Source organism: Microbulbifer yueqingensis (assembly GCF_900100355.1).
In the GTDB taxonomy this organism is placed as follows: Bacteria; Pseudomonadota; Gammaproteobacteria; order Pseudomonadales; family Cellvibrionaceae; genus Microbulbifer; species Microbulbifer yueqingensis.
The window spans coordinates 344,689-402,359 of the sequence record NZ_FNFH01000002.1; the positions used below are offsets into that span (position 1 = coordinate 344,689).

Consider the following 57,671-nt stretch of genomic DNA (forward strand, 5'->3'; position numbering starts at 1 on the left):
TCCACCACTTTCGCCGGTATCACCTGGCGTACTGTCTGCTTCTTGCCACCAAAGATATTGGTGCTGTCGTTACCGGTACCGCAGCCGTTGCCGAAGCTGAAGCCGCAGGAGGATTTCATGTCGTAGGCATTTTCGGCGTAGGCCTTGTGGCTGCTGGGCACCACGAAACGGTCCTCGTAATTGGCCAGCGCCAGGTAGCGGTACATGTCCTCCACCTGCTGCACCGACAGCCCGGCCTCTTCCAGTAGCTCCCGGTCCTGGACGCCATCTACATGGATGCCGCGCATATAGGCGCGCATCACGATCATGCGTTCCAGCGCGCGCGCTACCGGTGCCTCGTCGCCCGCGGTGAGCAGGTTGGCCAGGTACTTGAGCGGAATGCGCAGGGTGGACAGGTCCGGGATTTCGGCGTTGCGGCCCACGGTCACGGTTTCCACGTCGCCCGCCTGCACCGCATTCTGGATCGGCGACAGCGGCGGCACATACCAGACCATTGGCAGGGTGCGATACTCCGGGTGCAGCGGCAGTGCGATCTGCCAGTCGATTGCCATCTTGTACACCGGCGACTGCTGGGCAGCATCGATCCACGCCTGCGGGATACCCTCGGCGCGGGCGGCTTCCTGCACCGCCGGATCGCTCGGGTCCAGGAAGATGTCGCACTGGGCCTGGTACAGGGCCTTGTCGTCCTCCACCGACGCGGCTTCCTCGATGCGGTCGGCGTCGTAGAGCAGCACACCCAGGTAACGGATACGACCGACACAGGTCTCTGAGCAGATGGTCGGCTGGCCCGCCTCGATGCGCGGGTAACAGAAGATACACTTCTCCGATTTACCGGTTTTCCAGTTGTAGTAGATCTTCTTGTAGGGACAGCCGGACACACACATCCGCCAGCCGCGGCACTTGTCCTGGTCGATCAGCACGATGCCGTCTTCCTCGCGCTTGTAGATGGCACCGCTGGGGCAGGACGCCACACAGGCCGGGTTGAGGCAGTGCTCGCACAGGCGCGGCAGGTACATCATGAAGGTGTTTTCGAACTCACCGTAGATGTCCGCCTGGACCTCATCGAAGTTCTTGTCCTTGCGGCGCTTGTCGAACTCGGTGCCCAGGATCTCCTCCCAGTTCGGGCCCCACTCGATTTTTTCCATGCGCTCGCCGCTGATCAGCGAGCGCGGGCGGGCAACTGGTTGATGCTTCTGTTCCGGCGCCTTGTGCAAAGTCTGATAGTCGAAATCGAACGGCTCGTAGTAGTCATCGATTTCCGGCATATCCGGGTTGCCGAAGATATTCGCCAGCACCCGGTGCTTGCCGCCGATCTTCGGCTGCAGCTTGCCGTTTTTCTTGCGCGTCCAGCCGCCGTTCCACTTGTCCTGGTTCTCCCACTCCTTCGGGTAGCCGACACCGGGCTTGGTCTCGACGTTATTGAACCAGGCGTACTCGACCCCCTCGCGGGAGGTCCACACGTTCTTGCAGGTCACGGAACAGGTATGGCAGCCGATACACTTATCGAGGTTCAGCACCATGCCGATCTGGGCTCTTACTTTCATTGCACGGCCTCCTCTTGTGCTACCGGCTCTTTCACTTCTTCTCCGTCGAGCCAGTCCACTTTGTTCATCTTTCTTACGATTACAAACTCGTCGCGGTTACAGCCCACGGTGCCGTAGTAGTTGAACCCGTAGGACTGCTGGGCGTAGCCGCCGATCATATGGGTCGGCTTCATCACCGCACGGGTCACAGAGTTGTGGATACCGCCGCGGGTACCGGTGGTCTCCGCCCCGGGCGTATTCACGATGCGCTCCTGGGCGTGGTACATCATCGCCATGCCGTCGGGTACCCGCTGGGACACCACCGCCCGGGCCGCGATGGCACCGTTGACGTTGAAGATCTCGATCCAGTCGTTGTCCTCGACACCCGCGAGCTTTGCATCGGTTTCGCTCATCCAGACAATTGGCCCGCCGCGGGACAGGGTCAGCATCAGCAGGTTGTCGGAGTAGGTGCTGTGGATACCCCACTTCTGGTGCGGGGTAATCCAGTTCAACAGGATCTCCTTGTTGCCGTTCGGCTTCTGGTTCAGTACTGGCTGCACTGTCTTCAGGTTGATCGGCGGCTTGTACACGCACATGTTCTCGCCGAAATCACGCATCCACTCGTGATCCTGGTAGAACTGCTGGCGGCCGGTAATGGTGCGCCAGGGGATCAGCTCGTGGACGTTGGTATAGCCGGCGTTGTAGCTGACGTGCTCGTCCTCAAGGCCCGACCAGGTCGGCGACGAGATGATCTTGCGCGGTTGCGCAACGATGTCGTTGAAGCGGATCTTCTCGTCTTCCTTCGGCTTGGCCAGATGCGTATGGTCGCGCCCGGTCACCTTGCCCAGCGCCTCCCAGGCCTTCACCGCCACCTGGCCGTTGGTTTCCGGCGCCAGCGACAGGATCATTTCCGCCGCGTCCACCGCGCTGTCGATACGGGCGCGGCCGTTGCGCGCGCTGTCCTCGGTCCAGGTGCGGTTGAGCTTCTTGAGGAAGTCCACTTCCACTTCGGTATTCCAGCTGATGCCCTTGCCGCCGTTGCCGAGCTTCTCCAGCAGCGGGCCGATGGAGGTAAAGCGGTTGTAGGTATTGGGGTAGTCGCGCTCCACCGGGATCATGCTGGGCGCCGTGACCCCGGGCACCAGGTCGCACTCACCCTTCCACCAGGCCTTGACGCCGAACGGCTGCGCGATTTCGGTGGGCGTATCGTGGTGGATCGGCAGGGTCACCAGGTCGGTCTCCACCCCCAGGTGCCCGTCGGTCAGCTCGGAGAATTTCTTCGCCACACCCTTGAAAATGTCCCAGTCGCTACGTGCCTCCCACGCCGGGTCCACCGCCTTGGTGAGCGGGTGGATGAACGGGTGCATGTCGGACGTGTTCATGTCGTCCTTCTCGTACCAGGTGGCGGTCGGCAGGACGATGTCCGAGTAGAGGCAGGTGGTGGACATGCGGAAGTCCAGCGTCACCAGCAGGTCGACCTTGCCCTCGCTGGGCTGGTCATGCCAGGTAATGTCCTCCGGTTTCTTGCCGCCGGCCTCGCCCAGGTCCTTGCCCATCAGGCCATGCCTGGTGCCCAGCAGGTGACGCAGCATGTACTCGTGGCCCTTGCCGGAAGAACCCAGCAGGTTTGAGCGCCAGATAAACATGTTGCGCGGGTAGTTCTGGGGGTTGTCCGGGTCCTGGTTGGCAAACTTCAGTTCGCCGCTCTTCAGCTGCTGCACCGCGTAGTCTTTCGGGTCCATACCCGCGGCGGCGGCGTCCCTGGTGAGCTGCAGCGGGTTGATACCCAGCTGCGGCGCGGACGGCAGCCAGCCCATGCGCTCGGCGCGGCTGTTGTAGTCGATGATGGAAGCCTGCCACTTGCTCTTGTCGGCCAGCGGCGAGACCACCTCTTCCATCTCCAGCTTCTCGTAGCGCCACTGGTTGGAGTGGTTGTAGAAGAAGGAGGTACCGTTCATATGGCGCGGCGGGCGCTGCCAGTCGAGGGCGAACGCCAGCGGAGTCCAGCCGGTCTGCGGGCGCAGCTTCTCCTGGCCCACGTAGTGGGCCCAGCCACCGCCACTCTGGCCGATACAGCCACACATCATCAGCATGTTGATGAGGCCGCGGTAGTTCATGTCCATGTGGTACCAGTGGTTCAGCGCGGCACCGACAATCACCATGGAACGGCCGCGGCTCTTGTCGGCGGTGGAGGCGAACTCGCGGGCCACGCGGATGACGTCCTGCGGGCGGCAGCCGGTGATCTTCTCCTGCCAGGCCGGGGTGTAGGGCTTGTCATCCTCGTAGCTGTGGGCGCAGTTGGGATCGTCCAGGCCGTGCTCGACGCCGTAGTTGGCCAGGGTCAGGTCGTAGACGCTGGCCACGCGCAGGGTCTCACCGTCCTTGCCGGTAACCAGCCTGACCGGCACCTTGCGCTCGATCACGTCGCTGTGGTCGGTGTGCTGGAAGTAGTCGTATTCGTGGGTCTGGCCACCGAAGTACGGGAAGGCCACCTGGGCGACCTCGTCCGCGGCCTCCTTGAGGCTCAGCATCAGCTGCAGCTCCTCACCGCTCTTGCCGTCGCGCTGCTCGATATTCCACTTGCCCTGCTCGCCCCAGCGATAACCGATGGAGCCCTGCGGGGAGACCAGCTGGCCGTCGTGGTTGATGGCGATGGTCTTCCATTCCGGGTTGTTGTCCTGGCCCAGGTTTTCGGCCAGGTCCGACGCGCGCAGGAAGCGCCCCTGCACCAGCCGGCCGTCCTGCTCCTCGAGGGTGACCAGCATCGGCATGTCGGTGGTGGTGCGCACATACTCGGTGAAGTAGGCGCTGGGCTTGTCCACGTGGAATTCCTTCAGGATCACGTGACCGAAGGCCATCGCCAGTGCGGCATCGGTACCCTGGCGCGGTGCCAGCCAGGTGTCGCCGAACTTGGAGCACTCGGAGTAATCGGATGTGATGACGCAGGTCTTGGCACCCTTGTAGCGCACTTCGCTCAGGAAGTGGGCGTCCGGCGTACGGGTCTGCGGGACGTTGGAGCCCCACACGATCAGGTAATTGGAGTTGTACCAGTCCGCGGACTCCGGAACGTCGGTCTGCTCACCCCAGATCTGCGGGGAGGCCGGCGGCAGGTCACAGTACCAGTCGTAGAAACTCAGGCAGTTACCACCGATCAGGGACAGGTAGCGGGCGCCGGCGGCGTAGGAGACCATGGACATGGCCGGGATCGGCGAGAAGCCGGTGACGCGGTCGGGACCGTACTCCTTGGTGGTGTAGACGTTGGCGGCGGCGATCAGCTCGTTGACCTCGTCCCACTTGATACGCACGAACCCGCCCATGCCGCGGCGCTCCTTGTAGGACCTGGCCTTGGCCGGGTCCTCGACGATGCTGGCCCAGGCCTCAACCGGGTCGCTGTGCTTGAGCCTGGCCTCGCGCCACAGCTTCACCAGGCGCTTGCGGATCTTGGGATACTTGAGCCGGTTGGCCGAGTACATGTACCAGGAGTAACTGGCACCGCGGGGGCAGCCCCGCGGCTCGTGGTTGGGGAGGTCCGGGCGGGTGCGCGGATAGTCGGTCTGCTGGGTTTCCCAGGTGACCAGCCCGTCTTTTACGTAGATTTTCCAGCTGCAGGAGCCGGTGCAGTTGACGCCGTGCGTGGAGCGGACAATCTTGTCGAACTGCCAGCGGCGACGGTAGCCATCTTCCCAGCTGCGGTCATCATCGGTCTTTTCCCCATGCCCGTTGGCAAAGGGTTCCTTGTTTTTCTTGAAGTATTTCAGTCGGTCCAGGAAATGGCTCATGCGTTTCTCCCAGGGCATAAAAATGCGGTTAAACCATCGGGTTAGCGCGAATATAAAAGCCCGCTTCGGGGCGATCACCTGCCCCAAAAGGGGTAGAAAGGGGGGTATCTACCCACGAAGGGGTAGGGAACAGGGGGCGGCAGGCGGGTAAGGTGCGGCTGAAAGCGAACAAAGACGGGGCCCGTAGGGGAACCACGGGCAACTGCTCAAAAAATATGCAACAATGGCGCTCTTTGGTGGTACTACCAAAAACGCCTGCGCGGCAGGGGCATAATAGGCCCCGGGGCCAAATCGACCGACAGATAAACAGATATGCTCAACCGAATCCGCCAGTCCATCGTTTACCGCATCGGCACCCTGATGCTGCTCACCGTTCTGGTCGCGCTCAGCTCCATGGTCGCGTCTTACGTCATCTCCGATGCCGCCGAGAACGACGCGGCCGCGGTCAACCTGGCGGGCTCACTGCGCGCCATGAACTACCGGCTGGCTGCCACTGCGCCCGCCGGCGACCGGGAGGCCACCCGCCAGGTAGCCGACCAGGTGGCTCGCCGCCTGCAGCGGGTACTGGATATTTCCGATTTCGTGGCGGACGACAGCAGCAGTGCGGCCGCGCGCTATACAGAAGTACAGAACCACTGGCAGCAGGAGATCCGCCCGCTGGTGGAGTCGGTGGCCGCCGGGCAGACCCCCATGAACTCGTTCCAGCTGGCCAGGCGGCTCGAGCCCTTTATCGGCGAGGTGGACGCGCTGGTGTCCGAGTACCAGCAGATCGCGGAAACGAAGATCCGGCTGCTGCGCGTGGTACAGCTGGGGTCCCTGTTCGCCACCGTGCTGCTGGTGTATCTCTCCCTCTATATCCTGCATCGGTCTGTGGAACAGCCACTGCAGCAATTGACCGACCGTTCAATGAGCATCGCGCAGGGGGACGTCGACCTCTCCCCGCTCGATATCGACAGCGAGGATGAGCTCGGGGTGCTCGCGCGGACGATCAATTACATGAGCGACGAGATCCACGCGACCCATCGCGACCTTGAGCGTCGCGTGCAGCTGAAAACCGCCCAGCTGCAGAAGAGCCACGAGGCCCTGGACTTCCAGTATCGCCTGGCGCGCCGGATTGGCGAGGGGCCGCTGCAGGGCGCCGAGCTGGAGCAGTGGCTGTCCGAGTTCTCGCGACTGGCCGACCTGGAAAACCTTGACCTGTGCCTGATGACGCCCGAGGGCGAGGCGCCCTACGAACACCTGGTGCGCGGTTTCGGCAATAACCACTGCGACCCCGGCGACTGCCAGGTCTGCGTCAGCACCTGTGGCTCGACGGTGGAGGGTGACCAGCGCAACTACCGCTTCCCGCTGGAGGTGGACAAGCGCAATTACGGCGTACTGGTGTGCAGCCTGCCGCAGGAGGAGGAACTGGATGAGGAGCAGCAGCAGCGCCTGGCCACCTTTGCCGACAGCGTTACCGCCGCCATCGCCATCAACGAGCGCGAGGCCCAGGAGCGCCGCGTGGCGCTGATGGACGAACGCGCCATTATCGCGCGCGAGCTGCACGACTCGCTGGCCCAGTCCCTCTCCTACCTGAAAATCCAGGTCACTCGCCTCACCCGCGCCAACCGCGGCGAGCAGGTCGACCGGGACCAGGTGCAGGAGATCATCGCCGAGCTGAAGGAGGGACTGGACTCCTCATATCGGCAGTTGCGGGAACTGCTTACTACCTTCCGGCTGCAGATCGGCCAGGGCGGCCTGCGGGGCATCCTGGAGCAGGCCATCCTCTCCTACCGGGAACAGCACCCCCAACTGAGTATCCTGCTGGATTACCGCCTCGATGAGATCCCGCTCACCCCCCACGAGGAAATCCACCTCCTGCAGCTGGTGCGCGAGGCGTCGCAGAACGCGGTCTACCACTCCCAGGGGGACCGCGTGGAAATCAGCCTGCTCCAGGGGGTCAACCACAGCCTGGAGGTGCAGATCCGCGATAACGGGATAGGTATCAGCGACGCGCCGGAGAAACGCAATCACTTCGGCATGTCCATCATGCAGGAACGGGCCAGCAACCTGGATGGTGAGCTGGCGATCCGGCGGCGCGAAACCGGCGGTACCGAGGTTTCCTTTACATTTGTGCCCGACTACGCCCGCAACCGGGAAGTCATCTGGCAGGAGGCGTGATCACCCAATGCTCTACACCACCCTGAAAACCCTGCACATGACCCTTGCCATGCTGTCCTTCAGCGGCTTCATGCTGCGCACCGGCGGCCAGCTCGCTGGCGCAGGATGGGCGCGGGGCCGGGTCGCCCGGTTACTTCCCCACCTGGTGGATACCGCCCTGCTGGTCTCCGCGCTCTTCCTTTTGCAACGCCTGCAGTGGTACCCGCTGCAACAGCCATGGCTGCTCGCCAAGCTCGGCGGGCTGCTCGCCTATATAGGACTGGGCGTCGTCACCGTGCGCCTTGCCCGCAACAGCAGTGAACGTTTGCTGGGAGCAGCGGGCGCTAGCATGGCTTTCGCCTACATGGTATCGGTGGCGATCAGCAAGTCACCGCTGCCGTTCATCTAAGGCCACGGTCACGGGAAGGATGGGGTGATGGAAAGCTCGCGCAAGCCAGATACCGCAACCGCCATGCGTGCCCTTATCAGTGAAGCCCGTCGCGCCCTGCCCTTTCACCTGCCGGCGGCCCAGCTGTGCGCCGGCCCCTGCCAGGGCTGCCCCAAGAAGCTACTGGAATTTATCGACGGGGAGCTGTTCGACTGGACAGAGCGCCTCGATCAGGGAGAGATCCCCACCCTCGGGGATGTCAGCACGCTCGGCAAGCGCTGCCGGAAAATCCATGCCGTTATCGCGAAGAATGGCCTGATCCAGCCGGACTGAACGGATCCGGGCAGCGGGACAGCCGCCCCGCTTCCCTCAGCCCGGATGCCCGTCGGGGCGCGCGCGGAAAAGTACCGGCGTGTAGTAGACAAGGAACAGCCCGTAACCCACCACCCAGGCCGCCACCGCGGCCAGGAATCCGGCCGGTGCCGGCGCCCAGAAGACCCGGGCTAGCGCCGAGAACGACAGTGCCGCGAATGCCAGCGGCATCAATGGCGGGACGGCCAGGAGCCGGCCGGTGTGGCCCAGGCTGACGCGACTGATCATCGCCAGTATCAGTCCACCGATGCCGCCTACCGCCAGCGCATGGACGGCGCCGCTGCGCCAGGCCGGCGCGATTCCACTCCACCAGCACGCCAGCAGGAACAAGCCCAGGATCACGAACCAGTAGCTGATGTGCAGGGACCACACCAGCGGCTCACGCCAGATTGCGCCGGGGTGCCAGCGCAGGGCACGCACCAGCTGCAGCGCACCGAGAATGAAGGCCAGCAGGGCCAGGAGCATATCGGGCAGGCCGAAGGCGAAGGCCAGCAACAGCGCCACCAGCACGCCGTGAGTCCCGTACTCGACCGCCGCCAGCTTGTCGCGCTGGGCCAGGTGGAAGCGTCGCGCGGTGAAGAAGGGAATCACGCGGCCACCGATAACCAGTATCAGGCCGGTCATCAGCAACAGGGTGAGCAGCGCGGCATGGCCCTGGCGGGCGGGCACCAGCCAGTGGTACAGCGCCAGGCCGGCGAGGGCGAGCAGCGCCGGCAGCACGAAAGCGTTGCGCCACTGCCTGGCCACCATTACCCGCCTGCCCAATAGCACCGCCGCCAGCAGGAAAAACCCGGTCTCCGCCCCGAGCGGCAGCCACAGCGGTATCGCCGCGAACAGGTAGCCGATTCGCGCCAGCAGCCACAAGCCGACCAGCAGCTGCAGTTGCCGTCCATGCGGCGAGGGAATCCCGGTCCAGGTCTGCATGGCGGTACCCAGGAAGCCCACCACCACCGCCGCAGCGAACCCGAACAGCATCTCGTGCGCGTGCCAGGTGATTCCGCCACGCAGACCCGGCAGTGCCCAGCCGGACAACTGGGCCTGCCAGGCCAGCAGGACCAGCAGACTCCAGGCGGCCGCCCCCCAGAAAAAAGGCCGGAAGGGCATGCGCCAGATGGGCGCCAGGGCTTCGATTCGTGAGCGGTCGACTATCGGTATCAAGTTACTACTCCTCAAAACAGAAAGGGGGAGGCCAAGCCTCCCCAAGCGGTGCGAATTAACGCGGACCAATCCGGGTCAGGGGTTGTAGAACTCCCCGTTCTTGCGCAGGTAGAACCAGTAGTTAATCACCATACATACGGCGTAGAAGATGGCAAAGCCTGCCAGCGCGTATTCCGGCGTGGTGGCCTTGATCTGCTCGCCGAACACTTTCGGGATATAGAAGGCACCGTAGGCGGCCACCGCAGAAGTCCAGCCAAGCACCGGGCCGGCCTGTTCGCGGGGAAACACCATGGCAATAGTGCGGAAGGTTGAACCATTGCCAATACCGGTTGCGGCGAAGAGCACCAGGAACAGCAGGAAGAAGGGCACGAAGAACTCTTCCGGGGTCGCAGACGCGTAGGCTGCCTTCATGTAGTAGGCCACCCCCAGCGCACTCGCCACCATGATGGCCGCACAGACCTGGGTAACCAGTGCCCCGCCGACGCGGTCAGAAATCCAGCCGCCCACCGGGCGAATCAGTGCGCCGATAAAGGGACCCATCCAGGCGTACATCAGGGCGCTGGGGCCATTCGGGTTGATGGTGTCATGGGTCATCACACCGTCGACCATTACGTGGCTGTAGCCGAAGATCACCTTGATGGCCAGCGGGAAGGCCGCCGCAAAGCCGATAAAGCTGCCGAAGGTCATGGTGTAGATGACGCTCATCACCCAGGTGTGGCGGTGGTTGAAAATTCGGTACTGCCGATTGAGGCTGGTCCTGATCTCGCCTGGCAGCATCTTCAGCCCGAAGACGGTAGCGGCGATAACCAGCACCAGTACGATTTCCTTGGGCACACCCCAGCCGGAACCGTTGGCAGCCTCCGGCAGCAGCAGCCACAGGCCCACCACCGCGGTGAGGAAACCGATACCCAGCATCAGGGTCATCTTGACCATGGCAGACAGGGGGCTGCCCACATCCGGGGTAATCTCATCAGTGCGCAGGTTATTCATGCCGAACCAGCCGACGATGGCCAGCGGTACCAGGAACAGCAGCCATACAAAGCCGGCATTCTGGATCCAGGCCTCGGAACCGGCCGGAATCTTGCCGATGAGGGAGCCTGAGCTGCTGACCAATACCATGGGATCCCCACCGGCGGCACCGAAGGCGCCGAAGGTCATGAACAGTGGCACCAGGATCTGCATGGTGGTGACGCCAAAGTTACCCAGGCCCGCGTTCAGGCCCAGTGCCAGCCCCTGTTTCTCCTTCGGGAAGAAGAAGCTGATATTGGACATGGAAGAGGCGAAGTTACCCCCGCCGATACCGGACAGCAGCGCCAGCAGCTGGAACACCCACAGCGGGGTTTCCTTGCTCTGCAGCGCGAGGCCCGTCCCCAGGGCGGGGATCATCAGCAGCGCAGTGGTAAATACGATGGCGTTGCGCCCGCCGAACAGGCGAATGAAAAAGCTGCTGGGAATACGCAGCGTCGCCCCGGTCAGGCCGGCGATTGCCATCAGGGTAAAGAGGTCTGCCTTCGCGAAGGGGAACCCCAGGTTGAGCATCTGGACGGTAATGATTCCCCAGTACAGCCATACGGCGAAGCCGCACAGCAGGCTGGGGATGGATATCCATAGATTGCGGTTCGCAATCTTCTTTCCTTTGGACTGCCAGAACCCACTGTCTTCTGGAGTCCATTCGTATATGTCTGACACGGCGGCGTCTCCTAATATGGTTTTACTGATTCGCCATGCACTATGATCCCCTGCAGCCCCTCTCTCAATTACCATCAGTAAGTAACCACTTTTCCCGCCCTGCGCCAGGGCTACCCCTTTGGGGGTAGCCCGCGCCCCCGAGGCCTGTGGTAAAGTGGCTGTTCACATTTAGTACAACTGGCACCACTACGGCAGGTTAACCATGTCCCAACCGGCAACCATAATGATGGTTGATGACCACCCCCTTTTCCGCAAGGGCCTGAAGCAGCTGTTCGCAATGGAGCCCGGGCTCGAACTCGTGGCGGAAGCCAGCAGCGGTGAAGAAGCCCTGGATCTGGCCCGCGAACACGATCCCGACATCATCCTGCTCGACCTGAATATGCGCGGCATGGACGGCCTCGATACCCTGCGTGCCATGCGCGCCGCGGATATCACCTCCCGCATCGTGATGCTCACCGTCTCCGACAACAACGCCGACGTGGTTTCCTGCATTCGCGCCGGGGCGGACGGCTACCTGCTGAAGGATATGGAGCCCGAGGAAATCCTCGACCAGGTACTGGAGGCGACCCACGGCAAGCTGGCGATCAGCCAGCGGCTTACCGAGATTCTCGCATCTGCCCTGCGCAAGCCGGAAACCTCCGGCGCCGACACCCTGTCGACGCTGACCAGCCGCGAATACCAGATACTGCAACTGATCGCCGACGGCCTCAGCAACAAACTCATCGCCCGCGAGCTCGACATCAGCGATGCCACCGTGAAGGTACACGTCAAGCACCTGCTGAAAAAACTCGGCATGCGCTCGCGCGTCGAGGCGGCGGTGTGGATGGTGAACCAGAAGCGACCGGAGTCCAACTGAACGAGGTATCCCCATGAGCGATTGCTGCAGCCAGCCCGGCCTGATGCCGGTTGAAACGGCCCGCGAGCGACTGCTGGACACCCTGCAGCCGGTGCCCGGTACAGAAGATATGGCGCTGGAGCTGGCCGCGGGCCGCGTACTGGCGGAACCGGTGATCGCCGCCCTCGACCTTCCGCCCTGCGACAACTCGGCCATGGATGGTTATGCCCTGCGGCTGGCCGACCTCCACAGCGGCAAGCCGCTGGAACTGATTGGCAAGTCGTTCGCCGGCAAGCCCTTCACGGGCACGATCAATCCGGGCACCTGTGTCCGCATCATGACCGGCGCCGTGGTGCCGCCGGGCGCCGATACTGTAGTCATGCAGGAACAGGTCGAGGCCCGGGAGGAATCGGTCCTGGTAAGCGGGCGAGTTCGCGCCGGCGACCATATCCGCCGTCGCGGGGAGGATATCCGCGAGGGCGAGGTCCTGCTGGCCGCGGGCAGCCGGATTACCGTTGCCCATATCGCGCTGCTGGCCGCCGCCGGGGTCGGCTCGGTTACCGTGCGACGCCGCCCGGTAATCGCCCTGTTTTCCACCGGCGACGAGTTGCGCCAACCCGGCGAGCAACTCGGGACAGGCGACATCTACGATAGCAACCGCACCGCGCTCAAGGCCGCCCTGGCGGGCCTGGGGCTGGAAATACTGGACCTGGGTATCCTGCCTGACACCCGCTCGGTTATCGCGGACGCACTGGAGCGCGCGGCGCGCGATGCCGACGCGATCATAACCTCCGGCGGGGTCTCGGTGGGAGAAGCCGATTACACCCGCGAGGTACTCAAGGATATGGGGGAAATCGGTTTCTGGAAGGTGGCCATGAAACCGGGCAAACCCTTTGCATTCGGGCGTCTGCAGGGCACCCCATTTTTCGGCCTGCCGGGCAACCCTGTTTCCGCACTGGTGACCTTTTACCAGCTGGTGCGACCGGCGCTCGCCGTCATGCAGGGCGGCAGCTGGTCCGCCCCCCAGACCATGCGCGCCAGGTTGCTGCAGCCGCTGAACAAAAAGCCCGGCCGCACCGATTTCCAGCGCGGGTTCTTTCGCAATGACGAAACCGGCACGCTGGTGGTTGAGCCGGCGGGAACCCAGGGCAGTCATATCCTGTCTGGCCTCGCGTCCGCGAACTGCTTTATCGTCCTCGACCGGAAGAGCGGGCCGGCCGCTGCCGGGGACATGGTTACCATCGAGCCCCTGCAGGCACCCCTCCTCCGCTGAACCGCACCCGCCGCGCTCGCACTGGCCACTGGAAGGCCGGGCCGCGTGGCGCTAACCTGAGGACTGCCGGGCGACGGGAGAATCCAGGGAGACGGGCCGGCATTCCCCCGGTGCGTTTCCCTTCCTGCGGCCGCCCCCCCTACCTGCCAGAAAGGAAGCAGCGCCAGTGAAAGCGATCGGGTTGTACCAGTACCTGCCAGTCGAAAACGAGAAGTCACTTGTCGACGTCTACCTGGACCGCCCGCGGCCCGGGCCACGCGACATTTTGGTGGCAGTGCAGGCAATAGCCGTCAACCCGGTGGACACCAAGGTGCGGGCACCGAGAGAGGGCGCCGAAAAACCGTCGGAAACGCCGCAGGTTCTCGGCTGGGACGCCGCCGGGGAGGTGATTGATACCGGCGAGGAAGTGGAGAACTTCCGCCCGGGTGACCGGGTGTATTACGCCGGCGATATCACCCGTCCCGGCTGTTACAGCGAAATGCACCTGGTGGACGAGCGGCTCGCCGGGCACCTGCCCGAAAGCCTCGACTTCACCTCCGCGGCCGCGTTGCCCCTGACCGGCCTGACTGCCTGGGAGGCGCTGTTCGAGCGCCTGGGCATTTCCACCACCGGGGAGGACGCCGGCAAAAGCATCCTGGTCATCGGCGGCGCCGGCGGCGTGGGTTCCATGGCCGTCCAGCTGGCGCGGCACGTAGCCCGCCTGAAGGTGCTTGCGTCCGCGTCGCGCACCAAGTCCAGTGTCTGGACCAAGAAGCTCGGTGCCCACCATATCGTCAACCACCGCCACCCTCTCGACCGCGAGTTGCAGGAACACGGCTTCGATACGGTGGATTACATCCTCTGCCTCAACGATACCGACCAGCACTGGAACGCGATGGCCAATGCCATTGCCCCGCAGGGACGCATCTGCGGCATCGTCGACAACCGCGATCCCCTGCCCCTCAACCTGTTGAAGAGCAAAAGCGCCACCTTCGCCTGGGAATTCATGTTCACCCGCTCCAGGTATCGCACGCCGGATATGCAGCGACAGGGGGAAATTCTCAACGAAATCGCGCGACTGGTTGATGAGGGGGTCCTGAAAAGTACCGTTAACCAGGTGCTTGAACCGATCAACGCCGCCAACCTGCGCCAGGCGCACGCGCTGATAGAAAGCGGGCACACGATTGGCAAGATTGTTTTGGCGGGGTGGTAAAAAGCCTGCTTGCAGGCGGAACCGCTTCCCAATGTCGCCTGCAAGCAGGCTCCTACGACGAGGCTCCAGCCACTCTGCCTCCGCGACGGTTAAAACCTCGGTGAGCCTGCGAGAGCCGCCCGGAAAGGATTGGCGAGATAGCGGACACACAATCGGAAAGATTGTTTTGGCGGGGGGCAAAAAGTCAGTCCGTAGGAGCCTGCTTGCAGGCGAAAGGGCTCCGCAAAGTCGCCTGCGAGCAGGCTCCTACGACGGGGGTTACAGCCACTCTGCATCCCACAACGGATAATATCTCGCCGAACTTACCAGGCCCGCCCTGAGAGGATTGGCGACGAGATAGCGGGCAACCTCCCGAACATCCTCTTCTGAGCGCAAGGCGTGGTCGTGAAAGCCTCGCTGCCAGACCTGGCCATGCCATCGATCTCGAAGCAACATGGTCGTGAGGGCCTTAACCTTTTGAACAGTCTGGGAGAGGTTCGATTCTTCCGCGAGCTGCATTAACCAGTGAATATGGTCAGGCATCACAACGTAGCAGAGCGTACAAGCAGAGTTTTCAACTTCACGCAGTGAAGCTACAAAGGCCCGCCCACGCCAGAAATCCGCAAATACCCGCCGCCGCCGGTAGCACACCGCGGTAATCAGGTAGATTCGATTAGGCTCGCTATGCCGCCCCAGGCGCAGGCGATGTCCGTGGGGTCGCTGATTCATCCCCTTATTTTTGTTCGCACCGAACAATCATTACATCAGTAACGGCTGCTTATGGCGGGGATATGTTCTTGTTGTTCGCCTGCAAGCAGGCTCCTACATGGTTTCCCGTAGGAGCCTGCTTGCAGGCGATTTTGTCAGAGCTTGCCGATCACGTTGATGAAGACACCCTGGCTGTCGTAATCCAGCTGGGTCAGGTCATCCGAGAAGTCGGTGAAGTTGTAGCCCGCACCCACCTTCAGGTGCTTGCCCACATGCCGGTAGACACCCAGCAGGGCGCCGCTGCGGCGGTCCTGGGCATCCGGCAGGTCGAGCATACGCCCCTCGATCAGCAGGTCCCACTTGTTCACAAAGTGCCAATCGGCGCGCAATACGTACAGGCTGGCGCGACTGTCAAAGAACTCGGGATCCACGCGGTCCTGGCTCAGCTGGCCCAGCCGGTAGGCGTACTTGGCACCGAGGGTCCAGCGCCGGCTCACGTCATAGCTGGCGTCCACCGAGAAAATATGGCTTTTCTGGATGAACTCGGCCGCGGTGTTTTCCACCGTCACCTGGCCCGCCGTGGGAACGTTGTAGAAGTAGGTGTACTTCAGCAGCGTGTTGAGGCGGTCATTGTCCACCGGGCGATAGGCGTAGCCCATCACTGCCTCGGTGAACTTGCCGTCGTAGAACTGTCCCTGGGAACTCTTGCTGTCGGAATAATTGAGCTTGGCCACCAGGCGCCAGCTGGGACTCATCTGGTAGCTGGCGTTGTTCTTCATCAGCCAGGTCTGGCGCTCGCTCTCCGTCACCGTTTCGGCGTCCACCGGCGTTTCCATGGTATCGGTGCGGTACTCCACCGCAGATGAAACGCGAACCGCCTGGGTGCTGTAGCCCACGTTGGCACCCACTGCCCGGCGCTGGGTCTCGGCGCCGGTGCGGGGATCCTCCAGGGTGCCGGCTTCCATGCTGGTGCCGTAGTGCCAGCGGTCACTGGGGGCCAGGTCCATACCGAGCGCGTGGGTAAGGCCGGTGGAGACGTCGCCGTGGGTGTAGCGCTCCTCGCCATACACGCTGAGGCTGTCAGAGTAGCGGCTGCGGAAGCCGCTGCTCATGTTGCCCTTGCGCGCGCGCACACCGGTATCGGTGCGCTCATTATCGAGGGTGTAGTTCAGGTAGACATTGGTCCGGTCACTGACCAGGTAATCGGTGCCCAGCCGCGCCCCGGTTCCGGTGTCTCCCTCGGAGAGCTCTGTATCCAGCGTCAGCCTCTCGCTTACCCGGTAGGCGCCGCCGACACCAACGCGATTATTTTCGTCGCGGTTGCCGGTAACCTCCATGGTGCGCTGCACGAAACCGAAGGCACTCCAGTCGGCACCGGAATTGTATGCCGCCTCCACGGCGACATCGGTGCGATCGCCCTGGGTCTGGGTGGGCGCCACCACCGGGGAGTGATCTTCGCGGGTATCGGCGCGCCCGCCGGTGGTAACCCGCCAGCGCTCGTTGATGCGGTAGCCCACGGACAGGTCCACCGCCGAGGTCTGCAATCCCAGTTCCTGTTCGCGCTGGTCAGTCTTCACGCCGACGTCGAAGCGCTCGCCGATCGGCAGGTTGACGCTGGCACCGCTCTGGACGGTATCCTGGTTCACCAGTTGGCCCGGGGCGGCGAAGCCCGCCTCCCGCTCCTGATGATAGAAGGTACCGGTTCCACGGGCGCCCTCGAACAGGTCGCCGAGATGCAGGCTGGCCTCAATTTTATTCGCGCTGGCCTTGGGGTCAGGGTTCAGGGTATCGACGCTGTTGAAGTTATCGCCGACGGCCGGGTTGAAGCTGAAACCGCCGTCGTAGGAAGACACGCTGTTGAGGGTGTTGCCCTCGCTGGTAGCGGATTCGAGCTTCACCCAGCTACCGGCGCTCGCACGCAGCGTCAGGTCGACGCCCTGCAGGGAGGACTCATTGTCCTCCTCATCCTGCTGTGATCCGCTCAGCCCGAGTTTGACATAATCGCCCAGCCAGTAATGGGCGCGGCCGCCCACCGCCAGGGTGTCCATTTCCTCGAACCCGGGCGTGTACTCATAGCGGGTTACCAGGTACTGAGGGTTGCCGTTGTAGGCACCATCCTGGACGAGCTGGTTGTCGCTGGCGATCGCCGACAGGGGCCGGTTCAGCAGGATGCGTCCCTGGATATAGTCCACGTCATAGTCGATCACCGGCGTCAGGTTCTTGACCCCGAGCACCAGGCCGGAATCCTTGTCCCGCACCTCGATACGCACCCGCTCGGAGCCGGCGAGGATATCCTGGTGGCGCAGGAAGTACAGGGAACCACCGGTACCACGGAATTCGTCGCGCCCGGCAATGGTTCCCGGCTCGGCACTGAAACCGTCAACCTGGAAGCGTTTTTCCCCAAAACTGGTGACGTCGTCCGTCTCGAAGTGTGCGTTCGCACCATAGAGCGCCCGGTCGATATGCGCCAGCTCGTTATCGGTGTAGGACGCCTTGAAATTACCCCACATGCCGTAATCGTCGTACTTCGACAGCTTGACGTAGAACTTGCCGGAAGTCGGCGCGTCTTCCACCACGGTGGAGTCGTCACCGAAGGTCGGGTAATACAGGTCGGAATCCAGGCGCCGGAACAGCGCATCAGGGGATTTCTCCATGAAATTGGAGAACAGCTGGTCCACCGGACCCTCTTCCGTGTCCGCACTGGCCGACAGGTTCCAGCCCTCGCCGAAGTCGCCGCTGGTGTAGAACGCCAGCCGCCCGTCGTAACTTACCGAGTTGTCATAGTGGGTCTCGTCACCGGTCACGAGGGCTGCGGGGCCGTTGGTGTCATCGAGGCCGATGGTGAGGTCGGCGATACCCACAGTAAACCAGTCGTTGTTGCGGAAGCGCAGGTCGCGCAGGAACAGCTCGCCATTGCCCTGCTCGTCCAGCACTGCCACCTCGACGGTGTGCAGCCCGCGGGAGAAAATCTCTTCAGCCACGAACTCGCCGCTTTCACTCACCGGCACCGGCCGGCCCGCCACCCACACGGTGTGGTCAGCGGGAATCTGTGCCCCGTTCACCAGCACTGAATTGCCGTCGAGCGGGATACCCTGGCGGGCGAGGCGATTCTCACCGTAACCCACCAGCAACTCTTCTTCCGGGTCGGTCTCCTGCAAGGGCGGATCCAGTTGGTCCACCAGCCACAGGGTCTGGGGTTTGGTCTCGTCGTAGCGACCATCCTCGTCGTAGACGCGCAGCAGGTACTGGAGTTTCTTCAGCGGCGCCTCGAACGCTTCCATATCCGCGCTCCAGCCACCCCGGCCATTACTATCAAGCGGGACCACGGCCACCGGCTCATCGCGAATCGACTGCTCCTCCTCGAACACACGCACTTCCGCGCGCTCGATAAAGGCGGGGTAGTTGGTATAGCTCCGGAACTCGACGCGGCTGTCGTCCACCTCGGTTTCGGGATCGTCCGCATAGCGCACCGTAGTCGGCCAGGCACTGACATTCAGCCGCGGTGTCATTTTCTGGTTGTCGAAGCGGAACTGGATATTGGCCTGCTCCAGCGCCAGGTCCGTACAGCGCTGCAGGTCGGCGGAATTCCGGTAGGGGTCGTACTCGGGGCTGCCATCCACCGTGATACGCATCAGGTTCAACGCATAAGGATTATTGGCCACTGCTTCGCGGTCAATGCGCTCGATCGCCAGGCGGTCCTGCTCCGCCAGTATGGCCAGCTCATCGTAGAGTACCTGCACTTCGACCCGGGCGCCGCCCATGTCGATAAATCCGGAGGAGACGACGTCGTCTGACTGCACGTAGCCGCGCCCCTCGAATTCCACCTGCTCATCAGACAGGCTGAGCTGCTCCTGTACCTGCTCCATCACCCGGCGTGCCCGCGCACGGGAGAGACCCACATCGTCGCCGTAGACCATGGCTTCACGACGCTCCATGCGCTCGTTGTCGGTGTAACCGACGAAACTTACGCGCACATTTGCCTTGTCGGACACCTCGTCCATCACACTGCGGATGGCCGCCAGCTGGCCCGCGGAAATCACCGGGTCACCCTGCTCGAAGCGGACGGTGGGCAGCGTGGTATTCGGGGATTCATGGGCGATGGTAATGGTCTCGGCACCGGCGTTCTCAGGGCAGGCCTGGATACCGTCGCCGGCAGTTTCCATCAGGTCGTCGTACCAGAATTCCACTTCGACCCGGCGGTTCAGCGCCCGGCCCTTGGCGGTGTCGTTGGCGGCGATCGGCTGGGTGGCCCCCTTGCCACTGAAGGTTACCGCGTAGGCGGGCAGTCCCAGCGCATCACGAACCGCCAGTGCAACGCGGCGCGCCTCGGCGCGGGAGAGTGCCTGTTGGTCCTCGTAGAGTTCCGCGGGGCCTTCCGGAAGTGCCTGGCCGTCGGTATGACCGACAAAATGCACCACCAGGTTCTGGCGGTCAGCCATCTGCGCGCGTACCTCGCGGATACGGCGAATGAACGCCTCCGGCAGGTCCGCCTGGCCCGATTGCCAGCGTAGTGGAGAGACCAGGTTCTTGACCCGCGCACGCTGCTCGCTGCCATCCACGTAGCGCAGCCGGCACACGGTTTCCTGGCGGCACACCTTGACCCGGTTGAGCTCCATTGCCTGGGAGCGCTGCATTTCCGCGCGGGATTCCTCATCCAGCTCATCGTAAGACAGCCGAACTTCCACCCTGCGGTTCTGCGCCCGCCCGACCGAGGTGATGTTTTCCATCGCCGGCTCGGCATCGCCGCGGCCCTCGAAAGACACCGAGTCATCGGGCAGGTCGAGGGAAAGCTGCATGAACTCGGCCACCAGTTTCGCCCGCGCCCGCGAGAATTCCTCCTTGTCGAGATACTCTGCCAGCTGTTGGGACGTCAGGGGGTCGGCATCGGTGTGGCCGATAAAGTGCAGGCGGATATTGTGCACATCGCCGAGCTCGGCCAGTCTTTCGCGCAATGCGGCAACCGCTTCCTCGCTGACCTCATCATCGACACTGTCATACACCAGTGGCCCGATTGCATTCTCCTCAACCACCGGCTCCATCGCCTCGACAAACATCGAGGCATCCTGCACCCACTGCCTGCGCGGCTGTCCCAGGGTCATGGTCTCCGTGTTGTTGCCCACCGGCTGCTCGGTATATTCCGCCGTGGTTTCCACGTCCGTGGTCAGTCCCGGCACCTGCTTCCAGACCTCCCACCAGGCCGGTTCAGGTTCAGTGGCCACCGCAGGCGCTGCGGATTCCTGGGCCTGCAGCGGCAAGGCCAGGATGGCAGCCACCGCCAGGGCCAGCGGGCGCATGGCCATCGCGGGGGACTGGGGCTTCATAATGGTGTTATCTGTGTAAGCCTGCGCGCAGGCGCCATGCTTTTTATTTTGCATAGAGGACATTACTCCCATCCTCCCAGAAGGTCGCCACGGCTCGGGGGCGCGCCGCGCCGCCAGAACACCTCGGTTTCAATAGTCAGTTCGTAGTCGCCATACTCGGTCGCCCAGGCTTCGGCCACCTCGGCCTTGATTGCTTGCAGGCGGCGCTCCACCAGGGCCGGGTCCTCATTCTCGGCCAAGTATGAGAGGCGCAGCACCGAAGGTGCCTCTGCCAGTTTTTCCAGCAGCAGTTCCGTGCGCGAGTGCCACTGCGGGCGGAGCTCGGTGGTGCGCGGCTCGAATACCGCCTCGGCCAGGTCCAGGCGCACCACACGGTGCAGGCCGGCGCCGAAGTTGAACTTGATCATCTTGCCGCGCGTGGCGCGCTGGACCCGCGGGTTTTCCGTGGTCAGGCGGTAGCCACTCGGCAGGCTGCGATCGTCGAGTTTCAGCACAAAGTTGGAACCGCGATCCTGGTTCGGCACCACCGCGCAGGTGATATGGAACCGGCCGTGGGCGTCGGTGGTGGCATTGAGGCCGGTGGCCGTCACCACCCGCGCACCCGGCACCCCGCCCTCACCAGTGTCCTGGTAACCGTTCATGTTCTTGTCATCGAACACCTTGCCGATCACATCGGTACAGTCGAAGGTCGGGTCTGGTATTACACGCACGGTCGCAGAGGCCTCACCCGAAAGCTGCTGGCCGGACAGGCCCTGGAAGAGTCGAGCGCGGTTGACGTACTCGCCCTCGCCCACCCCGGAACCGGCCACCAGCAGCAGTTTCACCTTGCGGGTCTGCTCCGGATAAATCCGCAAACCGGACCAGCTGAGTTCGAGCCCGTTCACCTCCGGCTCCACGGCCTCACCGTCGAGGCGCGCTGACCCGGCGACATACTTGAAGCCGGCCGGGAAGAAGTCCACCAGCTGCAGGTCCGCCAGCGGCACCCCGGTGGTGTTGCTGAAGGTGATGGTGTAGGGCACCAGCTGGCTGCGGGTGACATTCAGCATCGATGCTGTCTTGGTGATCGACAGGGCACCGTCCAGCTGCGGATCCACGGCGATGTGGTTATTGAACAGCTGGCTTTCACCCGGTACCCGGTTGTCATCCAGTCGCAGGCGCAGGTAGTAATGCGTCTCCGGGCTACGGGCATCCACGTCAATCGACGGTGCTGTGGCGAAGGCCTGGGCTTCACAATGCTCCGCCGTGGCGGGTACCGCGTCGGCACCGCTACCGAGGCATGCGGCCACATCAAAGCCTGCACTGTCCGTGTTGGTCTGCGGCGGAATGATGGCGGATTCGCCGGCCACATAGCCCTCACCCGGCATTTCGACCCGGATCAGGTAATCGCTCCCGGCCGGGCAAGCAGCGCTGCTGAAGTTGAGATCGAACTTGTAATAGCCGCCGGCCTGGGTGACCTGGCCCTGCTGCTGCGGGTCATCGAAACAGCTGTCCGGAAGCTCTGCTCCTGAAGAGGCGCGCAGCATGGTGACCACCGCACCAGCTACCGGCGCACGCAGGACGGAATCATAGATCACCCCGTTGGGTGCCAGCGGCAGGTTCAGGTCCTGCAGGCTGGAGCCGGATGCCACGAAAATTTCACTGATGCGCTGCGGGCCGTTGGTGAAGTCGGAGTCCGCATTGCCCAGCGATGCGGTATTCGAACCAGCACCGGGTGCGCTGTAACGAAGTTCATAGCCAGAGCCGTCCATATCGTTGGGCACCAGGCCAGTGAACTGGAAGTAGCCGTCCTCGTTACTCTGCGCAGTCTCCAGCAAGGCGTTGTTCCGGTAGAGTTCCACTGTCCAGTTGGGCAGCAGCTCTTCTTCGGTCTCGCGCTCACCGTCAAAATCTGTATCGCGCCAGAGATAACCCGCCAGGTTCGCCGTTCCCGGCGTGCCGCCGATATCGATTGCGACACTGGCTTCCTCGCGACTGGCCGGGTCATTCCAATCCACGAACGCGGTATTCAGGACCGTGCTGCCGATCTCAAGGTCCGCTCCCAGCTGGGCGCGGAAGCGCAGGAGCGCAGAGTCGCCCGCTGCCAGGTCACCGTAGGTGGTGCCGAAGTCGGCGCTGATTACCGAACCATTCACACTGATACCCGCAGCCTGTCCATCGAGTGCTGCGGAACCTTCAACATAGGTGAGTACGCCGTCGCCCGCTGCCAGCAGGTCATCGGTGATCACCACGTTGCTGGCCGGTACAGTACTGATATTGGTAACGCGCACCAGGTACTCGAGCGTGGCACCGGCCTCGGCGGCACCGCCACCGACCACGGCCACTTCCTTGGTGATGGAGAGCTGCTGGGCATCGCCCACCACGATCTCGGTGGGCTGTGCCCCGTTGGAGGGGCTGCCATCCGCATCGGTCAGCGTAAGCGGCAGGCCGTCGGCTGTAACCTCGCCCTGGTTGCTGATAACCGTCCCGGTGGGTGTACCGTCATTAACGGTCACGTCAAAGGTCACGGTCACCGTCTCATCCACAGCAAGGACTGCCCCCTCGGAAGGAAGCGGCACCCCGCCAATCAATGGCAACTGGGTCGCGGTTGCGTCGACCTGACTGCCGTTCACCTGCAGAGAGCCGGTCACATAGGTGGTGTTGGCCGGCAGTTCATCGGTCAAGACGACGCCGGTCGCATCCACGCCGCCGATATTGGTGACGGTAATGGTATAGGTCAGGGTGTCGAGCGGGTCGAGAATACCGGCAGTGGTGCCGTCCTTGGAGATGGCGACTGTTTTCTGGGTCCGCAGCGAGGCCACCTGTCCGACTACGTCAACGGTCGGATCGTCCACGGTGGCAGTAGCCGGGTCGTCGGATGGTGTTTCACTCGACGATCCGCTGCCCGCCCCGCCCCCGTTTAGGAAGCCCTGGTTGGAAATCAGGGTGCCTTCGTTGACGTCATTGATGGTGACATCGAAGGTAACCACAGCGGCGCCGTTGCGGGAGCCGGATGGGTCTGCCAGTAACACGCCGTCCGCCTCGCCGGGGGAATTTACAGGCATACCGGCGGCCAGCGCCGTGGTGCCGGCCTCATCTGCCACCGCGGCCCCGTTCAGGGTGGTGGAGCCGGCGACATAGGTAGTATTGGCCGGTACCTGGTCGCGCAGCACCATATCGATGGCATCCTCGCCACCGATATTGGTCACTGTAAGCGTGTAGCGCAGGGTTTCGCCGGGCAACAGTACAGCCGCATCGCCGGAAAGGTCCTGTGAGGTCTTCTCCACCTCGAACAGCGGCTCGGAACTGATCAGGGTCTCGGTGGGGTCCTCGGTGCCGCCGATCGCGGGGTCATCGCTCACGCCGAACTGCTCGCCACCAATACTGAGCTGGGCCTGGTTCAGGACCACGGTGCCGCTGGTGATTACCGGTGCGAGGGTGGCCTCGAAAACCACGGTCACGGTATCGTTGACCTGGCCGGCGGCTTCGATCTGCAGGTTACTGACTTCGAGCAGGCCGGTACCCCTGGCCCCGCCATTATCGGTGACAGCTACAGTACCACTAGATACCTGTACATCCCCGAGTGTGCCAGGCTCGAACATCGCGCTGGCATTGAGGCGATCCAGTTCATCCAGAAGGGTGAAATCACTCAGCGGTACGTCACTGGTGTTCTGGATTTCGATGCTATATCGCAGGCGATCGCCGGGGCTTGCGGTCGCACCGGACTGACCGGTGGTTACATTGAACACCGTCTTGCGGGTCTCCAGCACCGCCCCTTCCACAACAAACTCGTGGCTATCCTGGTGATCCACCACGCCCGGAGTGCCATCGGTAAGCTGGCGCTGGTAGGCAAAGCGCTCGGAAGACGATGCACCGGCACTGAACCACTGGGTGGCACCGGCGATATTCACCAGGGTGCTGTTGTGGATATTGTCCTCGTCCAGGGCCACCTGGTAATCCAGGGTCAGGCGGTCGCCGGGCTCCAGCGCGTCATCGGTTTGCAGCGTCGCGGTAAATTCACAGGTCGGGTCGCCGGCGATAAAGTTCACGGCGAAATCGGCCGCAGCGAGGCTTACCGAGGTGCCATCCGCTTTCTGGATAGCCGCCGACTGGATTACCGGCTGGGTATCACAGATACCGCCCGGGGTCGGGTTGGGCAGCCAGTCGGTCAGGGTCACGTTCCATGCGCTGGACGCACCGGTGTTCTGCACGGTGAGGGTGAAGTTTTCCGGTGTGCTGACACTGATCGATGCCGGGCCGGTCTTTTCCACCACCAGTTCCGGATGCACGATGGTCACCGGGTTCGCATCCGCGCCGGTGCTGGCATCGTCACCCAAGCGCGCGGTGCCATTGTCGTAGTCGTACCAGGCGTGGTTTACAAACGGTTCGGTCCGGGCCTGGTTGGTTGCGGTGTTCAGTACCTCGACGGTAACCAGCACCTCAACCTGCCCGCCGGCGGGGATAGAGATACCGCCATTGTTATCAACCAGCACCAGGTTGTCGACGGTGCCGGTATTGGTGAGGGCGACACCACCCAGGCTCGCGGAGACAAAGCCCAGGTCGACGCCGGTTGCAGACAGGTCATCGTGGATACGCACATCCTGGAGCGCCACATCAGCCGGCACCTCGGGCACTGTAATCGTGTAAGTGAGCTGTTCACCGATGGCGACGGTATCCTGAGCCGTGGACTTGCCCAGCACGCCCGGAACCGGTGTGGTCAGGTCGAATGTCGCCACCTCGGAGGGACCATACTCCTCGCGCCAGTCCACACTGCTGTTGACCGGAGGCTGCGCGTTATCGAAGGAATAATAACGCTGTACCTGTGCGGTGTTCGTGAGTGTGATACCCGCACCCAGGTCGCTGTCACCCGTCACCGTGTAGACTACCCGCAGGGTCTCGCCCGGGTTGATCGCCGCATTGGTCGCCGGGTCGAAGTCCCAGGTCGCCGTACCTGTGGCCGAGTCAAACGTCGGCGTCACCGCAACGTTCGTGCCGCTACTGACCAGCGTCGCACTGACATGGGTGACACCGCCCTGGCGCAGGCCCACCGGCAGGGTGTCCACCAGTACCGTGTCGTAGGCGGGTGCGGCGCCGTTGTTGGTGATATCAACGGTATAGGTGGCCGTCTCACCAGCCCGGATGACGGCATCGCCGTCGACGGAAGTCACGGCTGATTTGCTCACCGCCAGCAACGGCTGCAGCGCACTCACCGTCGCGCTGGCAGTCAGCGGTGCCGCCTGAACCCCGCCCACCGGATAGTTCAGGGTCACGGTGTTGGTCAGCGACTGGGTGGTGGGCTCCTGGCCCAGCACGTCGCCGTTCTGTACCCGCGCCCGGTAGACGATTGTCAGGTAATCGTTGGCCGGGTCGCCATCCACCGGGTTGGTCACTTCGTCCAGCGTCCAGGTTACCGTGCGCAGGTCGGCGCTGACATCGGGGGCCGGCAGGGTTGCCGGCGGTGTGCCGAAGTAGTCGGCACTCACCATCTCCACAAAGGCCATGCCCTGCGGGAGGCTGTCACTGAGTACCAGGTCGTTGTGGGTGCCTTCCACCAGGGCCAGCGTCAGGGTGTACTCGACGGTGTCACCCACACGGAGATTGCCATCGCCATTCCAGCTGTCACCGGTGGCGGCCTTCGTCAGGTCGATGCTGTAATCGACCCCCAGACCGCTCTGTGCCCCGGTGCAATAGATGTTGGGTGCGGTGATATTCGGGCAGCCGTCCCCGGTGCGCTCGCGATTGCCCGCGAAGGCACCATCCAGCGACGTCCAGTCTGCCAACGCACTGTTGACGATATCCTGCGCGGTAATGGTATCCACGGTCACCCGGTAGGTCAGCTCCAGTACACTGCCCGCCGGAATCGCCAGTGACGTATCAGCGTTATCCCGGCCCCAGGTAAGTGTGTCCCCGCTAACCTGCGGTGTACTGTTGAAGCCGGCTAGCGCGCCGCCATCGAGGGTTACACTGGCAGAGCCAGCAATGAAGCTGAGCTCCGCAGGCAACGTGTCGGCGATATTGGTATTGAAGGCCGTTGAAGTCCCGCTATTGGTGAGGGTCAGGGTGTATTCGAGTTCATCACCACTCGCCGCCGGCTGGCCGGGATTGGTGATGTTGGCGACGTTCTTCGCCATTGCCAGGTCGGGCTCCACCACGGTGAACTCCACCTGGGTGCTGCTGCCCCCATCGACCTCCACGCCTCCCGACTGGTAGGTGTAAGAGGCAGTATTGCCTACCGGCGCGATGCCGGCATTGACGTTCTGGGTGTTCGCCACCCAGGTGGTGAGGGTGATCACCGCCTGCTGGCCGGCGGGAATGGTGCCGATGGCCCAGCTCAGCTCCTGGCCGTTCTGGTTGGTGCCGACGCCGAGCGCGCTGCCATCCAGTGCCACGGAAGCGTCGACATATTGCAGTGCCGGGTCGAGCAGGTCGGTGACGGTCACTCCGCTCAGTGCGGCGTTCACCGGCGTGCCCGGTACGGTGATGGTATACACCACTTCCTCACCGATGGTCGCCTCGGATACCGACACGGATTTGGTGGGAGCTGCCACCTCGAAGCTGTTGGTCATCCATACGCTGTCAGACGCCACCGGGTTAATGGCGATGTACTCGCGCGCATTGGCACTATCGCGGGTTTCCCGCGACCAGTAGGCGTCGAGACTGGCCACGTTGGACCAGACCTGGTCCGGTGCGAGATCGGTATGGAAGCCGATGCTGTAGCCTACCGTCACACAGCTGGATGCCTCCAGCGGGACATCCAGCGTAAATACCATGCTGCCATCCCGGGCGGCAGGCGCGGTGTAGGTGTAGTCACCCGCAGCCAGGGCCGCGCCATCAATGGCCACGGCCACGCTGTTGATGGAAGTTTCATCCAGTTCTGCCGGCAGGTCGTCGGTGAGTCGCACCCCATATGCCGGGCCTTCGCCGGCGTTACAGGCCTGCAGGGTGAAATCCATGGTGTCGGTGGCAATATCCACCACGTAGGCCGTGGCCGCTGACTGGCCATCGCCAATAGTGGAACCATCATCCGGCACCACCACCCCGGTTTTGGTGAGTTCGGTGATCTGCGGCTGCAACACCTCCACACTGGCCCCATCGGGCGCCGTCGTAGTGGCAGTCCCATCGGCGAAGGTGTAGCCGAGGGTAGCCTGGTTGTTTAGGATGGTGCTGGTCGGCGTCGGCGCCGGATCCTCGGCGGGACCGTGCTGCACCCGCGCACGATACACAATCACAAACTGGTCATCAGACGGATCGTTGTTCGCAGCGTTGGTGATATCACCGAGGGTCCAGGTCAGGGTTCCTGTCTGGTCGGCCGCCGGCACACTTGATGCCGGAATATCCGCGTGGCTGAACACACCATTGCCAGCATACGGTGCGCTGGTAACGCCGTTGATGCTGACTACATCGACAAATGCCAGGCCCGGTTCCAGAACATCGGTAACGGTCACATCCCGAGTCAGCCCCTCCGGCAGGGTCAGGGTCAACTGGTAGGTGATGGTATCGCCGGCGCGGGCATTGGTATTGGCGGTGGTGGCGATACCGCTGTTCCAGGTGTCGTCGATCACGGCCTTGGCAAGGCTGGTGGTGTCGATGCTGGCCAGGGTGCTGGTTGCGGTGATGAAATAATCATTCAGGGCCGCCTCATCCGGGGCACCGCTGCCGGTGCGTTCCTCGATGCTACCCTCATCAAGGGAGGTCCAGTCGGCCTGCACACTGTTTACCAGGTCACTGCCATCGACGCCGCTGACATTCACGCGGTAGACAAGCCTCAGGGTTTCCCCAACCGGGATATCCAGGGAATCGTCGCCATTGGCACGCCCCCAGGTCAGCAGGCTGCCACTGATTCCCGGCTCCACAAGAGTAGTCGTTCCGCCCAAGGTAATTTCGGCGGTCCCCGGCTCCAGTGTCAGCCCCGCCGGCAGGGTGTCGGTGATGGATACGTCGTAGGCCGTGGAGCTGCCGGCGTTCGCCAGTTCAACGGTGTATTCGAGAATATCGCCGCCCTGCGCCGCCGTGGTGCCGCCACGGGTAACATTGGTCACCGTCTTCAGGGCGGTCAGGTCCGGCTCTACAATCGTGATGGCAGGAGCGCTATCTTCCGTGCCCGCGTCGTCAGTCTGGAGCCCGCCCTGGGTACGGCTGTAGGTGTAACTGGCCGTGTTAACGAAGGGCGCGGTCGTATCCTGGTTGTCGATCTGGTTTTTCAACCGTACCTTCAGTGTCACCAGCGCCTGCTCGTTGGCAGGAATATCGAGTCCGGTGACAGTCTCTTCCAGTACCAGTTCGGTGGCAGTACCGGTGTTGGCCAGGTTATAGGTGGTACCGCCGACGAGGGCGCTGGCGCTTACTAACTCGAGATTGGACGGCAGGCTGTCGAGCACATGCACATCGTACAGCGGCGCGTCCACCAGGTTGCTCGGCACTGTGATGGTATAGTCGAACACCTCACCGATCGTGACACTGGTGTCCGCCGGGCCGTCTTTTATCAGGCGCCCGGGCGAAATGATGGTGATATCAGTTGGGTTCGCCGTCTCGCCCTGCGGATCCGCCTGGTTGACCACACCCTCCGCATCATTCGGGTCATCACTGACTGCGGTCAGGGTATTCCCGCCCGTATCCTGGTCTGCGGCCTCCAGTTGGGCCTGGTTGCTGACCACCTCGCCGTTCGCCAGCGAGCCGAGTACATTTACCTCAAAGACCACCTCGATGGACGAAAGAGCGGTACCGGGGAGAACGTCGAGGTCACCGGTGATGGAGAGCAGACCCGAACCATCGATTGCGCACACAGCTCCTGATGGACAGGTTGACTGGTCGACTGTGGCTGAAGCCAGGTCAAAGCTGGCCGGGTCAAGCTGGTCCGTGATCTGTGCGTTGTAAATATCCTGGTCCAGGTTGAACAACCGCAACCGGTACCGCAGCCGGTCTCCGGGCGCTGCGGTCGTCGTCGGCGATTCACCCGTTGTGACATTGCTGACGGTCTTTTCGAAGTAGTAGCCGGACAGGGCGGCCTCGATCGTCGCCGCATCCTGTTCGTCATCGATTCCCACGGTGCCATCATCGCGCTGGCCCACGTATCCAACGCGATCGGGATTGGCCGTCGAATCGTTATACCAGGCTACCGCCGAGGCAACATTTGTCAGCTGGTCCCCGTTCGCAGGCGGGTCGCCCGCCGGTGAATCCAGCTGGCTACTGTAGGTGATCACCAGTATCTCGTTCGGCCCCAGGCCGCCCGCCGCATCCAGCAACTCCAGGGTCAGGAGTCCGGACGCCGTGTCGTAACCGACCTGGTAGTGCGTATTCTCTGTCAGCGCGACACCGGCCCTGGTTACCGTGATGGGCGCCGTCGTCGGGTCGAATTCGCGCATGCCAACCGGCAACTCGTCTTCAATCTCTATATTCCAGGCCGGCGCACCGCCGACGTTCTGCACGCTCAGGGTGTATTCCGGCGTATCGGCAAAGTTGACCGCCGTGGCACTGGTCTGTTTGTTCATGACCAGGTCGGGGCTGGAGATGCTCAGCAACTGGGCGATACCGTTTTCACCCGGCAGCGGGTCGTAACGAGTGCCATCGATAACCCTGGCGAACTCCCATTCGGCGACGTTGGTGAACAACTTGCCTATCGTATTGAGCCCGGATTCTTCCAGCACAACCTCAATTTCGAAGTGCACCTGGGCACCGGCGGGCAGCGTGGAGGGATTGCGGATCTCGAAGGTAAGTATTCCGGGGTCATTAAAGTTGCCACTGTTGCTGACGGAGTAGTCGCCCGGCGACATCTCTGTCGTGGTACCGGTGGTATCTTCGTAATAGGCCCTGATATCCAGCAGGCTCAGGTCCACGCCCAGGGTGCCGCTGGACAGGTCATCCCAGATCCTGATGGAATCGATGTCGTTGAGTGAGCCGGCGGTCTGCAGGACTGTGCCATTGACGGGGTCGTACAGTACGGGCACATCCAGGGTGTAGACAAACGGCACCCCGATCGTGACCGAGGAAATGGGGTTGCCGTCCAGGTCCTCGGCCTGCTTCTCGATCTTCTCGACCGGGATCACGAGGTTCTGGCAGCCCTCGCGAACGGAACTGAAGTCCGAGCCGTTCACTGCCCATACGGAAACGCTGCCCTCGACGTTGGCGCAGGCGAAGTTACCCCCGTAGCAGACACTATCGAAAACAATGAGGGTGCCGTCGGGGGCGCCGGCAAAGTTCAGGGTTGAATTCAGCGGGATATCGCAGCTGAAGTTCTTGATCGTGCACGACCGGTCGATGGAAAGCTGGTCGTCGGGCGCCATGGTGCGGCTGGTGCCGTCGGTGGTGGTCGCAAATGGCCCGTCAATCACACAGCCGTCGGGCGTACCCGGGCTGCCGGGCACAGTCTCGAAGTCAGAGACCTTGAATGAATCGGCCAGGACCACCTGGCTGAATGGCAGCGACAGCATGAAGCCGAAAAGTAGCGGCGTAGCAAACCTGGATATTGACGAACGAACGCCGCCAACAAAGCCAGCAAGCCCTTTTTTCAGAGATTTCAGTCCAATTACTTCTGACATCATCGTCACTTTCAGCCGCCACCAGGGTGATCATTTTCTGCCCAACGGTTGTGGGCACGGATTACGGGCGGACACTGCCCGGTGAGCGGACTTTATCCAGCGGCGCCGGGAGAGGCCGTGAAGCAGGTCTAAATTACTTTCTTCGGAGGGAGTTTTTTCGAGGTTTGCCAAGTAGTTCTCAGGCAAACTTGAGGCACATTCTTAAGAGAGCGGAGGCCGCCCGGAATCGAGAGGGCACCTCGGCAGAAGCCCTCACCCCTCCCCCGCAAGCGGGAGAGGGGTGGAGCCGCGATCGACTGCCTAGCCGGCCGGCAGGAAGTCGATTGGGTAGAGGATGGTGATGGTCGGCACCCCGGCCTTGGGCCCGAAGTTGAACCGTTTCACCCGCGCCGTGATCTTGCTGTTGAGTGTCGGGGAATCCATATCGCTGGACTCGACACTCACCGCCGACACGGAGCCATCCGGCTCGATGGTGATCTTCAGCACCATCTTGCCCTGCAGCGCCGGATTCATGCGCAGCTCGCGGTTGTAGATCCGGTACAGGGACGCCTTGTAGCGGTCGAAGACGATCTGGATCTCTTCGTCCGTCCGGGAGGGTCCGGCACCATCACTGAGCGGTCGCTCCTCGCCGGCGAAGTCACCCTCGCTGCCAATGGAGCTCTCAACCCTCGAGAACGCCACGCCTTCCATCGAGGAACCGGTTCCGCCGACGTTGCGACTGATGTTGGCACTGGCAATGCCGCCACTGTCGCTCTTCGCCGCAGCGGTGATCAGGGAACGCTGGCTGGCGTTTTCCTTCTTGCCCGCGGTGCTGAGCTGGGTACGCTCGCCCAGGCGGTTGTCGAGATCGTCCTCGATCAGGTCCTGGAAGTTGTCCTTGAAGGCCAGCACCCCGGAACGCTCGGCCTTCTTGCGGGCCTGCTTCTTCTCGATCTTGGACGGCTTGGGCTCCTCCTTGGCCACCTTCTCCTTCTTGGGCTCCGGCTTCTTCTCGTCCTTCTTCTTGGGCTGCTCCGGCTCGGGCGGAGGCTTGGGCTTCTTCTTCTTCTCGATCACGAGCTTCGCCAGGCGCTCGGGGATCTCGACCACCTCGTCTTCCGGCTCCGGTACAGTCCACATGGGTATCGTATAGCCCAGGAAGAGGGCCAGCAGCAGGGAGATCAGCACGCAACGGCGGAAGCGCTGGTCGTCCTCGCTCTGCTTGTGCCAGGGCATCACCGGTACGCGGCTGTCAGACAGCTCCAGCTCGCGGGTCACCTCGAACTCGAACCTGGCCTCCTCTTCAGCCCGGCGGAGCTGTTCGGCCCGCTCATCGAGGTAGAGGATCTCTTCCTCACAGTCCTCTATCTCTTCCTGGACCCGCCGCCGACGCTCTTCCAGCATCTCGACATTGGTGTGGTATACATTGACCTTGCGCTGGGCGCGCTCCAGGACTGTCCGCGAGGCGATCTCACTGTAGTCGTCGGCCCAGAACATGTCGCCGCGGCCCATCTCTTCGAGCCTGGCGAGCTTTTCGGAGATCTCGGCCAGCAGCTGGTGCTCTTCGGCATCGCGGGCCAGGTCCGCGAGCTTGCCCTCGATCTGGGCCTGCTCGCCTTCCAGTCCACGAATCCTGCGGCGCACCTCTTCCAGTTCGCCGCTGACCGCCTGCTGTTGTTGGTCTAAATTACTCACGAACTTCCATTAACCCTGAGATGCTTTCTGAATTACTGCCAGAGAGATCCGCGTGTAGCCGGCCTCGGTACAGCTCGACATCACCTTCTTCAGCAGGCTGAAGGGGATGGTCCTGTCCGCGAGGATGTTTACTTCCGGGGGCTCCGGGGGCAGCTCCTCTGCGGACCCATCGGCTGCTGCAGCGGCCTCTTCCGCGGCCTCGGCCTCAGCAACCTTGATGGCCTTACCCATTTCCGCAACCATCGCCTCCTTGATGGGCTCGGCAACAGTTTCCTCTGTCCCTATCAGTTCCTCGGTGCTCATCACCGGCCTGGACTCGACCAGCACTTCCTTATCAGTGACCATCAGGGTCACAGTCTCGCGCGGCTTCGATTCCACCACCGAGTCCGGCAGGGTGATCACCTTTGGCGGGTCCAGGGCCTCGTTGCTGGATGTGTTGGTGAGCAGAAAGAACACCAGGATCGTAAACACATCCATCAATGAGGTCAGGTTCATGCCCGGAGCCTTGCGTCGACGACTCCGGGACATGCGTTTCATGCGTCGGCTTTCATGTCTCACGGCGCATCTCCTATCGATATATCCGGAAACAGCTCAACTCGCTCGACTGACTCCGGATCATCGGGGTCGCTGCCCTCGCGGCGGACCTCGGCGCCCCGGACGGTGTCCATGATGCCGACCAGGTGCTCGTAGGCAACGTCGGGCTCCATCAGGATGATCGAGTCGGTCTTGTCCGGATAATTCGCCTTGACCTTGAGTAGGAATTCACTGAGCTTCTTCAGGTCGTAGATCTCCCTGGTCGGAACCAGGCCGGCGTCCGCAGTTGCCTCGCCCTCTGGTGGCACAGCGTCGGCCGCCGGCTCAGCATCCGGGTTATCCGCTTCAGTCTGGTTCAGGTTCGGGAACCGCGCGATGACCTGCTCGCCGTCACTGATTTCAAGTTTGTCACTACGTACCACGACCTCTACCGTGATCGCCGGGTCGTCCGGTGCGCCGCCGCCTGCTCCGGTCGGCATGTTCAGCTCCAGGATGGTGACCCGCGAGAAAACCGCCGACACCAGCAGGAACGGCACCAGCACCACCATCAGGTTCAGGAAGGCGGTGATGTCCAGTTCCGGAGCTTCGTTACTTCTCCCGTGGCGCCTGCTTCTCATTACGCTTTTTCCACTTCCGCTTCTTCTTGCCCGGCTTGCTCCTGGGATTCAGGCTCATCGTCGTCGCCGGCCTCAGCCCCCTCGGCAGCTGCCTCGACTGCAGCCGGCTGCTCGTCTGGCTTGGTGTCGCCGCGGCGGCGGGTGGAAATCGAAATAATGTTCAGGGCCTTTACGGAAACCATCTCAAGGCTGTCGACGATTTCACCGGTCAGGGAGTTGAGCAGTGCGTGGACGATCAGCAGGGTGATACCAACCATCAGGCCGAATGCGGTGGTGTTCATCGCCACGGAAATACTGGCGGACAGCAGGTCAGCCTTTTCGGCGGGGTTGGCATTGGCCACCGCGGTAAAGGCCTCGATCAGGCCCATGATGGTACCCAGCAGACCCAGGAGGGTTGCGATATTTGAAAAGAGGGCCACATAGGGTGTGCGCTTTTCGAGCTGTGGAATGATCTCCATCATGCTCTCTTCCATCGCGATCTCAATGTCCTCACGGCGGCGTACCGCGCCCTGGCGTGCAAGTCCCATGGAGAGGAGTTTGCTGACGCCAGAGTTGTCCTGCTTGACCATCTCACGGGCGCGATCGAAGTCTCCAGCAGTAAGCACCGGCTGCAGCTTGTCCCACATGGCCCGGTTGGTGTGACGCTCGTAGACAAGACGGATATAGCGCTCAACGGCCACCGCGGCCCCCAGCGCGAACACTACGAGAATGGGGTACATGAATGCACCACCAGTCTGGAAGAACGCGATTACGCTGTTGAAAAAGTCCATCACTAACCCTCTTGAAAAATACTGCAGTAAGCTTCGATATCTATTGGATGAGAACCCGGCAGGCGCTCCCTGCCTTCCGGGAGGTTTTTATTCTTCGGAAAGACTCAGTTCGTAGAACTCGAGTTCGCGGGTAAACACGTCCTTGTCGAGCGGCTTGAGGCTGTCATCCATGAGGCTGGACACCAGGTCCGTCTCCACCCCGACCTCGGAACTCTTCCAAGGCACGATATAAAGTGATTTTGGTGCTTCCTTATTGCCGATAATGGAAATACCGGAAAGCTCCTTGATCTCTTTATCGACCTTTTTGGCCGCGCCCTCTTCCTGCGCCTGCACCGCCACGGAGAATGAAACGAGCAGTGCCAGGAATGCACCGGTGTGCAGGGAATTAAATTTTGCCTTCACCTTCCAGCCCTCCGCTTGAGATCGGCAACCCAGATGGTTACTTCTTTGTCCTCAGGGTTTAACGCCAGGTACTGGTTGAATTGTGCCAGAGCACACTGGGGATCTTGCAGATAGAGATCACACAAAATGCCAAAATTTTTTATTAGCGGACTGTATTCCGGATTGGTCGCAATGGCGTCGGTATATATTTTGCGAGCTTCCTCGAACCGGCCCTGCTTCCGGTACAGTACGGCCAGCTCGTTATTGGCCACCGGGTGTCCCGGGTCGATTTCCAGCGCCTGCAAAAAAGACTCTTCGGCGTGCTTCTGGTCACCACTTTTGTAATAGGCGATACCAAGGTTGACGTACGGGGCCGGCAATCGCTGTTCACGCTCAAGCACGTCGTGCAGCAGGGCTATAGCCTCCGCATACTGCTCGGCGTGAAGCAGCTGTACCGCTTCCTCGAAATCCCGGCTGACACCGCCGGAGACCCGGACATTACTGTAATCGGTCACCTTCTCCTGACGGGCAGGACCGGACGCACAGGCGGCCAGCAACATGGCCAGGCCGAATACGACCGCCCTGCAGGAGAGGCGCTTAGAGAGATTCCACATGCTTATAAACCTTTCGCTTGCTGGATCAGACCCTGCCCGAATTGCCGCTGGCGCCAGTCTCAAGAGTCCTCTTCACTGGTCTCGCCCACCTCATCTGCACCGCCGCCTTCCTCTGCATCCCGGACCTCGGGGACACCTTTCCCTGAAGCCTGCTGCGAGGCCGGCTCGCCAGCGTCCCCGGCTTCAGCCAGTTCCGGTGCTGGAATTTCGGGTATCGGCACGATGGTGGGCAGGATCTCCCCGGCCTCCTCCGGGCGGGCATAGGTGGCAGGTACCAGCGTAGCCAGCCGGCCGATAGTCTTTTCGATCCAGTCGTTGTAGATACCCATGCCGAGCAGTTCCACGTTCTTTTCGTGGACCGAGATCGCCTTTTCCTCGAACGGGTAGATTTGTTCCTCGAGCGCCAGCTCGTATTCCTCCAGCTCCAGGGGCGAGAGGTTGGTGGGGCGCTCGGACTCTTTCAGCGCCCTGCTGAAGTGGAGGTAGATTTCGCCCAGGTAGTAGGTCGCAGCGGCCGTAACGTCCGCAACCTGGTAATCGATCAGGTCGGAGTAAGCGGCGATAGCGGCCTTCATGCGAATGCGCTTCTGGTTAAGGTTCTGTTCGATGGGAGCCACCAGGCGCACCTGGGTAAAGGCATCGAAACTGGGCTCGGCCAGGACCAGCGCCGCGTTACCGGCCAGGTAGCGGGTGCGATCGTTGCGCTGGCTGCCACCCTGCGCCTCGATACGGACCATTTGCCGCAGTTCTTCCATATAGGCCGCCTGGTTGCCGGCGGCCTTCAACAGCTCCGCAATCTTCTGGCGCGTTTCCAGGGCCGGCTCCATTGGCGTCGGGAAGAGCTGCACGTACCGGCGCAGCACCTCCAGTGCCTTGTCGTCACGGTTGGCGGCACTGTAAAGGTCCGCAGCCTGGTTCAGCGCCTCGCGCCGGACGTCATCGTCTTCAGACTCGCGTTCGATACGCTCGAATTCCGCTGCCGCCAGCAGCAACTGGCCGCTCTCCTGGTAAACCACAGCAAGCTTCTTGGTGACATCCTTGATCAGCTTGTGCTGGGGGAAGTGCTGGCGGAAGCCTTTGAGTACCGCTGCCGCCTGGGTCCAGTCTTCCAACAGGATGAGTGCCGCGGCCGCATCGTATTCAGCAGTGGCCAGGATAGTAGCGCCGGGAGCCACATTGCGAATCCTCAGGAAATGCTGGGCTGCGGTGGCGTGGTCCTCCTGCTTGCGTGCCAGGTCACCCTGCTGGTATATGGACGCAGCGAGGTTATCCACGTAGCCAGCACGATCCTTGGAGTCGGCGGGCGTCAGTGCCAGGACCTGGCTATACGCCGCCTCCGCCTCCACGAAGGCTTCAGTCTCGAAGGAGGCATGGGCGACAGAGAGCCATGCGGATTGGCGAATCTCACGCTTGGCCTGCGGGAAGCGCTCAAGCAGCAACCGGCCCTGCTCGATGGTCTGCGCGTATTCGTCCAGGCTGTACAGGTCTTCCACGGCGCCGACCATTACCTGCGCCGCGTCCTTATGGCTGGGGAATGTCTCGGCAAATTTCAGTGACGAGCGGATAATCTCCCGCTTGAATGCACCCCGCTCGGCCAGGGGGGCATTCTTCAGCTTGTTGCCGAGGTGCTCCCGGTAGGCATACACCGCCGCATAGCCCGCCTCACTTGATTTCTCGTGGGCGGGATACTCATACGCGGTGCGCTCATACTCCACACCGGCCTGGCGGAAGTCGCGATTCTCGAGCAACAGGCCCGCCAGCTGGAAGTTGATTTCCGGCGCCTTGGGCTGGTCGCTGAAGGATTTAAGGTAACTGCGGTACCAGTGAATGGCTTCGCGATAGTTCTCCGCCTTTTTGTCCTTGAGGCGCTTGTTCTGGTAGGCGGCATGGTAGTGGCCGGCCAGGTCTATGAGGTTGGTCTGCAGGAACTCGACCACCTCGCCGTACTCGCTGATATCGAATACTGTCCAGTACTCCGCCTCAAGCGCATAGGTATTGGCAAACGCCTTCTTTGATTCCAGTACCAGCCGTGGGAAGCCACCCTTCTGGTAGATCTCGATCACCCGGATAGAGAAGTCCGGCGCAACCCGGTGCAACGGGTTGCGCTCGACAAAGGTACCGTAGGCTTCAGCAGCATCCTGGTACCGACGCTTGTCCAGGTAGTATTCACCCAGGTGACTGTACACATGCGACTCATAGTCGCGCTCGCCCTTGCGCTCGAAATAGTCGACGATCGACTCCGCGCCGCCCAGATACGAGAAACTCAGGCTGACAACACGGAAGGTATCCTCGACGTGCTTGCGCTCCACGTCATTGCTCTGCTGCTCGAAGTCGTAACCCTTGGATACCTTGTAATCGAGCATGCCGACGAAGTCGTCCAGTCCCCGCTCGTACAGTTCCTGCTTGAAGAAGGCCCAGCCCCGCTTGTACAGGGCGATCTCATAAAAGCTGGAGGCCTCCCCCATCGCAATGACCCTGCCATAGGACTCTTCCGCATCCAGGTACTTCTTGCGGGTGAAGTAATATTCACCCAGGCGGAAATACGCCTCGTCGGCGTGGCGGGACTGCGGGTACTTGGCAACCATCTGGCGCAGGACATCGACGGCTTCATCGATCTGGCCGGTTTCCTCGTAGGCTCGCGACAACTGGTACATGACCTGGTCATTGCGTTCATAGAGGGGGTACTTCTCCAGCAACTGCCGATACAGCCCGATCGCCTCAGAGGCATTGGCAGCCAGGGCCGCATCGGGATTATCGCCGGGCATTGCGACCGCGCTGTCGTCGGCGGCGATATCCACACCGGCGCTGGCCCGCTCCTCGAAGGCACGGTCGGATTCGTCACCCCGGGAGGCAATTCCGGATGCGGATACGGTCGGGGAGGCGGTCGCCGGCGCACTGCCAGCCGTCGGAGCGGCCAGGCTCGCGCCCTCACTGCGGGCTTCGGCGTCGATGGTTACCACCCCGCCACCAGCGGTGCCGGAGGACGCGGCGACATCTTCACCAAGGGAGCGCGCCTCGGCCCGGTGGGCCTGCTTGATCTTGAGGTCGGCAATACGCCGCATGGCTTCCGGCGTCAGGGCAGTTTCCGGAGTCTCCTGCAGGTATTTCTGGTAACTGGCAAGCGCCTTTTCCAGACTGCCGTCGATCCGCTCTTCCCTGATCTCAATATCGACATCCTGCAGACTGCCAATTGTCTGGCTGTCATTGGCGGCACACCCCGATAGCAGCGCGGCAAGCACTAGCGCGCCCGTACAGCTGCGGGGCCTGACGGCCCGGGCGAGCGGCTTCAAGGGAGAGGCAAATGGAACGGCGTGGAACATGCGAACCTGGAATTCCTTCACTGCGCAGCCTCCTCACCCGCTGCATCCGGCTCTAGCTCCGGAGGTGTATCCTGGGGCAGCGGCTCGCCATCGGCGGATGGCTCGGGCTTATCCTGTGTGGCCGGCTGTTCAGCCTGACGCGACTGGTATTCCTCGATCCTGCGTTGGTCAGCCCGCTGTTCCTGCAGCTCGTGGGCGCGGTCATAGCTGTCGGCAAGGGCAAAGCGGGCCTTGATCTGGTAACTCTCAAGCCGGGCGCGACGCCCCTCCAGCTCGTTGATAGCCATCTGCTCCAGCATGGCCCCCTGGCGGGCCATCAAGCGCTCAATCCGCGGCTGCACCTGCTCTATACGGGCCCGCAGGGAACGGATGGTATCGTCGTAACCGACATAACTGTGGGTTGCGGCCTGCCGGCTGCGCACGTAGGAGTTGTATACCTGCTGAAGCTCCCCGATTTCGGTATTGAGTTCCTGCAGGTGCTTGTAGGCTTCGGTCAGGCGGGCATCGTACTCCGTCGCCAGCCGCCAGTGGAGTATCCCCTCAAGTCTCTGTACCCGGGCTTTGGTCTCCTCACTCACCAACGATGGCTGCCGGTCCAGCAGCGCGCGGATACGCTGTACGCGAAGCAGGCTTTCCCGCTCTTGCGTTTTCGCCAGGTGTTCCGGGCGCCGCGTAACGAGCATCTGGTCGATTCGCTGGGCGAAGGTGTCACGCTGCTCGGTGCGCAGCTTGATACGCGCATCCAGCGCGCGGAACTTCTCGTCGAGCCCCGGCAGTAACGGCTCATAGTAAGCTCGCCGCTCGGCAATGATGCTCTCGAAGGCGCGCAGACTCTTCAGCCATTCTGCATTGCGCTCGTGCAGGTCATTAAGATCGCGGTAGTTGCGCAGGAATTCCTGGTAGTCATTGCTGGCCATGAGATCCAGCAGGTAATGGGTCTCAGGGGCACCCGGGATACTGCGCAGGGTCACCACCCAGTTCTTGACCTGGTCCGCCTCCTTACGGCGCAGCGCCTCCAGGAACTTGCCCTCGCGAATGCTCTCGATGGAAGCCGTCAGTGTATCCACCTCTTCCCCGAAGACATCGAGCGCGTGACCATAGTTGACGGCAGCAGTACTGTGCACATTCAGCTTGCCATAGGCGTAAGGGACGGCCAGTAGCGCTTCCTGCACAGCCTCATTTGTGTGCTTGCGTTTCTGCAGCATCTTCCAGGGAACCAGCGCCCGATCAAAGCGGCCGGCCCGCGCCTCTACCCAGCCGGCGCCCAGGAGCGCGCGGTTGGAAAAGGGTCCCTCCAGGTGGACACGGTCGAAATAGGGCCGTGCCAGCTCCAGTTCCCCGGCCTCCATCAGCCTGGACCCGAGCATCAGGTTGGTCTTGTCGTACAGGGCCTGCTTGGCGCTGTCGGAACTGCTGCGCTTGCCCAACGCCGTCAGCTCGGCAATCCCCTCGGCCTGCTCCCCGGCCTTCAGCAGGGCGATTCCCAGGTTGTACTCGACAAAGCCATCAAGCTCCTCTTCTCCCTGCAGGTCCTCCAGTAATTCGACCGCCTCGGAGAATCGGCCCAGCTCCATGTAAACCCGGGCGCGCAGGAACTGCTCCCTGGCCCGCACCCGCTCGGGGACGCGCCCCTCGATCATTTCCAGCGCGTGGAGAGCGTTGCGGGGCTGCTGCTTGTGATAGTGGATACGGGCAAGGCGATACGCAGCCTCGTTACGGACCGGTCGCGGCACGTCACCTTTCAGCACGGCCTCAATAGCGCGCCCCGCTTCACGGTGCATGCGATAGGAGAGCTCGAGATCGCCCACCGAGAATTCAGCCTCCCCGTAATGGGCAGTGAATGGGTCCAGTTCAGGCTGGTCCAAGCGACGATATTGCGCCAGTTCGGTGTCCAGGCTGACGATCGCATCGAAGTGTTCGCCCTGGTAGGCCTCGTACATGGCCGCACCGAAGAACAGGTCCTTCAGGTCATCCTGGGAGCGGTCGATCGCAATCGCGGCAGGGATGCTCGCCAGCGAGGCCAGGGCCGCGCCGATTACAGTCGGTGCCAGACGGGGAAACATGACTACCAGTCCTTGAAGTTGATCGCGGACTTGGCACCGGCTATCTGTATCTCGACGAATTTGGGCCCGACCTTTTTCTCCACTGCATAGCTCGCCTGGCCGCTCACTTCACGGCCGGAATCTGTCTTGCCCATATAGCGGACCTGCAGGGGATGGCTGCCGGACTGGACATTGGCAACATGGATTTTCTGCACACCGCCCTTCTGCAGGGCCTCAATTTCGCGGTAGGTATAGAGGTGGTGGGCCACTACTTCACCGTCGAGAGTGAGCTCGACGGACTCCAGGCTGAAACCCTCCGGCTCGGTGATGGAAACGAAGAAGGAAGCCTGGGTATTGGAGGGGAACAACAGCTTTTCTTCGAGCTGGGACAGCTCGGCGGTAAGGTTGATGACATCCTTTTTGACATCTTGGATCTGCTCATCAAGACCGCGGATATCGCCACGACTTACGTCCTGGGCATAGCCCACGGACGCCAGCAGCATCAATGCCGTTAAAATTAGAATTCTGCTCATGTTACCTACCTCTGACCCTACCGCTGACAACGAGCGCCGGTGATGTCACGACCGCCCAGTGGCCGTCTGGAGCCCCCAAATTCAGGGGGCGACTGGTCAACGGGATTGTATTGCAATCAGGGGATGGTCAAATGTGAGGCAGGTCAAATCTCGGTTATCCCGGCCCTGCAGGCACCTGCAGCCGCGCAGTGCCTCACATTTTTACGTATGCAGCGGAAGCATGAGCGGTGTGATCCGGAATATGGTCGCGGGCAGCCCTTGAATCAGGGGAGTGAAGAAAAGCAATCGCAGTGAGGAAATATCGAGACCGGCGGCTACACAAGCGTGGGGCCCCTACGTGGACCGGGAATTAACGCACAACCCGACCGACCGGGCGGCAAAAGCAAAGCATCCCTCGCGCGATCCAGTGCACCCCCGCATACCAACAGAAACAAAAAAGCCCCGCAGTGCGGGGCTTTCCGGGTTGCTTCAGACTTCTGAAGACTTTGATGTGGTGCCCAGGGCGGGACTTGAACCCGCACGCGCATAGCGCACTACCCCCTCAAGATAGCGTGTCTACCAATTCCACCACCTGGGCTTAAACTTGCTGTCTGCTATTACTGAGGTGACTCCTCGTCGGCCCCTTCCTCAGGGATCTCGTCGACAGTAGGCACCTCGGTGGCCGGCGCTGCTTCCAATGCCGGGACGTCGCTGTCGGCCTCCGGTGCTTCCACGCCCGGGGCAGGCTGCTCTACTGCTGCAGGCACCTGCGGCAGGTCGGCATCGACATTTGCCTCGGACGCCTGCTTGGCCAGAAGCGCGAGACCAAAGCTGGTCACGAAAAATACGGTTGCCATAATCGCAGTCAGGCGAGAAAAGAAATTCCCGCTGCCCTGGCTGCCAAACACGGTCTGGGATGCACCAGCGCCGAATGAGGCACCGGCCTCAGCACCCTTACCCTGCTGAAGCAGGATCAGGCCGATGATACTCAGCGCAGTCAGGACGTGAAATATTAAAACCAACTTTTCCATTTTCAGGAAACCCATCGTTCGGGCGCCGGGGCCCAATTATTCAACATTCCGAGAATCGCCGCCAGTCGGCAGACCAGCTATTTTTCCGCCGCACGGCAAATTCCGGCAAATTCTTTCGCATCGAGAGAGGCACCGCCGACCAGCGCTCCGTCGATATCTGCCTGGGCGAACAGCGCCCCGGCGTTAGCACCCTTTACACTGCCACCATACAGCAGCGGGGTCTCCGCACCGGCCTCACCCAGCTTTTCGCGAATGAACCGATGCACTTCCTGCGCCTGTTCCGGCGTTGCAGTCTTGCCGGTACCTATGGCCCAGACAGGCTCATAAGCCACCACCGCGCCGTGCCAGGCATCGTTGCCGGCGAAATCAGTAACTGCCTCCAGCTGCGCCCGGACCACCTCCAGGGTGTGCCCGCCTTCGCGCTCCTCCAGGGTCTCCCCCACACAGAGGATTGGCACCAGGCCAGCACGCTTTACAGCGGAGAACTTCTCGGCCACCAGCTCGCTGGACTCCCCATAACGGCTTCGACGCTCAGAGTGCCCTACGATCACATACTGCACACCGAAGTCCGCCAGCATACCGGTGGAGACTTCGCCGGTATAGGCACCGGATTCCTCCTGGCTGGCATTCTGGGCACCCACACTGAGGCGCTCCGAAGCAACACTGGCTACACAGTCCGCCACCAGCGACAGGTACGGAAAGGGTGGGCAGATCGCCACATCCACTTCGACACCAGCCAGGTCAAACGCGCCGAAAAACTCTTCGACAAACGCCCTGCTGCCGTTCATTTTCCAGTTGGCTGCTACCAGCGGTTTAGGCATGTGTGCTCCTTCAAGGGGCGCAAATCTTAGCGATATTGCCGCCAACATACAACCATAAGATGACGGCGATTTCAGGGTGGCCGCCGGTGTCGGCGGCCTCGTGGCTCAACTGTTGCCGACCCGCTCGACCACGGCAGCGATCCGGGCCGCCAGCTCCTCGACCTGGGCGCGCTTCTCACCCTCCACCATAACCCGGATCAGGGGCTCCGTGCCCGAGGGCCGCAGCAGCACCCTGCCGCGGTTGGCGAGTTCGCTCTCGGCAGCACTTACGGCAGCCTTCACTTCGTCATTTTCCAGCACGCCCTCGCGATGGGCCAGCCTCACATTGACCATATGCTGGGGCAGCATCTTCATGCGCCCCTTCAGCTGGTCGAGAGACTCGCCGAAATCGCTGACGGCACGCAGGGCCTGCAGCGCGGATATCACGCCATCTCCGGTGGTAGTGGAGTCTGCGCAGATGATGTGGCCTGAGGACTCACCACCCAGTTTCCAGCCATTGGCCTGCATCTTCTCCAGCACATAGCGGTCCCCGACCTTGGCGCGCTCGAAGGGGATCTCGCGCTCCCGCAGGGCCAGCTCGAAACCATAGTTGCTCATCAGGGTACCCACTACACCGCTGCAGCCGCCGAGGAACTGCTGGCGGTGCATGGCGATGATAAACAGCAGCTGGTCACCATCCACCAGCTTCCCGTTGCGGTCGGCAAACAGGACGCGGTCGCCATCGCCGTCGAAAGCGATGCCCAGATCGGCACCCTCGTCGCACACGGCCTTCTGCATCTGCCGGGGCTTGGTGGAGCCACAGTCGAGATTGATATTCTGGCCATTCGGGCTCACGCCGAGGGTCACCACCTCGGCCCCCAGCTCCCGGAACACTTTCGGGGCAATGTGGTAAGTGGCACCGTTGGCGCAATCCAGGACTATTTTCATGCCCTCCAGGGAGAAACCCCAGGGGGTCGAGGCCTTGCAGAACTCGATATACCGCGCAGCGGCGTCCTCAATGCGCCATGCCTTGCCCAGGTCAGGTGAGGTGGTCATCGGCAGGTCCATGGCGGCCTCGATGTCCAGCTCCACCTGGTCCGGCAGCTTGCTCCCGTCGGCGTTGAAAAACTTGATGCCGTTGTCCTGGTAAGGGTTGTGAGAGGCGCTGATAACAATGCCCGCCCGTGCGTGGAAGGTGCGGGTGAGATAGGCAATGGCTGGCGTAGGCATTGGCCCGAGCAGGCCCACGTCCACGCCGGCATTGATCAGCCCCGCTTCAAGGGCCGCCTCAAACATGTAGCCGGAAACACGGGTGTCCTTGCCGATCAGGATACTGCGATGGCCACTGCGCTTGCTGCCAGACAGGTCGCCCAGCACCTTGCCCGCCGCGTAGCCCAGCCTGAGCATGAAATCCGGGGTAATGACCCCCTCTCCTACACGTCCGCGAATTCCGTCGGTGCCAAAATATTTTCTGCTCATGGCAATACTTCTCTTTTTCTTCAACTAACCGTTCGTTCTTCTCAAGCTGACTGCCCGGAGCTCTCAGACATTCCCGGGGCAGTCGACCAACTGCTGCAACTTCAGCACATCTGCTGTCGCCGCCACGTCGTGCACCCTCAGGATCCGGGCCCCGCGCTGGGCCGCCAGCATTGCCAGCGCCAGGCTGCCGGGCAGGCGTTCCTCGACCTCACGCCCCAGCAGGCGCCCGATCATCGACTTACGTGACAGCCCCGCGAGCACGGGAATTGTCGCCGGCGCCAGCCGATCGAGGGCGCGCAGCAGCGCGAGGTTGTGCTCGTCGGTCTTCCCGAAGCCGAAACCGGGGTCCACGACAATTTTTTCACGTGTAATCCCGGCTTCGCTGCAGGCCTGCACCCTCCTGTGCAGGTAATCGCTGACCTCGGCCACCACATCGGTGTAACGCGGTGCCTGCTGCATGGTCCCGGGCTGGCCCTGCATGTGCATCAGGCAGACCGGTAAGCCCGTCTCGGCTGCCGCCTGAAGGGCACCCGGACGCTCCAGCGCCCGCACGTCATTGATCAACCCCGCGCCGGCCGCGGCCGCTGCCGTCATTACCGCCGGTGTGCTGGTATCTACCGAGATCACCACCTCCAGGCGGGCGCTGATAGCCTCCACCAGGGGCACCACCCGATCCAGCTCTTCCTGCTCACCTACCGGTACCGCACCGGGCCGGGTCGACTCACCCCCGATATCGAGGATGGCGGCCCCTTCCGCGAGCATACGCTCGGCGCGGGACAGCGCGACATCCAGGTCCAGCCGGCCCTCCCGGTAATACCTGCCACCGTCGGAGAAAGAATCCGGCGTGGTATTCAGCACACCCATCACCCTGGGACGGGTGAGGTCCAGGGTGCTCTTGCCGCAATCAAGCTTCAACCAATACCCCCATTGTCAGTCGTGCCCGCAAAGGCGGCCGTTCCCGCCAGCGGCAATAAAAAAAACCAGGGCGAACCCTGGTTTTCGCTGTCCCGGAGAACGATCAGTGCCCGTTCAGGGGGCCGCCAACCGGGTTGCCCTCGTCTGCACTGGATGCATTCCGGCTCTTGTCGCTGTCCTCGGCCTCACCACTGCCACCGGAACCGAAATCGTTGTCGTGCCAGTCTCGCGGCGGACGCACCTTGCGGCGCGCCATCAGGTCGTCGACCTGTTCGGCATCCAGGGTCTCGTATTCCATCAGGGCGTCCTTCATTGCCTCGAGGATATCGCGGTTCTCCTCCAGCAACTGACTAGCGCGGTCGTAGCAGCTATCGATGATACGCCGCACCTCAGTGTCGATTTCGTTGGAGGTGTTGCCGGATACGGGGTTGCCGGCTCCGGGCTGGCCGCTCTCGTCCTCACCGTAGTGCAGCGGGCCCAGCTTCTCTGACAGGCCCCACTTGGTAACCATGTTGCGGGCCAGCTCGGTGGCGCGCTCGATATCATTGGACGCGCCGGTCGTGACGCCGTCCACACCCAGGGTCATCTCTTCGGCAATACGACCGCCGAACAGCGAACAGAGCTGTGACTCGATGGCGCGCTTGGAAATGCTGTACTTGTCCTCTTCCGGCAGGAACTGGGTAACGCCCAGCGCCCGGCCCCGCGGGATAATGGTGACCTTGTGCACCGGATCGTGCTCCGGCACCAGGCGACCGATAATGGCATGGCCGGCCTCGTGGTAGGCGGTATTCACCTTTTCCTTCTCGCTCATCACCATGGACTTGCGCTCGGCACCCATCATGATCTTGTCACGGGCGCGCTCGAACTCCTCCATGGTCACGGTGCGGCGGTTGGCGCGGGCCGCGAACAGGGCCGCCTCGTTCACCAGGTTGGCCAGGTCGGCACCGGAAAAGCCGGGTGTACCGCGGGCGATGGTCTGCGCAGAGACTGTATCCGCCACCGGAACCTTGCGCATGTGGACTTTCAGGATCTGCTCCCGCCCGCGGATGTCCGGCAGCCCCACAAACACCTGGCGGTCGAAACGGCCGGGGCGCAGCAGGGCGTGATCGAGCACGTCGGGACGGTTGGTGGCGGCGATCACGATGACGCCTTCGTTACCCTCAAAACCGTCCATTTCCACCAGCAGCTGGTTCAGGGTCTGCTCGCGCTCATCGTGACCGCCGCCCACGCCCGCGCCGCGGTGACGACCGACGGCGTCAATCTCGTCAATAAAGATGATGCACGGCGCTTGTTTCTTGGCCTGTTCGAACATGTCGCGGACGCGCGAGGCGCCCACGCCCACGAACATCTCCACGAAATCGGAGCCGGAGATGGAGAAGAACGGGACCTTGGCCTCGCCCGCGATGGCCTTGGCCAGCAGGGTCTTACCGGTGCCGGGAGGGCCCGCCATCAGCACGCCGCGGGGGATTGCGCCGCCCAGGCGCTGGAACTTGGTCGGGTCGCGCAGGAATTCCACCAGCTCCTGCACATCTTCCTTGGCTTCATCCACGCCGGCCACGTCGGCAAACGTTGTCTTGATCTGGTCCTCACCCAACAGGCGGGCCTTGCTCTTGCCGAACGCCATGGGTCCGGAGCGCCCGCCGGCGCCGCCCTGCATCTGGCGCATGAAAAACATGAACACGGCAATAATGATCAGGATCGGGAAGCTCGCCACCAGCAGCTGCTGCCAGATGCTGGGGGATTCGGGTTCGCGTCCGACGAACTTGACGTCATTGCGCACCAGTTCATTGGTGAGCTCATTGTCGATGATCTGCGGCTGGATAGTCTTGAAGCGCTTCCCATCCGCGCGCTCGCCGGTAATGACCAGCCCGTCGACAACCACGCTTTCCACCTGCCCGGACTGCACGTCGCGCACAAACTCGGAGTAGCTGAGGGACTCATCCCTGGACTGGGGCTTGAAGTTCTGGAAGACCATCAGCAGCACAGCCGCGATGATCAGCCACAGTACAAGGTTTTTCGCCATATCGTTCAAAGGGATCACCCTCTCTCTTCACAAAATCTGCCTGCATCCGGGCCGATCCGGCCCCAGGCTCTCTCCGGCAAGCGACACCGGCTGGCCGGCCCGCTCCTAGCGCAATATTCCCGGGACCGCATCCGATCACACCAGTATAGGTATGATAAGCCCGGCCTCGAGCCGTTCCGTCGGGCCCGCAGCCATGATGCCTGCGGCCAAACCACATAAAAGTGCTTATACCACACTGACCCCGCCGCCAAGAAGGGACCAGCCGGTCAAGGCTTTGTTATCCGCCCTTGAAGCCGCGAGCCACCACGTACACTTCACGGGAGCGGGGGCGGGAGGCGCCCGGCTTGCGGGTGACCACGCTGGTGTAAGTAGCGCGCAGGTCCCGGATCAGTTCATCGAAGCCCTCGCCCTGGAAGACCTTGGCCACAAAGGCCCCGCCCGGCTTGAGCACCTGGCGCGCCATATCCACGGCCAGCTCGACGAGGTACATGGAAGCGGGTTGGTCAACATCCCTAACCCCACTCATATTGGGGGCCATATCGGAAATCACAAGGTCAGCCTTTTCCTCCCCGAGGCGGTCGAGCAGCTCATTCAGGACGGATTCCTCAGTAAAGTCACCCTGCACAAACTCCACCCCGGCCAGCGGGTCCATGGAAAGGATATCCGATGCAAGCACCCTGCCGTTATGACCAACGAGTTCCATCGCCACCTGCGACCAGCCTCCCGGAGCGGCACCGAGATCGACCACCGTCATACCCGGCTTGAACAGGCGGTCCTTCTTCTGCAGCTCGTGCAGCTTGTAGCTCGCCCGGGAGCGGTACCCCTCCTTCTGCGACTGTTTCACATAGGGGTCATTAAAATGTTCGCGCAGCCAGCGGTGGCTGCTTTTGGATCGGCCCATCGGTTACAATGCCTGGTATATCAACAGCTTTCGCAGGAGCGGCCCGTGCCCGCGATCGGGGGTCTTGACGTACCCGGCACCGATCGCGGCTACGGGCCGCTCCTACAATAGATATCCACTAAGTGGTAATGGAGTATTGTATGCCTTTAACCGCCGAGCGTAAAAAATCCCTGCGCAGCCTTGGCCACAACCTGAAGCCGGTAGTGACCGTCGCCGGGAAGGGTTTGACTGAGGGGGTCATGGAGGAGGTCGAGCGGGCCCTGGAAGATCATGAGCTGATCAAGGTCAAGCTGATGGTCGCCGACCGGGAACTCCGCCACCAGGTGGTGGGAGAACTCTGCGAGAAGAGCGGTGCCGAGCTGGTCCAGGAAATCGGCAAGGTCGCGCTGATCTTTCGCGCTGCGGATAAGCCCAAGGCGCGCACCTCGAACCTGCTTCGCTGACCGCCTGCCCGATTATCCGCCGACCGCCTCCGGCACGCAGCTGACCCCTTCCAGCAAACGCGGACTCCCCTGGGGAAGCCGCACCAGCCAGCACTCCCCGGCCTCCAACAGGAGCCGGAACCGGACCGGCGCCTGCATCTCCCGGCCGGCGAGGTGTGGCTGGCGCAGGTCCCGCGGCGGGCTGTGCTCAATGACCAGCAAGCTGCTGCTGGTCAGGGCGCTGTCCGACAAAGTTACCGGCACGTTTCCCAGGGCCTCACTGACCGCCCCCTGCAGCTCCGCGCGGCTGGCGTCGGTCACCGGGTCTATCACTGCCGGCACGCCGGCGCCCTGGGCACGGGGTGAGCTGCAGCCTGCCAAAAGCACAATGGCACCGATGCAAGCGAGTGAAGCAATCCGTTCCATCCTCACATCCCTCCGATTATGCGATTCTCGCGCCACATGGATTTGAATACACTCTGGCCGGAGCCCTGCAGACGCGTCCCGGACTCGTTTGTGCCGAAGTAGGCCGCAGCCTCGGGGCTGGGACAGCTGCCGGTCTCGATATATTCCAGCGCGGTCGCGAGCTGGCCCTCGACCGGGTCCCCGAGCTGATGGTCAAAATCGTCCTCGACTTGGCACCCCGTGACGCCAGCACTGCCGCTCCCGCCGGGCACGAAACCGTCGGAATATTCACCGAAACCCTTGTCGTTGACACCCTTGAACTGGATGCTGAAGTAGGTGGTGCCGCAGTTGTCGGTAGGATAGAACCCATAGGGTTTACCGCAGGTCTTCCCGCCCACCTGTATCACCTCTACATCAACCCCGCGCAGGCCGTTGATAATGGCCTCACTGGCCGAACAGGTGGCGCCGCCGGTAAGCACGAATACCCGGTTCAGCTCCGGGGCGAGGGACGGTAAGGGCTGCCCCTGCGGCAGCTCCCCGCCACTGCCGGTGATGTCGATAAACGGCATCGGAGTCAACGGCTGGCCGGTCACCGGGTTGATCGCCGGGTATTTGTCATTGAATACCATCTGCTCGAAGGTGCGTCCCTCAGTCCGAACCTCCCCGGCGATCATATAGGCCAGCTGGCTGGCCATCGCCAGCAGCCCGCCGCCGTTGTAACGAAGGTCGAGCACCAGTTCATCGATACCAGCGGCATTGAATTTATTAACCGCATCGACCAACTGCTTCTCTGCGACGGCGATATGGTCATTGAAGAGCAGGTAGCCAACCTTCCGGCCCATTGCCCCATCGACCACCTTCTCGAACTGCACCGGGTCACTGGCATAGGCGCCGGAGGTAAAAGTCACCGTCTGCACGGAGCCGTCGACATACTCCAGCTTGAACTCGTGCTCCTCACCGGCGGTCTCCGGGAAGAGCCCGTCGTTCAGGATATTGATACTGGCCTCATCATCGGCGTACACCAGATCTACGCCGTCCACTTCCAGCACCCGGGCACCGCGCTCGGCACCCGCGGGCTGGCCCGGCTGCTCCGTATAGGCGATGACCACATGCCGGGGAGGCCGGGTTGCCAGCAGTGCCCATTGCAGGCCGTAGCCGAGGAACACGCCCGACTCCGACTGGGCCACCCACTCAGCGGTGGGCATGGAAAAATGGAAATTATCCTTGCGGGCGCCACTGTCGGTCAGTTCATTGGTAACCAGCAGGTCGAAATAATCCTGCACCGCGTAGTCGGCCGGATCGAGGTCTTCAATCTCGTCATACCACAGGTAGAGCTCGTGGCTCCAGGAGCGCAACCAGTTCTTCTCATCGAGGGCTGAGCCCTGCACATCCGGGTAAGTGGCGCCACTGCGCGGTGCTGCACACCGATTGACGAAGGTATCCGAAGGCAGGAAGTTTCCTTCCACCCAGCCGGTGTCGTCTCCACTGCCGGAGACGGGGCTGGGATCGGGTGAAGGAGAATTGTCGCCGCCACCCCCGCCGCCACAGGCAGCCAGTCCCATCACGAGCGACAACAGGAAAGGGCGCATCCGGGACAACTGCCCGGCCGGGTCTAGTGAGTTCATTATTGTTTTACCCTGTCATTACAGAGGGGCGACAGCCCTCCCCCGGGGCCTCGCCGGGGGACGGTGGCTGGTGTGGGCTGCTGCGGGCACTCAACCCGCTAGCTTACCCAGCACGGCCTGCAGGCTCTCTTTCGCGTCGCCGAACAGCATCCGCGCATTGTCCTTGTAGAACAGCGGATTGGCCACCCCCGCATAACCGGACGCCATGGAGCGCTTGAGGATCACCACCTTGCCGGCCTTCCAGCACTCCAGTACCGGCATGCCGGCGATTGGCGAGCCGGGCTTTTCCACCGCATCCGGGTTGACCGTGTCGTTGGCACCGATCACCAGTACCAGGTCGGTATCGGGGAAATCATCGTTGATTTCATCCATTTCCAGCACGATGTCATAGGGGACATTGGCCTCTGCCAGCAAAACATTCATATGCCCCGGCAGCCGCCCTGCCACCGGATGGATGCCGAAGCGCACCGTCTTGCCCTGCTTGCGCAGCTTGTCGGTGAGATCGCTGACTGCCTGCTGGGCGTGGGCCACGGCCATCCCGAATCCGGGCACGATGATGATGCTGTCGGCCTCGTCCAGGTCGTCGGCCAGCTCCTCGAAGCTGGTCTCCTGGTATTCGCCCTCGACCTCGCCATCGCCCACGGCGCCGCCGTCGGAACCGAAGCCACCCAGGATCACACTGACAAACGAGCGGTTCATCCCCCGGCACATGATGTAGCTGAGGATGGCACCGGAGGAGCCCACCAGCGCTCCCACCACGATCAGCAGGTCGTTGCTCAGCATGAAGCCGGTGGCCGCCGCTGCCCAGCCCGAGTAGCTGTTAAGCATGGAAATCACTACAGGCATATCCGCACCGCCAATCGCCGCAATCAGGTGCACCCCCAGCAACAGGGCAATGGCAGTCATGATCAGCAGGTTGAGCACGGTGCCTGGCCCCAGGTCCGCTGGGATAAACAGCCAGCCGAGGAAGACACAGCCCAGGATCGCCGCCAGGTTGAGCCAGTGGCGCGCTGGCAGCATCAGGGGCTTGCCGGAGATGAGTCCCTGCAGCTTGCCGAAGGCGACCAGTGAACCGGTCAGGGTGATGGCGCCGATAAAGATGCCGAGGAAGATCTCGGTGTTGTGCACGATGTGCTCGGCACCGGTGAGATTCAACCGGGGATCAAGGAAGCCGCCCCAACCGATCAGCACGGCGGCGAGCCCCACAAAGCTATGGAGCAAGGCCACCATCTGCGGCATCTGGGTCATGGCGACACGCTGGGCCAGGAAGATACCGATAACCGCGCCCACCGCCATGGCGATGGCCACCATCCAGTAAGCCCCGGACACGATGCCGGCAATCGTGGCAATAATGGCAACCGCCATCCCCACCATGCCGTAGATATTGCCCCTCCGCGCGGTCTCGTGGCTCGACAGGCCCCCGAGACTCAGGATAAACATCACCGCGGAAAAGAGATAAGCCATGGAAATCATACCGTTCATTATCTTTCTCCTCCCCGATCAACGGCGGAACATTTTCAGCATGCGGTAAGTGACGAAGAAGCCACCAAAAATATTGATACTCGCCACCAGCACGGCGATAAACGCGAGCAGGGTTACCAGCCCGGAACCCGTGGCTCCCACCTGCAGCAGCGCACCCACCACCACGATACCGGAAATGGCGTTGGTCACACTCATCAGGGGCGTATGCAGCGCGTGAGTCACATTCCAGATGACCTGCCAGCCGACAAAAATAGCCAGCACAAAAACGGTAAAGTGGGCCACAAAATCCGGCGGCGCCACCCGGCCCAGCCACAGCAACAGGGAGCCTGCGACGAGCCAGAAAGCCAGTATGGACAGCGGTGATTTCCGCTTGGCGGGCTTTTCCGCCGCTTCAGGTTTGGGTTCCGGCTCCTTTGCCGGCGCCGGTTTCGGCTGTGCGCTGACTTTGGGCGGGGGCGGCGGCCAGGTAATCTCACCGTCCCTGACCACCGTCGCGCCACGGATGACCTCATCGTCAAAATCGATATTGATCTCGCCGTTTTTTTCCGGCGCGAGCTCGGCCAGGAGGTGGGTCAGGTTGGTGGCGTAGAGCTTTGAAGACTGGGTTGCGGCCCGGCTTGGCAGGTTGGTGTAACCGATGATGGTTACCCCGCTCTTTACCACTTTCTCATCTTTCTCCGTATAGTCGCAGTTGCCGCCCATTTCCGCCGCGAGGTCAACCACCACCGATCCCTCGGCCATGGTGTCGACCATGTCTGCCAGCCACAGCTTCGGCGCCGGCTTGCCGGGGATGAGGGCAGTGGTAATGACGATATCCGCTTCTTTCGCCTGCTCGCGGAACAGGGCCATCTCTGCATCGATGAATGCCTGGGACATCTCCTTGGCGTAACCGCCCTGGCCGGAGCCCTCTTCCTCGATATCCACAGTCAGGAATTCGGCGCCCATCGACTCCACCTGCTCACGCACTTCCGCGCGTGTGTCGAAGGCCCGCACCATTGCACCCAGGCTCTTGGCAGTGCCAATGGCGGACAGCCCGGCCACGCCGGCACCGATTACCAGTACCCGGGCGGGGGGGATCTTGCCCGCAGCTGTTATCTGCCCGGTGAAAAAGCGACCGAAGTTGTGGGCGGCCTCGATCACAGCACGATAGCCGGCGATATTCGCCATGGAGCTGAGTGCATCCATTTTTTGCGCCCGGGATATCCGTGGCACCGACTCCACGGCCAGGGCGTTGATATCCTTCTCGGCAAGCTTATTCAGTAATTCTTCATTCTGTGCGGGTTTCAGGAAGGCAACGAGCGTTGCCCCGGAGGGAATCAATTCAATCTCACTGTCTGTCGGCGCCTGCACCTTGAAGACCAGCCCTGCATCACGCAGGCAGCTCTCGGCATCTTCACGGATCTCGGCTCCGGCTTCGCGGTAGGCATCGTCAGTAAAGCTTGCTGCCGCACCGGCCCCAGCCTCGACGATAACGGAAAAACCGAGTTCCCCCATGCGCCGGACGCTCTCGGGGGTGGCCGCCACCCGCGCCTCCCCCGGAACGGATTCCTTTGGTATGGCTATGATCACCGCTTACTCCCTCTGTCGTTGTTATCGAACTGGCGAGCCAACCGGTTGCCAGCCCTGGGACCTATCTGGCCCTCAGGCAGCCTTGTGCAAATCCGGTCGGCGCACATTCAGAGACATCGCAGCCAATGATTCTAACCATGCAGGAAATTTATTAAAACAAAAGAGACGGAAGCCCGTTATAAATATCATCAATAGTTCACCCCGCGCCGCAGCCCCGCCTGCAGATAAAAAGTGAACTTTCGGCACCCCGGGGGGCTGGTGTTCTCCCGAATGGCTTCTTGCGCCGGCGCCACCTCGCCCAGTGGCAGCGACACGGGCTCAAACCCCAAAACTGTACATCGTGCCATAACTGCCGTTACTGCCGCGTCGAATCCAGCGCAGGCTCCTGCCAGGTCTCACCCTCCCAGCTGGGAAAGATTGCGCATTGCTCCCACCTGTCCCTGGTCGAGATGATGTTGCAGGGGTTTTTCGCCAATAGCCCGCTGGATTTTTTCTGCCAGCGCGCGACTGTCACCCCGGGAGATCTCCCTGTAAAGGTCTATGCCGTGGTCGGCAAAGAGGCACAGGTGCAGCCGACCCTGCGCCGAGATCCTCAGTCGGTTGCAACTGTTGCAGAAATCCTCTCCATAGGGCGTGATCAGGCCGATACGGCCGCGGTAGGCGGGGTGCCGGTATTCCCGCGCGGGACCGGCGTCACGGGCCCGCGGCAGCAGCTGCCAGCCGTCCTCCAGCAACTGGTGTTCGATAACCTGGCCGCGCAGGTGGTTGCTGGCGAAGTAGGCCTTGTTCTCTCCCGTGCGCATCAACTCGATAAAGCGGACGGTTACCGGCATCTCCCTTATCCAGCTCAGGAATTCACGCAGTCGCCGCCGGGACCCGTCCTGCAGCAGGACTGCATTGACCTTCACCTCAATCCCCAGCTGTTGTGCACGTGCAATCCCCTGGAGCACACGCGGCAGGCAATCGTGACCAGTGAGCTCGGCAAACTCTGCGGGATCGAGGGAGTCGATACTGATATTGAGCTGGTCGAGCCCCGCCGCATGCCAGCCGTCGACGACCCGGGGCAACTTGTAGCCGTTACTGGTGACCGCGACACGACGTATACCCGGCGTGGCTTTGCTGGCCGCGATGATTTCCGGGAGGTCACTGCGAAGGGATGGTTCGCCGCCCGTGAGGCGCACCTTCTGTGTGCCCAGGCTGGCGAAAGCCCGTACGACCGTGGCAGCCTCAGCACTACTCAACTGCAGGCTGTCGTCACCGGCGCTGTACCCATCCGGCAGACAATAACTGCAGCGAAAATTGCAGGCATCAGTAACGGACAGGCGCAGGTAGTAGAACCTGCGCCCGTAATTATCAATAAGCATCAGGCGCCTTTCCGGGTCAGGGAGACAACAGGTATCACCGGCTCTTGGGAGGCCGGGCGAAATCTTCGCCGGCGCTGGTGCCACAGATGGAGACGGGCACCCCGCAGTAATCTCCTATCTTCAGGCAATCTCCATGCCACGACCCACAGACTCGGAAGGCGCAGTGCCGCCCACATTCAAGTCGCCCACATTTTCACTGTTGGATGCACCAGGAAAACGCGCCACGCTCCCGCCCGCACCAGAAGGGCGCAGCGCAATCTCGCGCCTGCCCTGCCTGCTCACGATCATTCCATCCCTGCACCTGGTCGTCCTGACTGGCACAGGTTTTGATTGTTTTTTGTAAGCAGCGCGTCGGCCGGCAGTTTCCTGCCCATACCCCACCGCGCGGACACGCATCGGAACAGGTAAACCGCAGCAAATGCGGCCATAGAAAACTGACACAATGAGCGAACGCCTCGGCATCATACTGGTCGACGACCAGCCGGAACGCGCAGAGATGGTCTGCCGACGCCTTCGCGCAGCCGGCTATCGGCTGCTGGCACATCTCAACAGTGCCGCAGGACTACTGCCACAGGTGGACCGGCACCGGCCGGACATGGTCCTTATTGATATCGAGTCCCCGGACCGTGACATTCTGGAAAGCCTGTCATTTATCAACCGCCACCATCCCACCCCCGTTGCAATGTTCTCCGCCCGGGGAGATGCCGACTTCATCACCAGTGCGGTCCAGGCTGGTGTTAGCGCCTACATGGCCGAGGGACTGAGCCCCGAGCGCGTTGCGCCGGCGATCGAAATCGCCATGGCCCAGTTCCGCAGCTACCAGCAGCTCCGCCAGTCGCTGGAGCGCACCCAGCGGCAATTGCACGAACGCAAGACCATTGAGCGTGCCAAGGGGCTGCTGATGGCAAAGAAAAGGCTGGACGAAGAGGCTGCCCACCGGACGCTCCGAAATCTCGCCATGAACAGCAACGCTTCCATGCTCGACGTGGCGGAACAGATCATCAACCATTTGCAGTCCCAACCATGAACCCAACCCCAATCCCGCACCTGGAAAGGAAACATATCAAGCTGCTCTACCTGCGGCTGACCGACAGTGCCCCGTTGATCGTGGCAAAAGAACAGGGATTCTTCTCACGCGTTGGGCTCAACGTCGAATTGCAGAGGGAAACGTCCTGGGCCACATTGCGTGACCGCCTGATCGGCGGCACCGCTGACGGCGCCGCCATGCTTGCCCCCATGCCGCTCACGCTCGCCCAGGCATTGCCGCAGTGCGAGGAGACACTGCTGACAGGACTGATCCTGAGCTGTAACGGCAATGCCATAACCCTGTCACGCCGACTCAGCGAGGAGCTGGGGATAAGCGCGGGAAGTGCCGACGGCGCGGCAGCCGGTAGCGCTCTCGCACGGTACCTGCAGGCCATGCCGGACACCGCGCCCCCCCTGAAGTTGGCGACGGTGTACCCGTTTTCCAGTCATACGCTGCAATTACGGCACTGGCTGGGTGTCGCGGGTCTCGCCCCGGACCGGAAGCTACAACTGCTGGTTTTGCCACCCGAGCAGATGGTGGCCGCCCTGCGCCGCGGTGACATAGATGGATACTGTGTCGGCGAGCCATGGAACACCCTGGCTGCGCGCCAGGGACTGGGGACTGTGGTCGCAGCCTGCAACATACTGTTGCCAGCCATGCCGGAAAAAGTGCTCGCGGTGACTGGCAGCTGGCACCAGTCGAATCCTGGTACCCACCTGGCACTGCGCATGGCGCTACTGCAGGCCTGCAACTGGCTTGGGCAACGCAGTGCGCGAGCCGACGCAGTCCCGGTGCTGGCCCGACGCGACTACCTGGACCTTGATCCCGCCGACCTGAGACCATCCCTCGCTGACCAGCTCCACCTCGGGGACAGGAGCCGCCCGGTCGACAATCCCGGCTGGCACCTGTTTGCCCACCCCGACAGCGACAGCGGGCGCCCTACCGAAGAGAAGGCGCGGCAGTTGCTGGAGCTGTGTGCAACCTTCTCACCCGTTGCTGGCGCCACCACCCATGCATTCCGGGCGGACCTCTACCAGCAGGCGCTGGACGCTGTAAGGCTGCACCGGCCCTAGCCGGCGGCCGGCCCCCTAAAGCTCAAAGAAACATCCCGGGCACCAGCCGGGTGCAGCGCAACGCTTTTCGCACCAACTTGCTGCAGGTCTGGCTCCAGAGGCCTGCGGCAGCGCCCCAAAAAACGGGCATCCTGCGGTTGGCACAGACTTTGAATGTCCATCGTTGACACCCTACAGACACAATTCATTACTCCCCGAGGCAACGGCGCCTGGACTCTTCGGCA

At 62.2% G+C, this 57,671-nt stretch carries 36 protein-coding genes and 1 tRNA gene (1 of these 37 running past the window's edge); 9 read left to right on the forward strand and 28 right to left on the reverse strand.

Going from position 1 to position 57,671, the window contains the following annotated elements; all coding sequences use genetic code 11:
* Both narH and BLT26_RS05375 read right to left on the reverse strand, forming a co-directional pair.
* On the reverse strand, nt 1-1,544 hold the 5' portion of the coding sequence (gene narH, locus BLT26_RS05370) for a nitrate reductase subunit beta (RefSeq protein WP_091509790.1). Its footprint begins 4 nt before the window's first position; only the first 1,544 of its 1,548 coding nucleotides appear in the window; the start codon lies at nt 1,542-1,544; its stop codon lies beyond the left edge, outside the window.
* The gene (locus BLT26_RS05375; protein ID WP_091509794.1) at nt 1,541-5,302 is read right to left on the reverse strand and encodes a nitrate reductase subunit alpha; all 3,762 of its coding nucleotides are present in this window, start codon (nt 5,300-5,302) and stop codon (nt 1,541-1,543) included. Before BLT26_RS05375 ends, narH begins: the two co-directional genes overlap by 4 nt.
* Nucleotides 5,303-5,614: 312 nt before the next feature.
* On the opposite strand from BLT26_RS05375, the gene BLT26_RS05380 reads away from it, so the two are divergent.
* The 3 genes from BLT26_RS05380 to BLT26_RS05390 are packed head-to-tail and all read left to right on the forward strand — an operon-like array spanning nt 5,615 to nt 8,162.
* A complete protein-coding gene (locus BLT26_RS05380) occupies nt 5,615-7,462 on the forward strand; it encodes a histidine kinase (RefSeq protein ID WP_091509798.1) in 1,848 nt (615 codons plus the stop codon).
* Nucleotides 7,463-7,469: 7 nt separating this feature from the next.
* Entirely contained in the window at nt 7,470-7,850 is a 381-nt protein-coding gene (locus tag BLT26_RS05385; protein WP_091509801.1) for a SirB2 family protein, read from the forward strand.
* Nucleotides 7,851-7,877: 27 nt separating this feature from the next.
* Nucleotides 7,878-8,162: a hypothetical protein gene (locus BLT26_RS05390; protein ID WP_091509805.1), complete on the forward strand. Its 285-nt coding sequence runs from the start codon at nt 7,878-7,880 to the stop codon at nt 8,160-8,162.
* A 36-nt stretch (nt 8,163-8,198) separates the two neighbouring features.
* On the opposite strand, the gene BLT26_RS05395 is transcribed toward BLT26_RS05390, so the two are convergent.
* A complete protein-coding gene (locus tag BLT26_RS05395) occupies nt 8,199-9,359 on the reverse strand; it encodes an NnrS family protein (protein ID WP_091509808.1) in 1,161 nt (386 codons plus the stop codon).
* 75 nt (nt 9,360-9,434) lie between these two features.
* Nucleotides 9,435-11,048, reverse strand: a complete 1,614-nt coding sequence (locus BLT26_RS05400; RefSeq protein WP_091509812.1) for an MFS transporter — start codon at nt 11,046-11,048, stop codon at nt 9,435-9,437.
* Between the two features lie 223 nt (nt 11,049-11,271).
* Here BLT26_RS05400 and narL point away from each other — a divergent pair, with 223 nt between their 5' ends.
* From narL to BLT26_RS05415, 3 genes are all read left to right on the forward strand, one after another.
* Nucleotides 11,272-11,904, forward strand: coding sequence for a two-component system response regulator NarL (narL, locus tag BLT26_RS05405; RefSeq protein ID WP_425435267.1), 633 nt, complete (start codon nt 11,272-11,274; stop codon nt 11,902-11,904).
* A 13-nt stretch (nt 11,905-11,917) separates the two neighbouring features.
* Entirely contained in the window at nt 11,918-13,156 is a 1,239-nt protein-coding gene (gene moeA, locus BLT26_RS05410) for a molybdopterin molybdotransferase MoeA (protein WP_139169410.1), read from the forward strand.
* A gap of 166 nt (nt 13,157-13,322) precedes the next feature.
* Nucleotides 13,323-14,348 carry a zinc-binding alcohol dehydrogenase family protein gene (locus tag BLT26_RS05415; RefSeq protein WP_091509822.1) on the forward strand — a complete coding sequence of 342 codons (1,026 nt, stop codon included), beginning with the start codon at nt 13,323-13,325 and terminating at the stop codon, nt 14,346-14,348.
* 258 nt (nt 14,349-14,606) lie between these two features.
* On the opposite strand, the gene BLT26_RS16730 is transcribed toward BLT26_RS05415, so the two are convergent.
* The 19 genes from BLT26_RS16730 to rlmE form a co-directional block, all read right to left on the reverse strand.
* Nucleotides 14,607-15,056 carry an REP-associated tyrosine transposase gene (locus BLT26_RS16730; RefSeq protein ID WP_091511002.1) on the reverse strand — a complete coding sequence of 150 codons (450 nt, stop codon included), beginning with the start codon at nt 15,054-15,056 and terminating at the stop codon, nt 14,607-14,609.
* 134 nt (nt 15,057-15,190) lie between these two features.
* Nucleotides 15,191-20,410 (reverse strand): OmpA family protein, encoded by a 5,220-nt coding sequence (locus tag BLT26_RS05425; RefSeq protein ID WP_091511005.1) that lies wholly within the window; start codon nt 20,408-20,410, stop codon nt 15,191-15,193.
* Between the two features lie 8 nt (nt 20,411-20,418).
* Nucleotides 20,419-30,867: an isopeptide-forming domain-containing fimbrial protein gene (locus BLT26_RS05430; RefSeq protein WP_175453032.1), complete on the reverse strand. Its 10,449-nt coding sequence runs from the start codon at nt 30,865-30,867 to the stop codon at nt 20,419-20,421.
* Between the two features lie 300 nt (nt 30,868-31,167).
* A complete protein-coding gene (locus BLT26_RS05435; RefSeq protein ID WP_091509830.1) occupies nt 31,168-32,541 on the reverse strand; it encodes an AgmX/PglI C-terminal domain-containing protein in 1,374 nt (457 codons plus the stop codon).
* A gap of 9 nt (nt 32,542-32,550) precedes the next feature.
* Nucleotides 32,551-33,099 (reverse strand): ExbD/TolR family protein, encoded by a 549-nt coding sequence (locus tag BLT26_RS05440; RefSeq protein WP_245720599.1) that lies wholly within the window; start codon nt 33,097-33,099, stop codon nt 32,551-32,553.
* On the reverse strand, nt 33,096-33,692 hold the full coding sequence (locus BLT26_RS05445) for an ExbD/TolR family protein (RefSeq protein WP_091509835.1): 597 nt from the start codon (nt 33,690-33,692) through the stop codon (nt 33,096-33,098). Before BLT26_RS05445 ends, BLT26_RS05440 begins: the two co-directional genes overlap by 4 nt.
* The gene (locus tag BLT26_RS05450; protein WP_091509840.1) at nt 33,692-34,462 is read right to left on the reverse strand and encodes a MotA/TolQ/ExbB proton channel family protein; all 771 of its coding nucleotides are present in this window, start codon (nt 34,460-34,462) and stop codon (nt 33,692-33,694) included. Before BLT26_RS05450 ends, BLT26_RS05445 begins: the two co-directional genes overlap by 1 nt.
* Before the next feature lie 87 nt (nt 34,463-34,549).
* Nucleotides 34,550-34,864 (reverse strand): hypothetical protein, encoded by a 315-nt coding sequence (locus BLT26_RS05455; protein WP_245720600.1) that lies wholly within the window; start codon nt 34,862-34,864, stop codon nt 34,550-34,552.
* Entirely contained in the window at nt 34,861-35,358 is a 498-nt protein-coding gene (locus tag BLT26_RS05460; protein ID WP_245720601.1) for a tetratricopeptide repeat protein, read from the reverse strand. The genes BLT26_RS05455 and BLT26_RS05460 overlap by 4 nt, the downstream gene beginning before the upstream one ends.
* A 158-nt stretch (nt 35,359-35,516) precedes the next feature.
* Nucleotides 35,517-38,798: a tetratricopeptide repeat protein gene (locus tag BLT26_RS05465; RefSeq protein WP_245720602.1), complete on the reverse strand. Its 3,282-nt coding sequence runs from the start codon at nt 38,796-38,798 to the stop codon at nt 35,517-35,519.
* The gene (locus BLT26_RS05470; RefSeq protein ID WP_091509846.1) at nt 38,795-40,840 is read right to left on the reverse strand and encodes a tetratricopeptide repeat protein; all 2,046 of its coding nucleotides are present in this window, start codon (nt 40,838-40,840) and stop codon (nt 38,795-38,797) included. The genes BLT26_RS05465 and BLT26_RS05470 overlap by 4 nt, the downstream gene beginning before the upstream one ends.
* A gap of 2 nt (nt 40,841-40,842) precedes the next feature.
* Nucleotides 40,843-41,352, reverse strand: a complete 510-nt coding sequence (locus BLT26_RS05475) for a hypothetical protein (RefSeq protein WP_091509850.1) — start codon at nt 41,350-41,352, stop codon at nt 40,843-40,845.
* A 491-nt stretch (nt 41,353-41,843) separates the two neighbouring features.
* Nucleotides 41,844-41,929 (reverse strand) — tRNA-Leu (locus BLT26_RS05480).
* Between the two features lie 19 nt (nt 41,930-41,948).
* The gene (gene secG, locus BLT26_RS05485) at nt 41,949-42,362 is read right to left on the reverse strand and encodes a preprotein translocase subunit SecG (RefSeq protein ID WP_091511015.1); all 414 of its coding nucleotides are present in this window, start codon (nt 42,360-42,362) and stop codon (nt 41,949-41,951) included.
* 77 nt (nt 42,363-42,439) lie between these two features.
* Nucleotides 42,440-43,183 carry a triose-phosphate isomerase gene (gene tpiA / locus BLT26_RS05490; protein ID WP_091509853.1) on the reverse strand — a complete coding sequence of 248 codons (744 nt, stop codon included), beginning with the start codon at nt 43,181-43,183 and terminating at the stop codon, nt 42,440-42,442.
* A 105-nt stretch (nt 43,184-43,288) separates the two neighbouring features.
* On the reverse strand, nt 43,289-44,641 hold the full coding sequence (gene glmM, locus BLT26_RS05495) for a phosphoglucosamine mutase (protein ID WP_091509856.1): 1,353 nt from the start codon (nt 44,639-44,641) through the stop codon (nt 43,289-43,291).
* Nucleotides 44,642-44,704: 63 nt separating this feature from the next.
* Nucleotides 44,705-45,505: a dihydropteroate synthase gene (gene folP / locus BLT26_RS05500; protein WP_091511018.1), complete on the reverse strand. Its 801-nt coding sequence runs from the start codon at nt 45,503-45,505 to the stop codon at nt 44,705-44,707.
* A 154-nt stretch (nt 45,506-45,659) separates the two neighbouring features.
* Nucleotides 45,660-47,579, reverse strand: a complete 1,920-nt coding sequence (gene ftsH, locus BLT26_RS05505) for an ATP-dependent zinc metalloprotease FtsH (RefSeq protein ID WP_091511022.1) — start codon at nt 47,577-47,579, stop codon at nt 45,660-45,662.
* Between the two features lie 277 nt (nt 47,580-47,856).
* Nucleotides 47,857-48,480, reverse strand: coding sequence for a 23S rRNA (uridine(2552)-2'-O)-methyltransferase RlmE (rlmE, locus tag BLT26_RS05510; protein ID WP_091509859.1), 624 nt, complete (start codon nt 48,478-48,480; stop codon nt 47,857-47,859).
* Nucleotides 48,481-48,620: 140 nt separating this feature from the next.
* On the opposite strand from rlmE, the gene yhbY reads away from it, so the two are divergent.
* Nucleotides 48,621-48,923, forward strand: coding sequence for a ribosome assembly RNA-binding protein YhbY (yhbY, locus tag BLT26_RS05515; RefSeq protein WP_091509862.1), 303 nt, complete (start codon nt 48,621-48,623; stop codon nt 48,921-48,923).
* Nucleotides 48,924-48,935: 12 nt separating this feature from the next.
* Here yhbY and BLT26_RS05520 read toward each other — a convergent pair whose 3' ends face one another.
* The 5 genes from BLT26_RS05520 to moaA form a co-directional block, all read right to left on the reverse strand.
* Complete coding sequence (locus BLT26_RS05520) at nt 48,936-49,328, reverse strand: hypothetical protein (RefSeq protein WP_091509866.1); 393 nt, start codon at nt 49,326-49,328, stop codon at nt 48,936-48,938.
* Between the two features lie 2 nt (nt 49,329-49,330).
* Nucleotides 49,331-50,932: a S41 family peptidase gene (locus tag BLT26_RS05525; protein ID WP_245720604.1), complete on the reverse strand. Its 1,602-nt coding sequence runs from the start codon at nt 50,930-50,932 to the stop codon at nt 49,331-49,333.
* A gap of 90 nt (nt 50,933-51,022) precedes the next feature.
* Nucleotides 51,023-52,414, reverse strand: a complete 1,392-nt coding sequence (gene pntB, locus BLT26_RS05530; RefSeq protein ID WP_091509872.1) for a Re/Si-specific NAD(P)(+) transhydrogenase subunit beta — start codon at nt 52,412-52,414, stop codon at nt 51,023-51,025.
* Nucleotides 52,415-52,432: 18 nt separating this feature from the next.
* A complete protein-coding gene (locus tag BLT26_RS05535; protein WP_091509877.1) occupies nt 52,433-53,983 on the reverse strand; it encodes a Re/Si-specific NAD(P)(+) transhydrogenase subunit alpha in 1,551 nt (516 codons plus the stop codon).
* A gap of 395 nt (nt 53,984-54,378) precedes the next feature.
* Nucleotides 54,379-55,347, reverse strand: a complete 969-nt coding sequence (moaA, locus tag BLT26_RS05540; RefSeq protein WP_091509881.1) for a GTP 3',8-cyclase MoaA — start codon at nt 55,345-55,347, stop codon at nt 54,379-54,381.
* A gap of 442 nt (nt 55,348-55,789) precedes the next feature.
* On the opposite strand from moaA, the gene BLT26_RS05545 reads away from it, so the two are divergent.
* Both BLT26_RS05545 and BLT26_RS05550 read left to right on the forward strand, forming a co-directional pair.
* Entirely contained in the window at nt 55,790-56,374 is a 585-nt protein-coding gene (locus BLT26_RS05545; RefSeq protein WP_091509884.1) for an ANTAR domain-containing response regulator, read from the forward strand.
* Complete coding sequence (locus tag BLT26_RS05550; protein WP_091509887.1) at nt 56,371-57,447, forward strand: CmpA/NrtA family ABC transporter substrate-binding protein; 1,077 nt, start codon at nt 56,371-56,373, stop codon at nt 57,445-57,447. Before BLT26_RS05545 ends, BLT26_RS05550 begins: the two co-directional genes overlap by 4 nt.
* The last annotated feature ends 224 nt before the right edge of the window (nt 57,448-57,671 follow it).

Bases quoted from the DNA above. Each gene is read 5' to 3' on its own strand.
- BLT26_RS05385 (WP_091509801.1), top strand. From the start codon at position 7,470: ATGCTCTACACCACCCTGAAAACCCTGCACATGACCCTTGCCATGCTG.
- folP (WP_091511018.1), bottom strand. From the start codon at position 45,505: ATGGGTGTGCTGAATACCACGCCGGATTCTTTCTCCGACGGTGGCAGG.
- yhbY (WP_091509862.1), top strand. From the start codon at position 48,621: ATGCCTTTAACCGCCGAGCGTAAAAAATCCCTGCGCAGCCTTGGCCAC.
- BLT26_RS05445 (WP_091509835.1), bottom strand. From the start codon at position 33,692: ATGAGAAGCAGGCGCCACGGGAGAAGTAACGAAGCTCCGGAACTGGAC.
- pntB (WP_091509872.1), bottom strand. From the start codon at position 52,414: ATGAACGGTATGATTTCCATGGCTTATCTCTTTTCCGCGGTGATGTTT.
- moeA (WP_139169410.1), top strand. From the start codon at position 11,918: ATGAGCGATTGCTGCAGCCAGCCCGGCCTGATGCCGGTTGAAACGGCC.
- BLT26_RS05425 (WP_091511005.1), bottom strand. From the start codon at position 20,410: ATGCAAAATAAAAAGCATGGCGCCTGCGCGCAGGCTTACACAGATAAC.
- BLT26_RS05375 (WP_091509794.1), bottom strand. From the start codon at position 5,302: ATGAGCCATTTCCTGGACCGACTGAAATACTTCAAGAAAAACAAGGAA.
- ftsH (WP_091511022.1), bottom strand. From the start codon at position 47,579: ATGGCGAAAAACCTTGTACTGTGGCTGATCATCGCGGCTGTGCTGCTG.
- BLT26_RS16730 (WP_091511002.1), bottom strand. From the start codon at position 15,056: ATGAATCAGCGACCCCACGGACATCGCCTGCGCCTGGGGCGGCATAGC.
- narL (WP_425435267.1), top strand. From the start codon at position 11,272: ATGATGGTTGATGACCACCCCCTTTTCCGCAAGGGCCTGAAGCAGCTG.
- rlmE (WP_091509859.1), bottom strand. From the start codon at position 48,480: ATGGGCCGATCCAAAAGCAGCCACCGCTGGCTGCGCGAACATTTTAAT.
- BLT26_RS05450 (WP_091509840.1), bottom strand. From the start codon at position 34,462: ATGGACTTTTTCAACAGCGTAATCGCGTTCTTCCAGACTGGTGGTGCA.
- BLT26_RS05545 (WP_091509884.1), top strand. From the start codon at position 55,790: ATGAGCGAACGCCTCGGCATCATACTGGTCGACGACCAGCCGGAACGC.
- BLT26_RS05380 (WP_091509798.1), top strand. From the start codon at position 5,615: ATGCTCAACCGAATCCGCCAGTCCATCGTTTACCGCATCGGCACCCTG.
- BLT26_RS05525 (WP_245720604.1), bottom strand. From the start codon at position 50,932: ATGAACTCACTAGACCCGGCCGGGCAGTTGTCCCGGATGCGCCCTTTC.
- BLT26_RS05520 (WP_091509866.1), bottom strand. From the start codon at position 49,328: ATGGAACGGATTGCTTCACTCGCTTGCATCGGTGCCATTGTGCTTTTG.
- secG (WP_091511015.1), bottom strand. From the start codon at position 42,362: ATGGAAAAGTTGGTTTTAATATTTCACGTCCTGACTGCGCTGAGTATC.
- glmM (WP_091509856.1), bottom strand. From the start codon at position 44,641: ATGAGCAGAAAATATTTTGGCACCGACGGAATTCGCGGACGTGTAGGA.
- BLT26_RS05475 (WP_091509850.1), bottom strand. From the start codon at position 41,352: ATGAGCAGAATTCTAATTTTAACGGCATTGATGCTGCTGGCGTCCGTG.
- BLT26_RS05430 (WP_175453032.1), bottom strand. From the start codon at position 30,867: ATGTCAGAAGTAATTGGACTGAAATCTCTGAAAAAAGGGCTTGCTGGC.
- moaA (WP_091509881.1), bottom strand. From the start codon at position 55,347: ATGCTTATTGATAATTACGGGCGCAGGTTCTACTACCTGCGCCTGTCC.
- BLT26_RS05390 (WP_091509805.1), top strand. From the start codon at position 7,878: ATGGAAAGCTCGCGCAAGCCAGATACCGCAACCGCCATGCGTGCCCTT.
- BLT26_RS05550 (WP_091509887.1), top strand. From the start codon at position 56,371: ATGAACCCAACCCCAATCCCGCACCTGGAAAGGAAACATATCAAGCTG.
- BLT26_RS05470 (WP_091509846.1), bottom strand. From the start codon at position 40,840: ATGTTTCCCCGTCTGGCACCGACTGTAATCGGCGCGGCCCTGGCCTCG.
- tpiA (WP_091509853.1), bottom strand. From the start codon at position 43,183: ATGCCTAAACCGCTGGTAGCAGCCAACTGGAAAATGAACGGCAGCAGG.